Here is a 57,671-nt window from a genome sequence, read left to right as displayed (position 1 = left end):
AAAAGAAGGAGAAGGAAGAGTTCAAATCCTTACAATGATATACAGTTTCTTCGTTGCAACTGCAACAGTTGGCTTAACTGTATGGATCTTCTTCTCAATGTAATGTACATGAAAAAGACTGCTGAGATTCCTCAGCAGTCTTTTTTTATCCCTCATTAACGAGCGTAAGACCCCAGGGGGATCTGCCCGTAAAAGCCTTCACTTTATACCCTCCCCTATTACATCCACATTACGGAATTAACAACAGAATCATGAAAAATATACTTATTATGACAAATTTTAAGAAAACTCTTTCTTTATGAAATCGAATCCATATGCGTTGCTTTTCTACCTATTATATGGCTAAATAGGTACTATATTTATTTGAAGGGAGAGAACGCAATGGAACATCATACTTCTGTTCTATCACTTATGGTTATCGTTGCAATCGCGTTTTTCGTTCCCCTTTTGTTACAACGCTTTAAATTAAAAGCACTTCCTGTCGTTGTTGCAGAAATCATCGCAGGAATCTTTGTAGGTAAAAGTGGGTTTAATATTATTGAGCCAGATATGTGGCTTCAAGTCTTATCGACACTAGGATTTATCTTCTTAATGTTCTTAAGCGGTTTAGAAATTGATTTTTCTATCTTTAAACAAAAAGGGAAAAAGAATACGACAAACGAACCAAACACATTCCAAGCAGCAAGCATTATCTTCTTATTTATTTTCATCTTATCTTATGCCCTATCATTACTGTTCGTATGGCTAGGATTCGTGGATAATGCAATGTTTATGACTTTAATTATTTCAACTATTTCTTTAGGTGTTGTTGTACCAACATTAAAAGAGAATAACTTAGGAAAAACGGCAATCGGACAAATCATTTTATTAGTCGCTGTTATTGCAGATTTAGTTACAATGATTTTACTCGCTGTATTCGTCGGATTAAATTCCGAAAGCGGCCAAAGCATGTGGCTCCTTCTTCTTCTATTCGGCGCTGGTATTGTTATTTACTTCATTGCAAAACGCTTTAAAAACATTCCATACTTAGATAGCTTAAAAGCTGGTAGTGTACAAATTGATACACGAGCTGTTTTTGCACTTATCTTAATATTAGTTGGGTTATCTGAATCTGTTGGAGCTGAAAATATTTTAGGTGCCTTCTTAGCAGGGGTACTCGTATCGTTATTATCACCAAATGAAGATATGGTTGAAAAACTGGATTCCATCGGCTACGGTTTCTTCATCCCTATTTTCTTCGTAATGGTTGGTGTGAATCTAGAAGTTTGGTCTATTTTTAAAGAACCTTCTAGCATGCTAATGATCCCAATTTTAATTGTAGGACTCTTTATTTCAAAGCTGTTACCATCACTCGTCTTACGAAAATGGTATCCACGTAATATCGTACTAGGAAGTGCCATCTTATTAACATCGACACTTTCTTTAGTTATTGCAGCTGCACAAATTGGTGAAAAACTAGGAATCATCAGTCCGAGTTTATCTGCTTCCCTTATTTTAAGCGCAGTTATTACTTGTATTTTTGCACCTATATTATTTAAAAAGATGTTCCCAAAAGTAGAAACACCAAAACCAAAAGTTTCTATTATTGGTGCGAGCAGAATTACCCTTCCGTTATCACTTGATTTAAAACGAGAAGATTATGACGTAACACTTTATATGATGCGTCAAAATAAAATAAATGATGAGGAAGCGAAATCACATGACTTCCCTATCGTAAAATTAGATGACATCACAATCGCTTCATTAACTGAACAAACAGCATTTAACGCAGACCGCGTTGTTGTTGCAACAAGTGATGATGGACAAAACTTATTATTGGCGGAACACGCAAAAGATCTAGGTGTTGAACATGTTATTGCAAGTGTAGAAGATCCACTTCTACAAGAAAAAGCAACGCAAGAACATATCGCCGTATTCTCAACAATTAACTCTACACGTATTCTGTTACGTGCACTAATTGATAAACCGAGTCTCGTTCGCTTAATTACAACAGCAAATGAAACAGTTCGTGAAGTTGAACTACGTAGCAATACATATAACGGTGTTGCACTACGTCGCCTTCCGTTTTTAGGGGATGTACTCGTCATTCAAATTTACCGCGGTAATAAAGCATTAATCCCACATGGTGATACGAGACTACAACATGGTGATACATTGCTTGTCACAGGTTCAAAAGAACATATTGATACGTTGAAAAACATATTAGAATAAAAAATGCCCCTCACATAATTGAGGGGCATTTTTTTCCATTCCATATGGTAAAATGTTACTATCACATATTATGAGGATGGATCACATTATGTCTATTGTAACTTTAGCTCTTTTATTATTGGCGGAAATACTCGTTGCCATTATTCTCATCGGTGTTAGCATTGAAATTTGTAGTTACGGATGGAAAAAATCGAATGGAATAAAATACTCTTGCCTCTTACTTTCACTCCTTCTCGGAACTGCTAGCATACTCGGACTTTTCGCCGCACCTGCCTATTTCTTTATACAACTAACAGAAAACGCCTTATAAGAAAGGATGTTAATATGATTACCGTGAAAAATATTGAGGGATCTGAAACTTACGTATTACGTCAAAAAATTTTACGCCCGAATCAAACATTAGCAGATTGTAAATACTCTTCCGACTATGAAACAGACACCTTTCACTTAGGCGCATTTATAAACGATGAACTAATTAGTATCGCTTCCTTCTCAAAAGAGATATACCCTGACTTACTAGCAGGTGTTCATTATCGTCTACGAGGAATGGCCACATTACCTGAATTTCGAAACAAACGTGCTGGAAGTTCCTTAATTCAGAGGGCGGAGCAAGTCTTGCAAGAACGTAAAGCAAATATATTATGGTGTAATGGCCGAATTACTGTAGCTGACTATTACAAACGCTTAGGCTTCCAGGAACATGGTGAAATCTTTGAAATTGAACCGATTGGCCTTCATAAAGTACTATATAAAAGAATATAAGAAAAGCTTTCCGCAATACGGGAAAGCTTTTCTTATGTTTCAATCTTCACTTTTTATTCTCTTCATATATATGTATATAAACAAACTAGGAACTAAAAAACAAGCAAACATAATAAGTCCTGTCATACTAATTTCCTTCATCGAAATATCCGGTGTTACAACGATACAAATGGCTAAAATCCCAATAATAATACCTACCGGAATAAATAATAACTTCATAAAATAACTACGTGATACTCCGCCCGTATGCTCATACACTTCCACTGAATTTTTCAGGTTTAAAAAGTTTATAACTACGATCCCGCCCATAAATACCATTAATAAATCCGAAACACTTTCATATCCTGCACCTTGCAAAACGTAGCGATAAAAAACAATACCTAGTATGACGATATTTTGTAAGATGAAAACGAGTCTAATATGTTTTAGCCCCTCAATCATTAAACGTTCATCTTTCACAATCCTCACTCCTCTTCCTCCCAAAATAAATCATTCAATGTTTTGTCTACCGCATAACAAATTTTCAAACATAAATCTAAAGACGGGTTGTATTTCCCCTTCTCAATTAAACTAATCGTTTGCCTTGTAACACCTACTTTTTCTGCTAATTGTTGCTGTGTTAAATCTAACTGAACACGCGCGACTTTTATTTTACTTACAGCCATTCATGTTCCTCCTCTGTCTTTATTGTAACATATATATTCCATTAGGTAATTTATATTTTACTAAAATTGTTTGATTTTTACTTTATTATACACAAAAAAAGAGCCTCCCATAAGAAGCTCCCTCTTCTATATCTATATTATAAGAATAAATGACATCCAAATAAAATTGTAAATAAGTATAGTAACGGATGTACTTCCATCCCTTTCCCTTTCACAATTTTTAAGACTGGATACACTAAAAATCCAATTGCAATTCCATTCGCAATGCTAGACGTTAACGGAATACCAATAAAAATTAAAAATGCTGGTAATGCATCTTCAAATTCATTCCAATTAATATCACGAAGACTTTGCGCCATTAGACTACCTACAATAATTAATGAAGGAGCTGTAATAGCGGCTACACTTGATAAAGAAGCAATCACAGGGCTGAAGAATGCCGTTATAATCGTTAGACCGACAACTACAATACCCGTTAATCCTGTTTTACCACCTGCAGCAATACCAGCTGATGATTCAATCGTCGCTGCTGTTGGGCTTGTTCCAAAGATAGAACCTGTAGTCCCACCAATTGCATCTGCAATAAACGCTTTACCAAAACGTTTCTCTGTATTATCTGTAATTAAACCCGCTTGTTTAATTAAACCAAGTAATGCACCTGTTGTATCAAATAACAGTACAAGTAAAAATGAAAATACAACACCATATAATCCGTATTCAATTACATCTGAAAAGGCATTGATTGGGTTTGAAACGATAATTCCCTCTGGTAAATGAGGCATCGCAACAATTTTATCCGTAAACTTCAGTTGCCCTGTAAAGAAGGCGATAACTCCTGTCACAATCATACTAATAAATAATGCACCGCTCACACGTAATGCCATTAATACCGCCGCTAATATTAAACCAATTAAAGTTAAAATAACGGCTGGAGAATGAAAATCACCAATCGTAACTAAATTAGATGGATGATCAACGATAATTCCAGAAAGGCGTAATCCAATAAAAGCAATAAATAGTCCAATTCCACCTGCAATTGCATGTTTTAAACTATCAGGAATTGCGACAATTAGCTTTTGCCTAAATGAAGTGAAAGATAATAAAAGAAAAATGATACCTGTTACAAATACTGCTGAAAACGCAATGACATATGTAATCCCCTCTGCCTGTTGAACAACAGAATAAGCAAAATACGCATTCATTCCCATAGCTGGAGCAATAACAATTGGATAGTTAGCTAAAAACGCCATACATAGCGTTCCTACAACCGTCGCAATAATAGTTGCTGTAAAAGCTTGATCAAATGGTACACCTGCATCAGATAATATTTTCGGATTGATGACAAGAATATACGCAAATGTAAAAAAAGTTGTGATGCCAGCTAAAAGCTCTTGCTTCACAGAAGTGTTATATTTTTGTAATTGAAACATGGTTATGTACCCTTCCTACATCTGAATTATTATCACATATTCTTTTCTTACTAGTATGTGAGAAAATATAATACTTAATCTTAACAATCAATAAAAAGAAGAGTCAATATATTCGCTAATAGTTCGAATTTTAAGTTTAAGTCTGACAAGTTTAGATGTATTACAGTTCATCATGATTATTTTTGTAGCATAACAGATAGAAATGTTTTATAATTTGAAATAGTTAAATATTTAGCAAACGCATTCAAATATCGTTCACTCTACAAGGGGGATTCTTCTTATGCAGCACACAAACAAATCTGAAACTTTAAACCGCGGTTTAAAAGAACGACATATTACTTTAATGTCGCTCGGCTCCGCTATTGGCGTTGGACTATTTTTAGGATCCGCTTCTGCTATTAAGCTAGCTGGCCCTTCTATTCTACTAGGTTATATGATCGCCGGACTCGTTATTTTTTTCATTATGCGAGCACTCGGAGAAATGGCAATTGAACAACCTGTTGCCGGTTCTTTTAGTAAATATGCCTCTGATTACCTTGGACCACTAGCTGGCTATATTACTGGCTGGAACTACTGGTTTTTATGGGTTGTTACTTGCATGGCTGAAATTACAGCAGCTGGCATTTACATGCAATACTGGTTCCCAGATATCCCGCGCTGGACTTGGGCTTTACTCGCTCTATTATTAATGAGTGCTTTCAACTTCTTATCCGTAAAAGTATTTGGAGAACTTGAATTTTGGTTTGCTCTCATCAAAATTGTCACAATTATCTGTATGATAATTGTTGGAGCTGGTATTATTTTATTCGGATTTGGAAACGGTGGTATCGCTACTGGTATTTCAAACCTTTGGTCACATGGTGGCTGGTTCCCAAATGGTTTTTCTGGGTTACTACTCTCCATGCAAATGGTGTTATTCGCTTATTTAGGCGTTGAATTAATCGGTGTTACAGCGGGTGAAGCTCAAAATCCGAAAAAAACACTCGCAAAAGCAATCGATAACGTATTTTGGAGAATATTACTGTTCTACGTTGGGGCTCTATTCGTTATGATGGCAATTTATCCATGGAATGAACTTGGGGAAAAAGGAAGTCCATTCGTATTAACATTCCAGCAAATCGGTATCGCAAAAGCAGCAGGGATTATTAACTTTGTCGTATTAACAGCAGCTCTTTCTTCTTGTAATGGTGGTTTATTTAGTACAGGCCGTATGCTATTTACATTAGCTCAGCAAAAGAAAGCACCTGAAAGATTTGGTCGTTTAAATAAAAACGGTATTCCGAGTCAAGGAATTGTAGCAACAGCTATCGTTTTACTCGTTGGTGTTATATTAAACTATCTTGTGCCCGCAAAAGTGTTTACATGGCTGACTAGTATTTCAACTTTCGGGGCAATTTGGACTTGGGGGATCATTTTAATCGCTCAAATTAAATTCCGTAAAGGTTTGCAAACTGATAAAAAGGACAAGCTAACATATAAAATGCCTTTACATCCATTCAGTTCATATTTCTCACTCGCTTTCCTTGCACTCGTATTAGGTATTATGGCGTATTCAGAAGATACAAGAATTGCATTGATTGTTGGTCCTATTTGGCTTATTGGTTTAGCTATCGTGTATTACATGAAAGGTTTCCATAAAATTGATGAAACACCTAATTCAAAAATTAGTTAAACAAAACATCCCTTCCTTATTACTTGGAAGGGATGTTTTTAAATCTATATAAATATTTCTCAACAAAATTCACGTTATTTTTACAATTTTTTAATATTTTTTATGTTTTCCGTCTTTATTTTTACAGAAAAATAAATTACATTATTAAAGCACATATATTTATTATTAGGGGGATTCTTCTATGAAGAATAAAAAATGGATTACATTTTCTTTAGCAACAGCAATTACACTAAGTATAGGGACTTCGTTCATACCGTCTACTTATGCAGAAAGCTCTGTAGACCCAGCTCCTGAAATTGCTGCAAAAGTTGTAAATCAAAACAATGGGAAAAAAGTATTATTCGATAATACACACGGTCAAACTGCCGGAACCGCTGACTGGGTTATTGATGGTGGCTTTTCTGATTTCGGAAATGGTATTGCTCAAAATGGCTATCATGTAAAAGAACTACGTAAATCAACACCAATTACATACGAAGATTTAAAAGACTACAATGTGTTTATCGTTCCAGAAGCAAATATTCCTTACAAAAAATCTGAACAAGATGCTATGTTACAATACGTGAAAAATGGCGGTAGTATTTTCTTTATCGCTGACCATTATAATGCAGATCGTAATAAAAATCGCTGGGACTCTTCTGAAGTATTTAATGGATATAGACGCGGTGCATGGGATAACCCTGCAAAAGGAATGTCAAGTGATGAAGTAAATTCACAAGCTATGCAAGGAGTAGAAAGCTCTGATTGGCTATCTGACAACTTCGGTATTCGCTTCCGCTACAATGCAATCGGTGATGTTGCAGCTAAAAATATTGTGTCACCTGAACAATCATTCGGAATTACAAAAGGTGTTTCATCTGTAGCAATGCATGCAGGTTCTACTCTAGCAATTACAAACCCAAAACTAGCAAAAGGGCTTGTTTATCTTCCAGAAAACCCGTCAAAATGGAATAATGCTGTTGATAGCGGTGTTTATAACGGCGGTGGCGTTGCAGAGGGGCCTTATGCCGCTATCGCAAAAGTAGGGCTTGGAAAAGCTGCCTTTATCGGTGATTCTTCTCCAGTTGAAGATGCATCGCCAAAATACGTTCGTGAAGATTCTGGCCAAACAAAGAAAACTTACGATGGATATAAAGAAGAAAACGATGCTATCTTACTAGAAAATATCGTAAATTGGCTATCGAATAAAGAAACATTTACAAGTTTAGATCAAGTAAATGGTTTACAACTTGATTTACCTACCACTTTACAAACATTTGAACAACCAAGCTTATCAACTGAGCCACAACCTGAACCTTGGAGTGCGCCAAATGCAGGTTATCAATGGTTTAATACAAACACTTTTAAACCAGGTTCATACGGTTATAACAGTGCTGTAACAGCAAACGACTACGTAGTTACACACCCTGGCACTCTACCAAACAATGAAGTGTTCCAAATAAAAATCCAAGTAAATAACTTATTACCAAACACAACATACACTAATTACTCTTTAGGTATATTCACTACTGGCGGTACACAAGTAGCAAAAGTTCAAAATACAAATGGTTCTTGGCCATCTGCTTTTGGATATAGTAGTGCATTCTCTTTCACAACAAACAGCTTAGGTTCTGCTGAGAAGATTGTAAATGTACAAATCAATCCAAATACTGCTGGACAAGCAACTCTTCGTCTACGCCAAAATACGACAGCGAAATACAATGAAGCTGTAATAATTGATAAGAAATAATGAAGAAGGCAATCCGCATGCGGATTGCCTTTTTCTCACTGCTCTTCTTTCGAGAAAAACATTCTTGAAATAACGATACCTATACTTCCTACAATTAAGAATAACACAGCCCTGATCATCATCGATACTTCTGGTAAGTCCAGAAGGAATAGCTTCCCTATCGTTACGACTAACACGACTAAGCCGGCATACAATATTTCATTCATATTTTTATTCCGTCCAAGCCAAACGGCAAATAATGCATATACCATCCATAATAACGATACAGATACGCTTATTATACTTCCATCTGTAGACAGCACTTCACCGACTCTAGTAATTGCAATAAATACGATAACCATAAACCAATAGAGCGTTATAGAATAAACATATTTTCCGAAGCTCCTTAACACATCTTTCGCTTGTTTCATGCAGTAATAAAATGTACCTATTAAAATAATATGGGCAACAAACCCAGCTGAAATGAAATGATCAAACGGACTAAAAATAGTTTGTATCATTCCAATCGCGTAAATCGTCGCACTAACATACAATTTCACCTGTTGTTTTACTTTAATAGCCGTCACCATACCGAGGAAACCTTGCAATAATAATACAATCGCTGCATTTACTAAACTATACTCATATAAAATCGCTAAACTAAATGCACCCATTGCGAAACCAAATAAAAGATTTGTAAATGTAGAATGTCTATTCTTCCTATATTCAAACACAAACATAGTAGCGTGCACGAGTGCACTAATCATTAATCCCCATTTTGTAAATTCAGGTATTTTTGAAATGGCTAATATAAAGAGAACTGCATTCGCACTAAATATCGCCAAGCGTGGCTCTAATATAAAACTTCTCTCCGTAAACATATGCCAAAATAATAGTAAGTGAATCAAACCATAAACAACCGTTAACTGTATTTGCAAATCTTCTACTAACATTGACATAATAGTAAAGAAAACAAAAAGGACAATAGCAGCAACAGCATAAGAAATCATATATAAATACTGATAACGATTTTTCAACGCATACCATAATAAGCTAAGTGTTAGTATCGTCTCATATCCAAAGAAAATATAAGGATTAGGAGTCGTACTATTTAATAAGAATGGCACGAAGAACGCTCCTACGGCTACAAATATAGTAAGATATTCCGATTGATACCTCTTCGCTACATAAATACCTAAAATGACCCATGCAATATTACATACAAACGCAACACTTGCTGGAATAAATCCATATAAATAATGCGCCGCAAATGTCGTTAAAACTATACCCGTAATACTTCCTCCTGCTAATACTAAACCCAACGCTTGCCGCTCTCGTTTAATTTGAATATCACCTATATAATAAAAACCGATTGATAGGACAATACCAAACACAATTCGTATTACAGGTGTTAATAATCCAGCATCTACCCCTGCTTTAAATAACCAGATTACTCCAAGTAACATAATGCCGACAAATATACGTGGCAACCAAGTTTGGCAAAACTTAATAATATTAAATGGTTCTGGTTTAAATGCAGATATATCTACTTGTTTTACCTCACGTTCTTGCACGGGCTCCTTTATTGTAACTACTTCTTCTTTTTGCTTTTCCTCCATTACCGTTTCAATATATTCTTTCTTTTCTTTACTAACATGTTGCTGAGCATTTTCTACTTCTATTTCTCTTTGTTTTGCTTTCAATTCAAAAAGCGCTTCTTGAATTGTTTCAATTGCCGTTTCGAGCGCTTCTATTTTCTTATTTAAATCCTCCTTCATACGCTCCCCCCTCACCATTCATTCAAAATCTATATATTACCAATTATCTTTATCATACTCTTAGTCTATTCATTTTCAATACTATTTTTCCTAAAAAAAGAAAGGTGTCTTCCGAAATAGGAAAACACCTTTTTACTCATTTATTCTTATTTAGAACGCTACTCACGATAACGCCAATACAAACACCTATAATAGCTGGAACAATCCATCCAACACCTTCTGTATAAAACGGAATGTATTTCAATATTGACGTCCACTGATTCATCATTACATTTTTATTGAAAATATCGATTCCACTAAATACCGCTACAATCCCAACAGTTACTGCATATACGTATGCATACTTTCCAATATACTTATGGAATAACCCTAAAATAATAAGCGTTAATGCAACTGGATAAATAAACCCAAGAATCGGTACTGATACTTTTAAAATTTGTGTTAATCCTAAATTAGCTAAAATCATACTAATAAAACTCAATATAAATGCCCAAACTTTATACGCTACTTTCGGAAATGCACTTGCGAAAAATTGACTACAAGACGTAACGAGTCCGATTGAAACACATAAACACGCAATCGTAAAAATAAGACCTAATAAAACGACTCCGCCTTGTCCAAATAATGTAGTCATCACTTGTGCTAACACATTCGCCCCATTATCAAATGTACCTAACGAACCGCTAATTGAACCAACATATCCAAGTATGATGTAAATAATAGATAATAAAAGTCCTGCACCAATTCCAGCAATACTCATATATTTCGCTAAACCTTTATCATCTTCAACACCTTTTGCACGAAGAGCATTTGCAATAACAATCCCAAAAATTAAAGCGGCTAGCGCATCCATTGTTAAATATCCATCTAAAAAGCCTTGGAACATAGGAGCTTGTCCATAGTTTCCAGTAGCCTCTTTCACACTGCCTACTGATGTAAACATACTCTTTATAAAAATAAGGGCAATCATACCTAATAATAACGGTGTTAAAACTTTTCCGAACAACCCCATTAATTTAGACGGTGATAAACTTAACCAGTACACAATACTAAAGAAAATAACCGTGTAACATAATAAAACTACACTTCCCGATTCTGTAAAGAACTGACCTGGTCCCATTTCAAAAGCTAAACTTCCTGCACGTGGTATACCAAGACCTGGTCCAATAAATAAATACACGATACATGGGAAAATAATGGCGAATGAAGAATGAACCCTCCCCGCTAACATTTGAAAGCTTCCCGCTTTCGCAATAGCGATAACACCCAATATAGGAAGACCTGTTGCTGATATAATAAATCCTATTAATGAAATCCACACATGTTCTCCTGCTTCATACCCAAGGAAAGGTGGGAATATAAGATTCCCCGCTCCAAAGAACATCGAGAATAACATAAGGCTAATCAGTAAAATTTCTTTTTTCTGTAACAATTTCATTTGTTTCTCCTTCTTTAATTTCATCTTTTATGAAATCAATTTCACATATAAAAAAGTGCAATAATCCGCTTCCTAACAAAGAAAACATAGTCCATAGTCTAACATAAAAGAAACACCCATTCTATAGCTATCCCTCTTTTCCAATTTCTTCTGAAAAATCAACCTTTATTGACTTATAATAGTTAATAAGGTAAAATATTAAATGTACAAAATTATTAACTTTGTTTTTGTTTGTGTCAGGAGGAAAATAACATGGAATCAGCGATACAACTAGAAAGAGAACAACAAAGAAAAAAGAAACATCCTCCAGGTTTATACTTACTCTTCTTTACAGAAATGTGGGAAAGATTTAGTTACTATGGATTACGAGGATTATTAACATTATATTTAACGACAGCTTTAGTAAGCGGTGGTCTTGGGTTTAGTCCTGCGTGGGCACTATCCATTTACGGATTTTACACTGGAGCCTGTTATTTCACACCAATGATTGGTGGATACTTAACAGACCGGTTCCTAGGTAGACGAAAAGCGATCACAATTGGTGGTATAACAATGGCAATTGGTAACCTTACACTATTTGCCATGCAAAACCAAGCCGGCCTATACCTCGGATTAGCGCTTATTATTATCGGTAACGGATTCTTCAAACCGAACATCTCTACACTGGTTGGGGAATTATACGAAGAGAACGATCCAAAACGTGATAGTGCATTTACCATTTTCTATATGGGTATTAACGTCGGATCATTTTTAGCTCCACTCGTTTGTGGTTTTTTATCAGAAAATTTATTCAAAACAACAGTTGATGGCGTTGTACATTACGGATTCCGTTACGGTTTCTTAGCCGCTTCAATTGGAATGATCATTGGACAAATTTTATTTACAACATTATCAAATCGCTTCCTTGGTGATATCGGTAAAAAACCAACTCGTGATTTGCAAACAACAGATGGACAACCATCAGTAGGAGATACACCGTTAACAAAAAAAGAAAAACAACGTACCGCAGTTATCGTCATTTTAACATGCTTCGTTGTCTTCTTCTGGGCTGGCTTTGAACAAGCTGGTAGCTCATTAACATTATATACAAACAAATTTGTAGACCGCTCTGTGTTCGGATGGGAAGTTCCAACATCTTGGTTCCAATCGGTCAATCCATTATTTATTATTTTACTTGCTCCAGTCATTTCAGCATTATGGGCAAAACTTGCAACTCGCAAGCGCGGGGATTTAAAAATCCCAACTAAAATGGGACTTGGTATGATCTTGCTTGGTATCGGTTATATCATTCTCGTTATCGCTACATTAAAAACAGGTAGTGATGAACATAACATTACAGAAAAAGCAAACTTACTATTTATCGTCTTTACGTATCTTTTCCATACGTTAGGTGAGCTATTCTTATCACCTGTTGGACTATCAATGGTTAGTGCACTTGCCCCAGTAAAACTTGCTTCTTTATTAATGGGAGTATGGTTAGCAAGCTCAGGAATTGCTAACATTTTAGGCGGACAACTTGCAAGCTTCACAACTTCACTTGGATATGCTGAAGTATTTACAGTAATCGGAGCTGTAGCAATTGTATTAGGTTGTGTTTTATTACTAATTTCTAAGAGATTAGTGAAATGGATGGATTAAAAAAAGATGAGGGATTCCCCTCATCTTTTTTATGCATTCTTACCTTTTTCTATCGCTTGTTCGTACAGCTCTTTATGTTCTTTATATTCACTTGGCACAAAATTCTTATAGAAGAATGCAAGCCAACTGTCTCCTTTTTTATATCCTTCTTCTCTAATTTCTGCTGCTTTTTTATTTGATTTAAATCCTTCAATAAACCATTTCTTTAACGATTCATTTTTTTCATACTTAGCAGGAACTTTCAAATCATAGTTTTCAAATGCATACTTATAGCCAGCCTTTTCTACTGCTTTTTTTGTAGACTTATAGCCCTTTTCATAAGCTGTTTCATACGCCTTCACGTACACATCTTTCTCTCTATTTCCAGGGTTCTTTCCGGCTAGTTCCTTACCTGCCTTTTCCCCTAGTTCAGCTTGCTCTTTTTCAATTTTTTCTGTTCTTTCTTTATTCCCTACTTGGAAACCTTCTGCAAAGTTCGGCTTAAACTCCGGAGCAATTTGACTATCTTCCATCGTCTCTTGTGCTAAACCTTGCTCTTTTCCTTTTTCAAAATGCGTTTTCTTCTGCTCTTCTAAAGACCAAGATGCAGCATATGCAGTTTTGAATGCTTCTTTATATGTATCTGATTTTCCAGCTAAATGTGATTCCGCATCATTTTTCCCTGCTTTAAAATCAGTCTCTCCACTTTTTTGTCCCTCAAGCTGCCCTTTTTCCATATCAGCTTGACGCTGTGCTTCCTCTCGCTTACGTACCTCTTCTGCTTTTCTTTGCTCTTCAGCTACACGTTGTCTCTCTTCCTCAGCTTTTCTTTGTTCCTCCGCTACACGTTGTCTCTCTTCTTCAGCTTTACGCTGCGCCTCTGCGGTACGTTGTTTTTCAGCCTCAGCATTGCGCTGCGCTTCTACTTGTTTTTCAGCTTCTACAGCACCATTATTATTTGGGCTAGGAGCTGGACTCGTTGCACCACTACTAGAAGCTGGCTTATTGTGATAATGATATTCCCCGTACTGTAATCCCCATTTTTCACAATTTGTCCGACACGTATGTCCCCCATTAGCATCTGTACGCCCTGGATGCGCATAGGCTGAAATTGGAGCTACCAATAACGCTACACTTGTTGTTAAAAGAAGTTTCTTCACCTGTTGTTTCACTCTTGTTCCTCCCAGAATCTTGAATTCTAACTTTATTATACATAAATAGAAAAATACTTAAATACTAACTAAAATATTCTATCATTTCTCAACATTAGTAAAAAAGAAGGTCAACTCTTTAAAGAGTTGACCTTCTTTTTTACTTCTTCGCCTTCGTTCCTACTAAATCACCAGCAACAACGTAACGTTTAGAATTATCTTTCACAGATACACATGTAATAAGCGTTATCTCATCTTTCCCATGATCCTCTACAACTTCCCACTTATCAGGAGTTACTTCAGATACACCAGTAACCGCATATTCATATTCATTTTCATTATCATACAAATAAATTTTGTCGCCTTTTTTTAAAGAGGCTACATCACTAAATAAAACACCTTTTTTAGACATGTTATGTCCTGCTAATGCATAGTTCCCTTTTCCCATTACTTGATTTTCTTTTACTGTTGCTGTACCTGATAATAGGTTTTTCTCAGTAGAAGATTTTAAAACAGGAAGTTCTAATGAAACACTCGGGATCGAAATACGACCAATTACTTGTTTCTTATCTAATGATGCACTCGCTACTTCCGCCAAGTCTGGTTGATCAATTTTCGAAGCATCTACAAATTCCGTCTCATGTTTTTCATAATCCATCTTTTGAACAGCCTGCACATTTTCAGTCTGTTTCTTTTCAGCCTGATATCCATCATAAAATGGCTTTCCGATTAACACACCACCTACAACAAATAGAAGGATTGCTACTATACTATAAATTCTTTGCTTATTCATATACAATTCCTTTCCCTTACAAAATCTTACTCTATATAAAATGATAAGATAATATTGCTATATGTACAAGTATAAGCTAAAAAGAAACCTTCTTGCCGATGCAAGAAGGTTTCTTTTTAAGCTAATTTATTTCTGTATAGTGATACGTGGAATACTGTCATTTGAATAAAGAAAATAGAAAATATAATATACAATGGGTATCCAGGAAGATATTCATTAATAATAGGCGAAAAAGTTAAAAATCCAACTGCACAAGGTAACACAAACCATAACGATACAAATGTTGTTCGACAAGCTTTATCTGTAATCGCTTTTTCACGTTCATCTTCTAGTGGAAACAATAATGGATACATCCAAAAAGATAAATTCTTGTATTTTTTCTTTTGAATTCTATAAAAAATTGTAACTATAATAGCTCCAATAAATAATAAAATGAATGGTACTCCATTAAACCATATTTCAAAAGGGAATTTCTCATTTTTAATTATATCTGCTAACTCTGTAATAACACTATAAAATTCAACAAATGTCCAGCATGCTAAAGCCGTATAAAGCACGTTTACGATATAAGAAAAAACAATCCTACTCATCCTCTTTCCCCTCCTTATTTAAAACAAACACATCTTCCATCTTTAACTCGAATACATCACAAATCGTAAGTGCTAATAACAATGAAGGAACATAATCACCTTTTTCAATTGCAGCGATTGTTTGTCTCGTCACTCCAACCTTTTCTGCTAATACACTTTGCGAAAAATTAAATCGAGCTCTTAATTCCTTCACTCTATTTAAAATGGACAAATTTACCACCTCTCAATTTCATTGTATGCTTTCCTTAACAAAATGTAAACTCAACTTAACATTATTTTTATAAAAAAATCCAACTTTACGTATTGTAAAGTTGGATTACGTATTAATTTAAAATTGTAAGCTTAACATTTTTTCTGCCCCAATTACTAGACGAAGCTTTATCCGGCATTAAAACATCAATTTTGTGACCTTTAATCGCGCCACCAGTATCTGCTGCAATTGCTTCTCCGTATCCTTCAACATATACGCGAGAACCTAATGGAATAACAGATGGATCTACCGCAATTAATTTCATTCCTGGGTTTGCAGTTAAATTATAGCCTCCCCATGCAGAATATACTTGTTGACCTGCTCCATAACCATTTTCAGCTGGGTCTGCTGTATACGCTGTTGCATGTACATAAAGTTCTTTTCCACCAGCAGTTGGCTTAGAAGGTTGTGCAGGTTCTACCTTCGAATTATTATTAGCAACAGGTTCGGCTGGTTTACTAGCTTGTTCTTGCTTTTTCTTTTCAGCAACTTCCGCCTGTGCCTTAGCTAAAGCTTCTTGCTCAGCCTTTGCAGCTGCTTCTGCTTTCGCACGCTCTTCTGCTGCAATTCTTGCTGCTTCTTGCTCACGAGCAATTGTTTCTTGCACTGCCTTCATATTTGACTCAATTTTAGCTTTCTCTTCTGCTGCTAAATTAAGTTGGCTTGCAACCTGATTATATTTATCTTGAACTGTTTGTAAGTTAGCTTGACGTTTTTTCAAGTTATCTTGCAACTCAGCTTGTGCTTTTGCTAATTTTTGTTTGTCTACTACTAAAGATGCTTCTTTTTCATCAATTGTTTTCTTATCTTCTTCAATTTGACGAAGATCTTGTTCTTGTAGACGTAAAATTTCTTTATCAGCTTCTAGAATAGTAGAAACTGCGTTCATACGTTGTAAGAAATCTGCAAAGTTTTTTGACTCTACTACAACTTCTACTACTAAACTCGTATTTGAACTGTTTTGAACAGAAACCATACGTTTTCTCATAATATCCTTACGAGCAAGGACTTTATCCTCTAAAACGACAATTTCATTCTTTTTTTGCTCAATCTGCTTATGTGTTTCATCGATTTTACGTTGAATAGCAGCTTGATCCTCTTTATTTTTTGCAATTGTATTATTTAAATTATGTAGTTCGTTTTCGATACCTTTAATTTCTTTATTAACAGCTTGCTTCTCTTGCTCTTTCTTTTGCATATCTGCATCGTTTTGCTGCAATTGCTGTTGCATGTTGTTAAGTTTCTCGTCGTTTGACTCTGCTTTTACAGCGACTGTACTAGAAAGACCGATAATTCCTGCTAATACTAGACTACTGATTCGCTTAAAATAGTTCATAATCCGACTCCCTTCTTATACAGTTATACATGATTTATTTTACAGTTTGTTTACAATACCATTAAATACAGTTTATTTTTCATGACGAAAAAAAGGGAATTATGCATAAAATGTAATAGATTCTTAAATATTTAACAATTCCTATATTTAAAAATTATAAAAGATGCTAAAATCCAAATATAGAGAAAATATAACTTCTAAAGGCGGTTGAAATAAATATATGTTTACTCAAAAGAAATCACTCCAACATAAAATTGATCAATTAGAAAGTCGTATACAAGAACTAGAAGCAGAATTAAAACAAAAGGATATCGAACAACAAGAGACTATTTCTTCTATCCACGATCGTGTACAAAGCGTTATTCAAGAACATAAACTTGTAAATAGCCAACACCATACACTTCAAAATTTAGTTCAACAATTAAACTTATGTTTCGAAAATGTTTCAACGCGCACGACACATTCCAATGAATTGAATAACGAAATGTTACAAAAAGAACAAAGCTTAATTCAATCTATTGAAGAAATTATTGACTGTTCTAATGAAGGTAAAGAATCTGTTCACCGTTTACTTATTGTAATTAACAAATTAGGTGAACAATCTCAGCGTACGTCTAACAGTATGAATCATTTAAGTGAACGTTCAAAAGAAATCGAGCAAATTGTAGAAGTCATTCAAAACATTGCAGCACAAACAAATTTACTTGCTTTAAATGCGAGTATTGAAGCTGCGCGTGCTGGAGAGCACGGTAAAGGATTCGCTGTCGTTGCCAATGAAGTAAGAAAACTAGCAGAAAGTACAGCGGAAAGTACAAAAAACATAGGCAACTTAACGAAAAAAATTCAAGAAGAAATTGAAAAAGCATACGATAACACAAAAGATAATTTACATTTAGTCGATGAAGGTGTAGAAATGAGTGCCGATACAAACGCTAGAATCGAAAATATTTTAATTATGATTCAAACGTTACAAAACGGTGCTACCAATGTTATTAAAGCTATCGAAAACCAAAAATCTTGTAATGATGATATATTACGCGAATTTACTAATACACAACAAATGTTCCAAAAGTTAAATACTACTATTATGAATCACATTCATGATGCTGAGAAAGTCGATGTTCAATTAACGAAAAGTCTTGAAGAAACAGTAGTTTCTCATTAATAATAAAAATCCCTTATACTTTTATAAGGGATTTTTATTATATTTCGAATATTTATTTCTTCTCAATATTCATCCGTATCTTTGTTATAATGGACAAGTTGTTTCTTTCGACTAATAAACAAGGAGGTTATTATGGAACAATTTCACTACATTTTAAAATATTTAATTCTCGGTCTGTTCCAAGGGCTAACAGAACCAATTCCGATTTCTTCAAGTGGTCACCTCGTTTTAGCACAACATTTGCTAGGACTAAAAATAGAAGGGTTCAGCTTCGAACTACTTGTTAATTCAGCTTCATTATTAGCTGTATTACTTATTTATAGAAATGATTTAATTCGTCTAACGAAGAATGGTCTATCTTATATCTTTACAAGAGCAGAGGACGCAAAATCAGATTTCTTCTTTATTATTTACCTTGTTATTGCGACCATTCCAGCAGGTGTTATCGGTGTTTTATTTAAAGATTACATCGACCAGTACTTAAAAGGTGTGAAAATGGTTGGGGTTTCCCTTCTTATTACCGCTGTCGGCCTTTGGATTATTAGAAACTTGCGTGGACGTAAAAATGATGGTGATCTTTCTATGAAAGATGCAATCATTGTCGGATTAGCACAAGCTTGCGCACTGATTCCTGGAATAAGCCGATCAGGTGCAACAATCGTCGCAGCGATGTTACTTGGTATGAAGCAAGAAACAGCTCTTCGTTTCTCATTCTTACTATATATCCCTGTTAGCTTAGGTGGTTTATTACTAAGTATTACAGACATTGCCAAAGATCCAAACCTAGACACATTATTCGTGCCATATATCGTTGCGTTTATCGCAACATTTATCATGACGTATATTTCATTAAAATGGTTTATGAACATTATGGCAAAAGGAAATTTAAAATATTTCTCTTTCTATTGTATTATCGTAGGTGTACTTACTCTTATTTTCTTATAAAGTGAAACTTACAAAGCGAAAAACGAGTCATTCTATTAAACTAGGATGACTCGCTTTTTTATATCTTTATAATGATAAAGCCCCTCTTTCTGTACAGTAAGAGGGGTCCCTTTTATGCGTATACTTTCTTTTCTTGACAATACAAACGAATAACATGTTTATTTTGTTGAAATACATCATGCGTTAGGCGGATAATAATAAAATTTCGTTTTGTTTGATCATCATGAACAAAAATCTGTTCTCCCTCCTGAAAACGCCATGCACTTTCAAAAGTTGTAATATGATCCCCACTTATAGAAAAAAGCTCATATCGCATATCTTGTACCCTCTCTCAACTTATAATAATCACAATATCCTTATATTAAATTTAGTATAACTTAATCCCGTTTAAATTTGAAATTTTTTCTATTTCGAAATATTTTAATTTTGTTTTCAGGTTCTTTTAACGTTATAATGATAAACGAATTTTCATTGAAAGGAGCTTCATTTTGACTGCATATTTATTTCCAATAAAAACAGCATTTATTTTATTTCCTATTTTAGCAATGTTTCTATTAATCCCTTTTTTAATATTTAATTATCGTAAATACGGTTATTTAAATAAATGGCGTTCATTTATTTTATATTCATTATTACTTTACTTATTAAATGCCTATTTTCTTGTGATTTTGCCATTACCACAAACGTATGATACTTGTAGCCTACAACCGGCTAATACGCAACATTTGCAACTCTCGCCATTTTATTTCATACAAGAGATTAGTAATCATACCTCGGCGATTTTAACGAAGCCAGCTACGTACTTCTATTTATTAAAGGAATCTGCGTTTTTACAAGTCGCTTTTAACGTTTTACTAACCGTTCCGTTCGGTATGTACTTACGTTATTATTTCCGACGTAGCTTCTTACAAACAGTGTGTATTTCTTTTTGTCTTTCACTATTCTTTGAATTAACACAAGTAACTGGATTATATGGTATTTATAATTGTGCATACCGCTTATTTGATATTGACGATCTGTTTTTAAACACACTAGGCGGCGTAATTGGTTTTATCATTGCACCAATCTTTACGTACTTCCTTCCGAAAACAAGCGAATTAGATATTCATATTGATTTAGAAACGAAACCAGTCGGATTCATTCGTCGTCTCATCGCTATGCAAATTGATTGGATTTTCTTATCTATCGTTGTACCTTTCATTAAAAATAAAGGAAATTCACTATTTATTGCTAACATCCAATCTTATACAAATGTATACGAACTCCTTTTCATTACATGTTCAATCTTAATTTACTTTATTATCATTCCATACTTTACAAATGGAAGAACAATAGGAAAAGCGTTGCTTCGGATTTACATTAAAGGACAAGCTGAGCGTATTACACTAAAAGAATTATTCATTCGTTACGGGATATTCTATTTCATTTTAGGCGGAATCAATTATATTCTTTCGAGTAGCTCTATCTTAAATCATACAGAGCCTTTAGTATTACTAGTTATACTATTATTCCAATTTGTAATTAACGGTCTATTTATTATTCATGTTTTATTACATGTATTTAGTCGTGATAAGTTACTATTTTACGAGCGCATTAGTCAAACAAGAAATGCGATTATACTAAAAAAAGCTGACAAGTAATACTTTGTCAGCTTTTTTTCATAATCGTAAATAATTTTTCTGTGTAAGGGTTTGAAAACATTTCTGCTTCATCTAGTAACTTTCTCGCCTTTAGAAACGAATGCATTTCTGGATATATATTTTGTAATTTTTCGTACGTTAACGTATGCATTTTCCCCCAATGCGGGCGCCCTTCATACTTTAGAAAAATTTTCTCCACCTCACCAAAATAAGCAGCATACTTCATACCTTTATACATATGAACGGCAATATACGCTGAATCCCTTCCGTACGCTGGACTGAGCCATATATCATCCCTTTTCACATAACGGCATTCAATTGGGAAGTGCACTTTATACTTTTTCTTTTCAATAAGGTTTGAAATATCTTCTACAACAGCCCGCATATACTTTGAAGGAACACTATACTCCATTTCATAAAATGGAACCGCACGCGATGTAGCAAATACTTCATAACTCGGACCAATTATTTTTGTATTCGGTACAGCTTTAGCCGATAATCGACTTACACCTTTACTTATAGAAGGAAACCATTTACATCCTTTAGATAACAAAGAGAACATCTTATTTTCAAGCAACTCTACCTTTAGTTTATGCCATTTCAAGTCACTTTTTTTACCCGTTGTTTCATTTGTAAATTTCACTTGTACTTCATCTGAATAAGGAAAAACAAAAAATTCAAAATGGCGATTCTTCTTATATTCTTCTAGCTTGTTCATTACAGTAGATAATGACTGTTTTTCACTTTTATAAACGAGTGAATAGGCTGGAATAACCTTCAATTTTATTTTTACAATGATACCTAACATTCCTAGCGACAACTGAAAGGCTCTCCAATATTCCACATTCTCAGTTTCCGAACAAACTATACTCTCGCCTGTAGATAAAACTGCGGTAATCTCTATAACTTGTGTTGATAAACTTCCAAAGGTAATACCCGTTCCATGAGTCCCTGTACTAATCGCTCCTGCAATCGATTGCGAATCAATATCCCCTAAATTTTCTTGTGCATAACCTTTTTCTTCAAGTAACTTCCCTAAATCATGTAACTTTGTTCCTGCCCATACTTCGGCAACCATCTTCTCTGCATCCATATCCAAAATACCTTTCAATTCATCTAAAGAAACTAAAATTTCTTCCGTTTGCACAAGAGGTGTAAACGAGTGTCCTGAACCGACAACACGAATTTTCTTCCCTTTTTTTCGAGCAAGCCCTACAACTTCTACTACATCTTGTATACTTTCTGGATACATCGTATAATGCGGCGTTCCTTCTACATTCCCTGTCCAATTTCTCCATTTTTGTCCCTTTATAGAAAGCATTGGCCATCCCCCCGATATGTTGAATACTCCCCAACAATCTCTCCTTCTTTCACACGATATAAAAAAGGAAAACGCTCACATAACTCTCCAGCTTTACTATGGCGAAACAAGATAGAATCTCCTATCTCTACTCGTTCCTCACCGTTATAAAAAATCGGTGTTTGCACTTCGCCAGCGCCTTCTAAAGCTAATAGTTTGGCACCATTTGGTCTCCAAATCTCAGGTTCTTTATCTTTCCCGATTGCACCTGAGGCAATATATCCACCACCTAAACAAGTGTAAATAAACGGGGCTGGTTTACGCACAACTGGTAAAGCAAATCCGACGGCTGGATGAAATTGCACCTCTTTATAATAATCGAACAGCTTCGGGGCATAAAAAGCAGAACCTATTGTAATCTCTGAAACTGAATTATCTTGCTCAGTTGTTTTTATACTTCCTGTGCCTCCCCCATTTACAAACCTTAGTTCAATACCTAGATTTTGTATTTCTTTTACGATATGTCCTCTTCTTTCTTTAACTTCTAACACTGACTTCTTCTTTAAATACGAAATCACTTTACTTTTCACTCTTTGATTCGGTATGTGATCTCCTACCCCAGCAATTTGAGCTTCATATCCCATTACACCATCTAGTATTAAAAATGATGATTCTTTTACCCTTTTTACTATTTTCAAAGTACCTTGCACATCTTTTACCGGTGATCTGTTTACCCCAAAATGAAATTGAAAAAAACGACTACTCATATCAATATCCAAACAAACACGAAAACACCCTTTAGACTCCTCAGCAATTTTTTCTAAATAAACAATATGGTCTTCACAATCCACCATACAAGTTATAATGAGGCCTTGCTTTGTTAGCAAACTTATTTCATGTAAAGCCCTTTTATCATAAGCAGGATATCCGAGCAATAAATCATTGAATCCTTGTTCAATTAAAAACAAAGCCTCTCTAGGTGAAAAACACATAATACCTTGAAATCGATCATTTGTAGCTAAAATCTTTTGCATAACCGGAACAGAACGTAGCGATTTACTCGCTATACGAATCTTCTTATTTCCACTTAATTCCATAACCGATTGAATATTTTTATCTAAAGCTACTTCATCCAAAAATGCACACGGTAATGGAACTTCTTTAAAAATTCCTCGATCCACATTTTTCTCTCCTCTTTTCAATATGTCTTATACATATTGGAAAGAAAGTTGAAATTTCCTCTACAAAATAAAAAAGTTTCTTCCTATTAAGAAGAAACTTTTTTAGGACTATTTCATAGAAATAGTTGCCTCTACTGGATAATGATCAGAGTAATCATTATATGTATATTTTTTAAGCCATGATGTAACAGTCCACTGTGGAGATTTCGGTTGTAATACTTTATTCTCTATAAATGACGGATTCGCATGGTCCTTACTTGCAATAATATAATCTAAATACTCGGCAGGACTATCAGGGAAATTATATTTTGCTATACTGTTTGTCGTCGCATCCCAAGTTGCTGTATGTCCCGTATAAGATGGAATAGAAGCGTGTAATGTTTTAAACATGGATGCGTACTCTGAGTCACTATTGTTCTCTGCATTTATTTTATTCACGTTCATATCACCACCAAATAGGACGTACTCGTCATTTGGTATATTCTTATTTTTAATAAAGTCTTGAATTTCTTTTAACTGATTTGTACGTACAGATGCAGGTGAAGTTTTTCCGCACATACTATCTTCAGCCTGCAAATGCGTCCCGATTACATGAACGAAACGATCATTCTTCTTAATTTTTGTGTATACAAATCCTTTATTCGATAAATTATCTGGCCCGCATCCTTTTGCAAATACATATTGAATCTTTTCAACAATCGGCCATTTACTCACGATTGCAACGCCCCCATCTTCAGGAGTTGAAGATGAATAGCTACCTAACGTTTTATCCCATTCATTTCCGTTACTACGACCTAATACCGCTGTTTGATTTGGATATTCTTTCTTCAAATTCCCTAACAAACGATCTGATGCGCTATTATCAAACACTTCATTTAATATAACAACGTCTTGATTCTTTATATAATCTGCCGCCCCAATTAAATCAGCACGCTCACTTTGTCCCCAGTTCGGATATAAATTTGTTGATAGCATATACACGTTATGCGTCATCACTTTCAAAGTATTATTTTGATTTGTAGACGTTTCTGCTTGAGCTGAAGATCCTCCGTATAAAACTCCTAAACCAATCCCAAAGCTAAGTACACCTTTTAGTAATTTTCCTTTCACGCTTCATACCTCCATGTATTAGTTATAAAAAGGCCAAATACTCTATTGTGAGATTTGACCTTTTTTTTAATACTTAACGATCTCCGTACGTATCAAACCAAAGCTGAATGTATCCGGCAGTAACACGTTGTGCATCCATTAATCGCTTACCTGTCATTGGTGTAACTTCAGCGCGCCATTTATCTGCATATTCTTGTGATACAGCTGCTTTTACGAACCAATCTTTCGTATTATCATTTACAATGCCAGCGTAATCTTGTTTCGCTGCTACTGCCGCTCCGTGAATCCACTCTTCTGGATTTGTACCTTTCCAGTTCCAATATCCATTTCCATCCGTTACTTTATAATTATCTTTTATCGTATCTACAAAGTTTTCATATTTAGAATGGAATCCTTGTGGGTACGAAAGATTTGTAAAGTTTGCCGCATGCATCGGTTGGTTTACATCTCCTAAATAATGAAGAGATAATCCTAAATAGAAGAATGCTTGTTTCATATCTTTATTTTTATATGATTCACCAGCTAATTTAAAATATTTAGCGCCAGTTTCTTTTGCCTGCTTTGCAAATGGAATATATGTTTTTCCATTGTCTGGATCATAGAAATGTGAAGCAAATGTGCTATTATCATAATAAGGATTTTCATAGTCAGCAGCATAAATACCATTTTCTAATTCCGTACGCCATTCATTTAATTGTGCAACTCGATCTTGTTTTACAAGTGTTGTATTGCGAGACATAATATCAATAGCGCGGTTTACAATCCATAAATGAGAGTTTACGCCTTCTTTATGTTTATCTTCAGCAGACCAGCGATGAACTATTTTTATTTTACTTCCCCCATCGTTTTCATGAGCAAATGCAACACTTTGTAACGGCGCTACTAATGTAATAGCTGCTGCTAAAGCAAGTACTTTCTTTTTCATCTGAAATCCTCCATTTTATAATTGAATTATTGTAAACTTTTTGTTAGGATCCTATGATATCGTCCGGTTAACCTATGACTAGAATATCCCACCTTTCATGAAATTTCTATCAATAAATTAAAATATGCAAATGTTCATATCATTATAACTTTATACATAGTGAATATAATGAATGAATGCACTTATATTGTAGTAAAGTATTGTTAAGCTACTACGAATGATTGTCTAAACTAATGTAAAAAAAGAGTAAAGCATCCACATGCTTTACTCTTTTTTTCTATTCGATAATATACTTGGTAGTTGTACATTAACTGCCAACTTATGAATAAATCCAAACACTAATCCAATCCCAATAAATATGTATAAGATTGTAAATATCTTTCCGAAATCAGTTTGCGGACTAAAATTCCCATCACCGACAGTCGTCAAAGTGACCACACTAAAATATAAAGCGTCAAGAGGACGTAATCCTTCAACTGTACTATAAAAAATCGTACCAGATGTTAATGTTAAAAATGTTAATACGAATAACACTTGAAATTCTTTATCTTTCCACGCTCGTAAACAAGCTTTTAGCATTCGTTTCAATGTCAACATAAATGAAAGCATTAGACTTCCCCTTCCAAACAAAATACCTGTAGTTAAAGGAAAGTCTATCACCTTTCTGTATAGAAAAAAAGTAGCCCTCTTCTATTTCTAGACAAGAGCTACTTTTTACTATTCTCTATTATTTAGGTGAAACAAGAATTTTCACTTGTGTTTTATCTTTTACAAGTGCTTCAAATCCTTCTTCAACAACTTGATCCACTGTGATTTTTTTCGTAATTAATTTCTCTGCTTGAATTTGGCCAGAGCTAATTAATTTAATAACAGCTGGGAAGATATGACGGTATCCAAGAATACCGATAACTTCTTTTTCTTTTAGTACAAGGTTGTTTGGCGTAATTGTCGCATCTTTTTCCCACACACTAACAATTACAGTTTGTCCTTCAAAGCTTGTACTTTCAATCGCTTGACGAAGTACTACTTCGACACCTGTTACTTCAAAGCTCACATTTACACCTAAACCATTTGTTAAGTTACGAATTTCTGCTAGTACATCTTGAGTAGCTGGATTTAATACATAATCCGCACCTGCTAATTTTGCTAACTCTTGACGTTCTTTAGAAAGTTCTACTGCAATAACAGGAGTTGCTCCTGCTGCTTTAGCTGCTTGAATGACAAGAAGTCCAATTGGACCACAACCAAATACTGCTACAGCTTCCCCTTCTTTTAATTTACTTTGACGTACTGCATGAACTGCTACCGCTGCTGGTTCTACAAGTGCACCTTGTTCATACGTCATTTCATCAGGAATATGGTGGACCATATCTTCTGGTACTACTGTATATTCAGAGAAACCGCCGCCGTCTCCGCCAAGACCGTGGAAAACAAGTTGTTCACAAACATTGTAATGTCCATGTTTACAAGCTTCACATTTACCACAAGAATAAATTGGTTCTACAACGACGCGATCTCCCACTTTATGAGAAGTAACGCCTTCACCGATTTCAACTACCTCACCACTAAACTCATGACCTAAAATAACCGGTGCTTTTACGTGTGTTAATGGGTGCTCTTCTGTTGGAATAAAAATAGGTCCTGCTAAATATTCATGCAAGTCTGTTCCGCAGATACCACACCATTTCACTTTAATCTTAACTGCTCCTGGTCTTACAGTTGGTTCTGGTACTTCTTCTACTCGTACATCGCGTTGATTATGCCAAAGTAATGCTTTCATTTTATACATCCCTCTCTACGTATATACTTAACCTGGTGAAGTTTACAAATCTATTATAATACTTCTATCCATATATTTCAAAAAAACAATCTCATTCCCACTAAATTTTAACAAATAACGTTCAATATTTTGTCACTTTGTACTTTTTTCCACATCTGTTAATGCTAATTTCATTGTGGTTGAAATTAGCATTATGCCATAATAGCATAGGAGAGGTGAATATCGCTTGAAATATTTTATTTACTTTATTGTTATCGTAGCGTTTCTAGATACATTTTCACAATTACCTATTATGAGTACGTTCGCTCAAAGTCTTGGAGGATCTCCTCTTATTATTGGGCTAGTTGTCGGTATGTACTCATTCGCTAATATGATCGGTAATATTATTGCTGGCGCTGCTGTCGATAAATTTGGTGCAAAAAAAATACTTTATATAAGCATGGGACTTACGAGTTTCATAGTCTTGTTATACACCGTTGTTCAAAGTGGTGAACAACTATTAGTTGTGCGCTTTATGCACGGCTTTAGTGACGGATTTTTAATTCCTGCTGCCTTTACGTTTTTATCAAAACAAACAAATTCAGCAAGACAAGGTAAGGCAATGGCCCTATCTGGTGCTGCTGTTGGAACAGCGGCAATTGTAGGACCGGCTTTCAGTGGAATTATGAAAGCAACTGCTGGTATAGAGTGGGTGTTCATTACCATTTCTATTTTAATGGTCCTTGGTACAATCGTATCTCTATTCTTCTTACCAAATAACGTATCAAGAAAAGATACTTCAAGAACACAAATGATGAACAAAAAGGATATGATTGAACTATTGAAATCAGAACCGTTATTGCAAGCATATATTGGTGCCTTCACGCTAATGTTTTCACAAGGAATTGTCACTTATATGCTACCAGTGAAAGTTGAGGCATTAGCACTTAAAGCATCTACAACAGGCATGATGTTAAGTGTATTCGGCATTACCGCTATCCTCTTCTTCTTGCTGCCAACAAACCGTATTTACGATCGATTTAATCGTTCAAAACTCATGCTAATTGGGATTGCAGTAATGGCATTCGCGTTATCTTTACTTGGATTATTCGCAACAAAAGGTATGCTCTTTATCGTTATGATGATTTATGGCATTGGATTCGCTATCCTTTTCCCATCGATAAATGCATTACTTGTTGAAAATACGACAGATGATAAGCGCGGAAAAGCATTCGGATTGTTTTATGCTTTCTTCTCATTAGGAGTTGTTGCTGGATCCTTTACAGTTGGTGCAATCGGGGCATCCCCTAGCGTCAGCTTCGTTATCGGAACTGCATTCTTATTAACATTCGCTGGAATGATTTATGTAAGAAGCAAAATAAAAAGTAAAGCAAACAGCAAAGTAAAAAAGACAATGATGGGTTAATTCCATCATTGTCTTTTTTTGCCTAATATATTACTTTTGTGTCTAACCAAATAACAATGTAAATAAATTGAACTGTAAAGGCAACACTGCAGTTCTTCTTTTACAAAAAAAGTGTATAAATACCAACGATACTTCGACAATTTCCTCGGAAATATTTCCTTTCCCCACATAATTTGATACACTACATATGGACAGACACTTGTATTACATAAGCTAAAATAATAACTTACTGTACAAATTGAAAAGCACACTCTTCATATGAAGAATGTGCTTTTATGTTATTAACGTTTAATCCAAACAGCGCCTGCCGATTTATCCTCTGCCTGTCCAACAACTTGGAATTTAAGTCCAAGGTTTGGAACTTTTCTTCCTGCATCTGCAATTTGTTTGTTACTATATACTTTTGAATCATCAAATGTTGTAACACCTTGTAATCCAGAATAGTTAAACTGTCCACGTGTTAATGAATTTGCACTCCATGCTGGTGTTTGATCAAATGAAAATGCAGCATCTGCAATTTGCATACCTGTATTACCGTAAGTTGGTCTTCCGTTTAAATTCCCAACAAATGCCTCTGGATGCGAATCCACAACACCAAGGAATCCTTCACCTGGATGCACCCCAACCCAGTTATCTTTGAAGCTATCATCTGCATACCAAACGACAAGACCTGTATTATACACTGGACCTTTTCCTGCTTTTAATCCATTATCTGATCCCGCATAGTTTCTCCACTCTAAGTAGTAATAATGAGCTTTCTTTTCTGTCCCATCAGAAACAACAAAACCATTTAAATTCATTTTAGCCTGTCCTTCTGTATCATCAGAAAATACAACTTGTCCATCAACAGTTACATTTACATTATCCATCGCGAAACCTTTATATGTTACAGCCGGATCTGTAATATAATCGAATTGCAGTTTCACTTTTTTTCCTTTAAATTGACTTAAATCATATGATTTATCCATCCATTTTCCATCTGTTGTATCTTTATCTTCTTGGACTACTTTTTCTCCAAGTCTATCAATTAACGTTTTCGTTCCATCTTCTGTTACTGCATGCACTTCGACAAAATCGCACTCTGCTTCTAACTCATAATTTGCTTTATAATCGAATTTTGCATTTGTTCCTTTTGTTAAATCAAAGAATGGTGTCTCTAGTGTTGTATGCATATCATCTCCTCTTGTACTATAATATGCATGCTTTCCAAACTCCGGTTTAATCGTTTCAACACTCTTACCCGGTAAGTTAACACGTACAACGCCTGGACGATTGGATTTCGTAACACTTTGATCAATATATGTAGGAATTCCTACTCCACGCTTAATTTTATCGTAATCTACTTCTAAAATTTTTGCCCAGTTGCCGCCCATATTCTTTTGTAAGAAGTCTTTATTTTGTGGTGAGAAACTAGTTGGCTCTGTTCCTGCAATTTTCCCTGTCCAACTACCTCCACTCATTAATGACCACGCTTCGACAGGTGAACCAGTTCCAGTATATTTCGTGTCATATTCATCTGGTAAGCCAAGATCATGTCCAAATTCATGCGCAAATACACCTACTGCTCCATCTTCTGGTTCAATTGTATAATCATGTGCCGCTACTTTTCCACCAAAGTAATTTACCTTTGATTTTGTACCTTCAACCGCTACTGGATCTATTGCTAATTTTGAACGATGTGACCAAATTGCATCATCACCTAATTTACCGCCACCAGCTTCTTGACCAACACCAGCATGGATTACCATTAAATGATCAATTACACCATCAGGTTCATTTTGATTTCCATCACCATTTGTATCATATCTATCGAATTGATCAAATTGAGATAAATCTAACCCTTTCTCAGCAGCTGCATGTAAAGCTTCTTTCACTAAATCACGTGCGCCTTTTGGTCCTTTATTATCGTGACCACTACTACCATCAGCACCGTAGTCAGACGCTTTTCCTGGAACAGTTAGCCATTCCGTTACATATCCATCTGTCGTATAACTTCCACCAGACTGCTCTTCATAATATTGTTTAAACGTTTTTACTTTTGAACCATCAAATAATGTGTACGGTTCATTACCAAATAACATTTTTTGATAATGCTCTCTACTAAAGTCATTCGAATACATATACCCTGGTGTTTGATCAATATTATTATGTTTATAATCACTAAATTCAACGAGTAATACTAATACTTTATCATTTCGAACTGACCCTTTATATGGCGCTTGCTTTGCTTTAGAAGTTGGGACTTGTCCATTCAATTGTTTTTTATTTGGTTCTGGTTTTTGCTCAGGACTAACATTTTTTTCAGGTTTCTTTACTTTCTCCTTTTCTTCCATTTTCTTCTCTTTTACTTTTTTCACGAAATCAGATGCCTCTTTAGCAGTATCCGCTGGAAGAATTTCTTTATTTGCCTGATCGCCTTGTTTCTTTTCAATATACTTTTCTACAGCTTTTTTCGTTTCTTCTTTAGAAGATGCTGGATTAATTGTTCCTCTTTCTTTCAACGCTTGCGCTAAACGATCCTCTTGAATTAAATTGTAATCAATTGGTGTTGTAGATACATTTTCTTTCTCTTTTGCTGGCGTTTCTGCGTATGCTAGCGGAGTACTCATTACAGATGTGCATCCGATAATTGCCGCAATTGCCAATGATGACAACACTTTAAATGGCGTTTTTCTTCTCATTCTATTTCTCTCCTTTTATAAAACTTAAAATTCAGATAAATGAGTGCATTTAAATCGAAATCCCTATTTTCTACCCTCCCTATATAAAAAGGCATAATTCTATAAACGTTAAGCTTTCTGTTATAGAATCATGCCCCTCCAGTTTTCTGGTCAGAACCTCTACCTTTTTATGTCGAAATATGAAAAATAAAAAGTGATTTGATATATATTAAATAGCTTATATAACAAATTTAAAAGACAATATGCAAAATTGCATGAAAATTCTTTTAAATAAAAAAAGAACCCTAGTCAATTAAACTAGGATTCTTGATTTTCTATTATTTCTCTTGTGTTTTTTCCCAATCAGCTAAGAACTTCTCAATTCCTTGATCTGTTAATGGGTGCTTCACTAATGAAGCAATTACGTTTGCTGGGATTGTTGCAATATGTGAACCGTTTAATGCTGCTTCTGTTACGTGAACACTGTGACGTACAGATGCTGCAATGATTTCTGTTTCAATACCGTGAATTGCAAAGATTTCTGCGATTTGACGGATTAGGTCCATACCGTTATGACCGATATCGTCTAAGCGACCTAAGAATGGTGAAACGTATGTTGCACCAGCACGAGCTGCAAGTAATGCTTGAACTGCTGAGAATACTAATGTAACGTTTGTACGAATTCCTAAGTCAGAGAATGCTTTTACTGCTTTTAAACCTTCTGTTGTCATTGGAACTTTTACAACAACGTTTGGAGCAATCTTCGCTAATTCTTTCCCTTCTTCAATCATTTTATCAGCTTCTAAGCTAATTACTTCTGCGCTTACAGGTCCTTCTATAAAGCTGCAAATTTCACGAATACGCTCATGAAAATCTACGCCTTCTTTTGCTACAAGTGATGGGTTTGTCGTTACTCCAGCTACTACGCCTAATGCATTTGCCTCTTTAATTTCGTTAATGTTTGCTGTATCAATAAAGAATTTCATTTGTTATTCTTCCTTCCTAATTTTCATTTTATATTTATTTGTTTTTCTTAATAAGCTCTAATTCAATCGGAATAGATTTGTCCACTTTTTTACCTTGCGTGATCTCTTTTGCTGTTTGCATCGCCTTCTCCCCGATTAATTCCGGTTTTTGAGCAACTGTTGCAGCCATACGCCCATCGTTAACCGCCTTTACAGCATCTTCTGTTGCATCAAATCCAACAACGACTACATCCGTTTTTCCAGAGGACTTCAATGCTTCAAGTGCCCCTAATGCCATTTCGTCGTTATGCGCAAACACAGCTTTAATATCACCATTTGCTTGCAAAATGTTTTCCATAACAGATAATCCTTTTGCTCTATCAAAATCAGCTGCTTGTTTGGCAACTACTTTTAAAGACTTATCCGCTACGTTATGGAATCCTTTCCCGCGCTCACGAGCAGCAGAAGAGCCAGGGATTCCTTCTAATTCAGCAACATTTGCTCCCCCGCCAACTAATTCACGAATGTAATCACTAGCCATTTGACCACCTTCAATATTATTAGAGGCAATGTGAGAAACAACTTTACCTGAATTTGCAACGCGGTCTACAGTAATAACAGGGACATTCGCTGCATTTGCCGCACTTACTGCTGAAGCAACAGCATCTGAATCGGTTGGATTAATAACAACTACATCGACACCTTTTTGAATTAAATCTTCAACATCATTGGTTTGCTTTGCTGCATCATTTTGTGCATCAACAGCAATCAATTCAATGCCGCTTGCTTTCGCTTGCTTTTCTGCTCCTTTTTTCAAAGTCACAAAAAATGGATTGTTTAAAGTTGAAACAGAGAATCCAACTTTAATAGTTTTATTTCGACCTTTATCGCTAGAATCCTTTGCCCATTCTGGTGGTTCCATTGAACAACCAGCAGTAATGACCATAATACATGCAACGAGTATAAGTAACCATTTCTTCATGAACTATCCCTCCATTACGCTTCTTTTCGGCGATCAATTAATACAGCTAGTAAGATTACAAGTCCTTTTACAACTTGTTGGAAGAAAGAAGATACACCTAATAAATTTAAACCGTTATTTAGTACACCGATAATAAGTACACCGATGAATGTACCAACAATCCATCCTCTTCCCCCAGAAAGACTTGTTCCACCTAATACAACTGCTGCAATTGCATCTAATTCGTAAGAAGTACCTGCAGTTGGCTGTGCAGAATCTAATCGTGATGTTAAGACTATACCTGCAAGCGCTGCCAAAATTCCGGAAAGACCGTAAATCATTACTTTAATTCTCGTAACATTAATACCTGATAATGCTGCTGCTTCTTCATTTCCACCAATTGCAAATGTACGGCGACCAAATGTCGTTTTCTTCAAAATGAAGTACAGTACTGCGAAAGCGATCATCATTGTAACAGCTGGTACCGGAATACCAAGAAAATAACCGCGGCCAAACATTTGGAACATTAAATGATCACCCAGACCAGTGATCGGACGTCCGTCCATATAAACAAGCGTCAACCCACGAAAAATAGTCATTGTTGCTAAAGTTGCAATAAATGGAGCTACTTTTCCCTTCGCTATGATGATACCGTTTACAATTCCCATTACAAGACCAGCTAATAATCCAACTGCCATCGCAAGGAACGGGTCCATGCCACTTGCCATCATTCCAGCAACAAGTGCACTTGATAATGCTAAAATAGAACCTACCGATAAGTCAATACCCCCTGTTAAAATTACAAAGGTCATTCCGAATGCAATAAGCGCATTAATCGATACTTGACGCAGTATATTAAATAAATTTGGAATCTCAATAAATGCCGGATTTAAAGCTGTAATTACGACGATAATTAATACTAAACCGATTAAAGAACCGAGTTGTTGTAATACATTCCCCTTCTTAGCCATCCTTACTCTCCCCCTGTAGCTAGTGCCATAATAGACTCTTGTGATGCCTCATCTTTCTCTAAAATGCCGCCGACCTTTCCTTCATGAATAACAAGAACACGATCACTCATTCCTAAAACTTCTGGAAGCTCAGATGATACCATAATAACGGCATCGCCTTGCTCAGTAAGCTTATTCATAATAGAGTAAATTTCTTTTTTCGCTCCAACATCTACACCTCTTGTTGGCTCATCTAAAATGAGTAACTGAGGGTGGATACCTAGCCATTTTGCAATAACAACCTTTTGCTGATTTCCACCAGAAAGAGATTTCACCGCTTGCTCTCCACTAGCTGCTTTCACATTAAGAAGTTTCATCATATCCGCTGTAAACTGTTGTTCTAGTTCGTTACTTAAGACACTTCCCTTTGAAAGACTTTCTAAATTCGGTAAAGCTAAATTTTCTCGAATTGAGAAATCTAAAACTAACCCTTCAGATTTTCTATCCTCTGTAATAAAAGCTATTCTTTGTCTAATCGCATCTATCGGACTATCAATCTTTACTTCTTGTCCATTTATAAAAATTTGGCCAGAATCTAAAGGTTCGTATCCAAATATCGCTTTCATAATATCTGTACGGCCAGCTCCCATCAAGCCAGCAACACCAAGGATTTCACCTTTTCTTACTTGAAACGAAACATTTTCAAACTTCCCTTTTTTCGTTCCGTTACGCATCTCAAAAATGACATCGCCAATTTGACTATTTCGCTCTGGGTAACGTTCACCAATGCTGCGCCCCACCATCATACTCACTACTTCATCAAATGATGTTTCCGGAATGAATCTCTTTCCTACGTATTCCCCATCACGTAAAATCGTAATGGCATCACATATTGAAAAAATTTCTTCCATTCGGTGTGAGATATAAACGAACGAAACGCCTTCTTTACGTAATTTATTAATGACAGTAAACAACGTTTCAATTTCACGATCTGTTAATGCAGCTGTAGGTTCATCCATAATAATAACGCTCGCGTTTGTCATTAACGCTTTCGCAATTTCGATAATTTGCTGTTGTCCAACCGATAACTCTCCTGCCAACATAGCGCCTTTTACATGTAACCCTAACTCCGCTAGTTGCTGCTGCGCAATCGCGTTCATTTGACGCGTACGCAAAATACCTGTCTTCCCATACATTAACTCTTTACCGAGAAACATATTTTCAGCTACTGTTAAATTCGATAATATGTTCAATTCTTGATGTATAAATGCAATACCGTACTCTTCTGCTTCTTTCGCATTTTTAAAAGTTCGTTCTTGTCCATCAATCGTGATTGTTCCACCATCTTTTTTGTATACACCTGTTAAAATTTTCATGAGCGTTGATTTACCCGCTCCATTTTCCCCCATCAATGCATGGACTTCCCCTGTTTCAATCATAAACTGTGCATTCTTCAAAACAGGATTGCCATTGAACGCCTTTGAAATATTTTTCATTTCAATACGCATTCCCATCACTTCCTTTTATTAAAAAATCACGCCTGCATGTAAAATTACATTGGCATAAGGAGTAGCCTCTCCTGTACGAATAATTGCTTTCGCTTTCTTCGTGTGCTCTTTAAATTGTTCATGCGATACATATTCAAATGCTGGCTCTATTAATTTCAGCTCGATTTCTTTATTTACTTCCGCATTATTATTAATGACTTCTTCTGCTAACGTTACTTTTTCAATTGCCATATCATCAGCTACCACTTGCAATACGTCTAAAAAGCTAGGTTTTCCAATCTCAACAGCTAAATCAATTCGTTTTACTCCGTCAGGAATTGGTAACCCGCAGTCTGCAATTACAATCGTATCTGTATGTCCAAGTGAAGCAAGGACTGATGCAATCTCACTGTTTAATACACCGTGCTTTTTCAACCGACAATCACCTGCACTTCACGTACTCTATCTCTCGTTGGCATACCGCCCTGTGCTCCAAGTTTCGTTACAGAAAGGCCACCAGCAATATTCGCAAAACGAATTGCTTTTTGAAGTGTTTCTCCTTCAGAAAGCGCAACTGCTAATGCACCATTGAATGTATCACCAGCTCCAGTCGTATCTACTACATCAACAGCGATGCTAGGAACATGTACAATCTCCGTACCATTATGGAAACGAACACCTTTAGAACCTTCTGTTATCAATAGTTTATTTGGATATTTAGCCAGTAAACCTTCAATTGGTGACGTGAAATCATCTAATACGATGCGACACTCATGTTCATTTGGTGTAATATAAGTTGCCTTTTCTAAAACATCTTCTGATAACACTTGTGCTGGCGCTGGATTTAACATAACTGGAATATTATGCTCCTCACAAATAGCCAATACATATTTTACTGTTTCAAGTGGGATCTCTAGTTGAAGAACAACCATATCTGCTTTTATAAGAAGATCTTTTGAACGATCTACAACCGACTCATTTACAAGAGCATTCGCCCCTTGCACGACAACAATACTGTTATCCTCTTCTGCTAAAACGATATGAGCAATTCCTGTCGCCGTATCTGTAACCGGTACCACATAGTCGATAAAAACGCGTTCGTTCTCTAAATTGTTCCTAACTACAGTTCCATAATTATCGTTTCCAACCGCTCCAACCATCGCTACATTTGCGCCTAATCTAGCTGCAGCAACTGCTTGGTTGGCTCCTTTCCCTCCTGGGATTGTATGAAATGCTTCACCAATTACTGTTTCTCCTGCTTTCGGACGTTTTTTTGAAACAGCCACTAAGTCCATTGAAATACTACCTACCACTGCAATATTTGGCATCTGTTTCATCTCCTTACTTCGTTGTATTTCGTTCTATAATTTCAATCGGTAAACGATAGTGTTTCTCTTCTAATACGCTTCCTTCCATCTGCTCTAACAACAGCTCTGTTGCAATTTTTCCCATTTCATAAATTGGCTGTGCAACAGTTGTAATAGATGGATACATCATTTCTGTTAAAGAAATTCCATCGAATCCGATAATTTGTAAATCATCTGGAATAGAAATCCCCTTTTGGAGTGCAGCCTTTACAATACCTATTGCGATTAAATCATTTCCAGCAACAATTCCATCAATATGTGGGTATTCTTCTAATAATTCCACTGCTACACGCTCACTATTAGCTGGATCAAATGTACTCTCCGCAATCATATAAGAAAGATTATTTTGTGTAATAACGTCTACAAAACCTTCAAAACGTTCATTAGCAGTGCTTACATCACGCGGTCCACGAATATGCGCAATATGTTTACAGCCTTTATCTATTAATAGCTTTGTCGCTGCCTGACTCCCTGCATAGTTATCTGCATATACAGTAGGGATACGCTCATTAAACATACGGTCAATTGCAACAACTGGAACAGACAACTTCATGTAATTAACACTATTTTGTGGATTCGTTGCTACAATAAATCCATCCACATTATTTTGCCTAAGTACATCAATATATTGCTTTTCTTTCTCTAAACTCTCATCAGAGTTACAAAGGACAACTGTGTATCCTTGCTTATGAGCTACATCTTCTACGGCACGTGCAACTTCTGGAAAGAATGGATTCACGATATTTGGAACAACTAAGCCAATTAAACGTGATTTTTTATTATACAATGAACGCGCTACTGTACTAGGTTTATAATCTAGCATCTCAATCGCTCGTTCTACTTTCTTTAATGTATCTTCATGAACATATCCATTTTTATTTAACACTCTGGAAACGGTCGCCACAGATACTCCCGCTAATTTCGCAACGTCTTTAATCGTACTCATTCTCTTTCCTCTCCATTCCATGTAACCGTTTACAGAAAATAATATAACGTATTTCTAGAAATACGTCAATCATTTCTCACGAAAAAGCTTTTAAGGTTATACTCAAAAAAGCACCGCCATAAGGCGATGCTTTTTCATTACGAATAGGATACAGTTTGTTCTTTTTCCTCTGTAGCTGGCTCTTCAGCATCTTTTTTACGATCTGACAGTTTAATCTTCTGTAAGAAAATTGTAAAGATAGCGCCTACTATGATAAATACTAATCCTGTTAAGAATACAGTATGAAGTGAGTCTACTAAAGAGTTTTTCAAGATTGGTACAATGCTGTTAGCGAATGCTTCTGGCATTTGTTTTAATGCTTCTGGACTAAATAGCATCGAATATAAACCTTGTGGATCTGTGTGAATCATATCTTTAAATTTCGTTACCATTTGGCCCGCTTCTTTCGGGAACGTATCTAATACAGGTACTAATTTATTTGTTAATGTTGTACCTGAAGTGTTATTCATGATTGACCCTAAAATTGTAATACCAAATGTTCCACCGATTTGACGGAAGAACTGACTTGATGATGTTACGACTCCAAGATCTTTTTTCGGGAAACTTTCTTGTAACGCTAATGTTAATGTCGGCATAACAAGACCCATTCCTAAACCGATAATACTCATATAGAAAGTAGCAGTAAGTTTAGTCGTGTGCATATCCATCGTTGTTAATAACCAGAAACCACCAGCCATAATAAGCATCCCTGTAATAATTTGTGGTTTCACACCAACTTTTAATACAAGTTGACCACCGATAATACTCATCACTATCATTGTAATCATCATCGGTGTCATAATTGTTCCTGATTCAGCAGCACTTACTCCTACAATTCCTTGCATGAAGAATGGTACGAACATAATCGCACCGAACATTCCGATACTCATAAAGAAACCAATCGCATTCAGTATTGTAAACGTGCGATTTTTAAAGAACTGCATCGGTAAAATCGGTTCTTCTGCTTTCGTTTCAACGATAACAAAGCTAATAATACCAATTAGAGCTAATGCAAATAAACCGATAATTTGCCAAGAATCCCATGGATAATCTTTTCCGCCAAACGTTAATGCAAGTAATAAACTTACAACACCGAGAATCATCGTAAAGATTCCAGCAATATCAATCTTGATCGGTCCTGTTTGTTTATGTGACTTTAATCCCATTGCAATAAAGATTGTTGCTAAAATACCAACTGGTAAGTTAATGTAGAATACCCATCTCCAGTTCACTGCGTCTACAATCCAACCACCCACTTGTGGTCCAATTACAGAAGCAAGACCGTATAACGCACCAAAAATACCTTGCCATTTCGCACGTTCTTTTCCCGTAAACATATCTCCGATAATAATCATAGCCATTGGCATCATAATACCGCCACCAAGACCTTGAATACCACGGAAAATAATTAATTCCGTCATACCATTTGCCATACCACATAACGCCGAACCAACCATAAAGATAACTAGTCCTGTAATATATACGTTACGACGGCCAAGTAAATCCGCTAATTTACCTGCAATTGGTACAACTGTCGTTGATGTTAACATATAAGCTGTTGTTAACCACGTCATTAAACTTAATCCGCCTAGTTCACCGACGATACGCGGCATTGCTGTACCAACAATCGTTCCATCTAATGCAGCAAATAGCATCGCGATTATTAAACCAATTAACAGCAACTTTCTATTTATGTTTTCTTGTTGCTCCATGTAATCTCCTCAATTCCTCTTAGTTATTCTCTTTTTTCTCTTGTGTCCCGCAAATAATTGTTTCTAACTTCTCAAAGAGGCGTAACAAATCTTCTCTTTCTTGTAATTCTAAATGTGAGAAATATTTTGCAATATGCTCATTACGAGCGGTCATTGCCTCTTCTACTCTAGCTTTCCCCTTTTTTGTTAACTCAATGATGACAACACGACGGTCATCTTTGTCGTGATAGCGTTCTACAAGCTCTTGGTCAATTAGGCGATCAATCATCACTGTAATTGCACTAGGCTTTACATACATCTTTTTTGCTAATTTTGTCGCTCTTGAAGCACCGTAATGATCTAAAATCTTTAAAATATAAAACTGCGGTGGTGTAAGTCCTGTTGCTTGCATTTGTTCTAATAACTCCGTCTGCATTTTCTTTCCAATTGAAAAGGCAAGAGCTTGAATTTTATCGATATGCGTCATATCATTTGGCATGTTATCCACCTCTTATTTAAGCAATAAAATATTTAACGTATTTAAATATTAATCCCACAAACAAAATCCGTCAACACTTTTTATTTATAAAAACGTTTACATTTCTGTCACAAAGTTGTATAATTTTCGACGAAGTTAATATTGACAGTCACGGAGAATCGGAGTATACGGCTATGAATCATAAAAAAGGAAACTTTTTTATATTTCATGGCCTTTTTATATTCTCTCTGACTTACAACATTTCGAATTCATTAGGGGAGGATTTTCATTTTATGTTTTTCACACAATTATTTAAGCCTGCGCCCCACGCGGAACGCTTACCAGCTGATCGCATTGATAGCGAATACCGTAAATTACGTTTACAAGTATTCTTAGGTATCTTCATCGGCTACGCAGGTTACTACTTTGTTCGAAAAAACTTTTCACTAGCGATGCCATACTTAATCGAACAAGGCTTTAGTAAAGGGGAACTTGGGGTTATCCTTTCAGCAGTATCTATCGCTTACGGATTAAGTAAATTTCTTATGGGTATCGTATCCGACCGTTGTAATCCTCGCTACTTTTTAGCAGCTGGGCTATTTTTATCAGGTATCATTAATATTATTTTCGGCTCATTTTCTTTCATTACAACGAGCATTATACTTATGTTTGTCCTTCAGTTTTTAAATGGATGGGTACAAGGTATGGGATGGCCTCCTTGTGGTCGTACGATGGTTCACTGGTTCTCTATTAGTGAACGTGGTACAAAAATGTCTATTTGGAACGTTGCTCATAATGTCGGTGGCGCGCTTATGCCTTCTCTTGTGACATTAGGCTTATACTTCTTCGCAAATGACTGGAAGAGTATTTTTTACTTCCCAGGTATTCTTTCAATTTTAGTTGGTATTTATGTATTAATTACGATGAGAGATACACCTCAATCTTGTGGATTACCTTCTATCGAAGAACATACTGGAGAATATCCATCAGATGAAAAAGTAAAAGATCGAGAACGCGAACTTTCAGTAAAAGAAATTTTATTTAAATACGTACTAAACAATAAATTTTTATGGTACATCGCTATCGCGAACGTTTTCGTTTATTTCGTACGTTACGGCGTTGTAGACTGGGCTCCTACCTATTTAGTAGAGGAAAAAAGTTTCACTCATAATAGCTCCCGTACAGCTTACGCTCTATATGAATGGGCTGGTATTCCAGGTACACTTCTTTGCGGATGGATGAGTGATAAACTATTTAAAGGGCGCCGCGCACCTGCTGGTATTTTATTTATGGTTGGTGTATTTATCGCCGTTCTTGTTTACTGGCTAAACCCTCCTGGTAATCCAATGGTTGATAGTATCGCACTTGTCGCGATTGGATTTTTAATTTACGGACCTGTTATGTTAATCGGCCTACACGCACTAGACTTAGCACCAAAAAAAGCTGCTGGAACTGCCGCTGGTTTAACTGGGTTCTTCGGTTACCTAGGTGGAGCTACTTTTGCTAGCGCAGCTATGGGCTTTATCGTCGATGCATTCGGATGGGATGGCGGATTCATCTTATTACTTGTATCTTGTGTACTTGCAATGTTCTTCCTTGCTCTTACTTTAAAGACAGGATCTGCAAAACCAAAACAAGCTTAAGTACTAATATTATTCTTATCAAAAAAAGAGAGGCTGTTCTTTCCAGAACACCTCTCTTTTTTCTACATATAAATCTTTTTTCTTACAAAAGATTTATTCTCCTCTTTTTATATGTTAGCGTTTTCAACTAACTTCAATCCCTTATATAACAGCATTCAATCTCTGTATAAAAAGATTTTTGAATATTTTCTCAACTTATGCTTGTCAAACATTGTAAATTTATATTAAAATAACAACAACATACAAAATATTTAGTCTTTTCAGAAAAGATGGAGGGATAGCCATGAAGAATCCACTTCTTCGCATTGAAAACTTACAGACTTCCTTTCGCATACAAGATCACTATCATGCCGCAGTTGATGATGTTTCGTTAACTGTCCATGAAAATGAAATTGTCGCGATAGTTGGTGAATCAGGTTGCGGAAAAAGTGCACTTGCCCTTTCTATTATGCGACTGCATAATGAAGCAAATACAAAATTACAAGGGCAGCTTAACTATAGAGATAAGGATCTACTAACTATGTCAGCCGCAGAGATGAATAAAGTACGCGGATCAAACATCGGTATGATTTTCCAAGAACCTCTTACAGCACTCGATCCTCTTATGACAGTTGGAAAACAAATCGAAGAAAACTTAGACTACCACACAAGCCTTTCAAAAGTTGAAAAAAAAGAACGCACCTTAGAACTACTTCATCAAGTTGGTATTCCAAAACCAGAACTTACATATAAACAATACCCACACGAATTATCTGGCGGAATGAGACAAAGAATTGTTATCGCAATTGCAATTGCTTGTAACCCAGCACTCATTATTGCGGATGAGCCAACAACGGCTCTTGACGTAACCATCCAAGCACAAATTTTAGACTTACTAAAATCTATTCAAGAACAAACGAAAATGGGCATCATTTTAATTACTCATGATTTAAGTGTTGTCGCAGAAACAGCAGATCGTATCGTCGTTATGTACGCTGGACAAGTTGTAGAGACAGGAAAAGTTGAAGAGATTTTTAACAACCCTCTTCACCCATATACTCGTTCTCTATTAAACTCCATTCCATCTGCGTATGGTGAAAAAGAAAAATTGCATGTAATTCAAGGGGTCGTTCCTTCGTTAGCGAAGCTTCCTCGCACAGGTTGTCGCTTCCAAGCTCGAATTCCATGGATTAGACCTGATCAACACGAGGAAAATCCAATTTTACATGAAGTAAAACCAGACCATTGGGTACGTTGTACTTGCTACAAGCATTTCAACTTCCAAGATAAGAAAGGAGATGACGTAGCTCATGGCACTGCTTAAAGTAGAAGATTTAAAAGTACATTTTCCAATTAAAGGTGGTTTCTTCGGCCGCACATTAGATTACGTGCGTGCTGTCGATGGTGTAAGTTTTGAATTACAACCGGGTGAAACATACGGGATCGTTGGTGAATCTGGAAGTGGCAAATCAACAACGGGTAAAGCAATTATGCATTTAACGAAAGCAACAGAGGGTAGCATTCATTTTAATAATAGAGATTTAACAAAATTAAGTCGCTCCGAGCTACGTGAACAACGAAAAGATATTCAAATGATTTTCCAAGATCCTTATTCATCATTAAATCCGAAGAAACGTGTTCTCGACATTATTGCTGAGCCTCTTCGAAATTTTGAGAAGCTCTCACCTGATGAAGAACGTAGAGCGGTTCAAGAATATCTTGATAAAGTTGGTCTAAATCCAGAGTCAATTTATAAATATCCACATGAATTTTCCGGCGGGCAAAGGCAGCGGATTGGTATTGCACGTGCTCTTACATTAAAACCGAAGCTTATTATTGCTGATGAGCCAGTATCTGCGCTTGACGTCTCTGTACAAGCACAAGTATTAAACTTCTTGCAAGATTTACAAGCTGAGCTCGGACTAACATACTTATTCATTAGTCATGATTTAGGTGTAATTCGTCATATGTGTGATCGTATCGGTGTTATGTATCGCGGACGCATTGTCGAAGAAGCAACTAGTGCAGAAATTTATAGTAATCCGCAACATATTTATACGAAGCGCCTAATATCAGCAATTCCTGATATTCGTCCTGAAAACAGAGAGAGACAGCGTGAGCTCCGTCAACAAGTAAGCTCTGAATACGAGAAATCATACGAAAATTATTTCAATGAAAACGGTCGTGCTTATGACTTAAAAGCAATCTCGCCAACGCACCGGGTGGCATTACCATAAGGGAGTGATAAAACATGTGGAAGTTTATATTACGGAGATTTTTAGTGATGATCCCGCAATTATTCGTGTTAAGTGTACTTGTCTTTCTATTAGCTAAGGCAATGCCAGGCGATGCCTTAACCGGCAGAGCAATGAATCCAAAAGCGGATCCAAAAGTGATTGAAGAACAACGTGAAAAGCTTGGATTAAATGACCCAGTTGCAACACAATATGTTCGCTGGATTAAAAATGCAGCCCAAGGTGACTTCGGTATTTCCTATGCACATAAAATGAAAGTAACCGATTTAATTGGAGAACGACTTGGAAATACAGTATCTTTAGCACTTGTTATTCTTATCCTTACCTATTTAATTGCCATACCACTAGGAGTTATAAGTGGGCGGTGGAATGATACATGGGCTGATCGACTCATTACCATTTACAACTATCTAGGTTTTGCTACACCACTATTTATATTTGCATTAATTATGCTCTTCCTATTCGGATTTAAGTTTGCAATATTCCCAACCGGCGGTAGCGTTGATCCTCAAGTTGCAACAGGTACATTTGCTTACTATTTAAGCAAATTGAATCACATGCTATTACCAGCTTTATCTGGTGCATTAATTGCGACAGTTGGTACGGTTCAATATTTACGAAGCGAAATTATTGATACGAAACATAAAGATTTTGTGCGTACAGTAAGAGCAAAGGGTGTTCCAGAATCAAAAATCTATTCTAGACATATTTTACGAAATTCATTCTTACCAATTGCAGCCTTCTTAGGCTATGAAATTACAGGATTAGTTGGCGGTGCCATCTTTTTAGAAAGTATTTTTAGCTATCCAGGAATTGGACAACTATTTATACAATCTATCTCTCAGCGTGATTTTAGTGTAATAACTGCACTCGTTATGTTTACTGGATTTGCAACGTTACTTGGAACTCTCCTTTCAGATATTATTCTAAGCATCGTCGATCCACGTATTCGTATTGATTAAAGAAAGGAGATGACGTTATGTTAGCAAACCCTGAAAAACAAACTGAAGTTATTCATTACGAAAAAAGCCCTTCTGGTTTCTCTATTATGTGGCGAGAACTTCGTAAAGATAAATTAGCAATGTTTTCACTTATTTTCCTAGCAATCTTATTACTAGCAGTCTACGCAACATCTTTTATTATGAAACAAGAAGATATTGTACGAGTTGATTTATTCGCTATTTATGCTCCTCCCTCTGCTGAACATTGGTTAGGAACAGATTACGGAGGACGCGACATTTTCGGCCAACTTATTATTGGTACACGTAACTCCTTTACAATTGGATTAGCAATTACTATTCTTTCTTGTGTAATTGGCCTTTCAATTGGATTAATTGCCGGTTATTTTGGAGGAGCAATTGATAATATCATTATGCGCATTATCGACTTTGTTATGGTTTTACCATTTTTAATGCTTGTAATTGTATTTATTACACTTGTTCCTACATTCAATATCTTCACTTTCATTTTAATTATGAGCGTGTTCTTATGGACAGGAAAGGCAAGATTAATTCGCTCAAAAGTATTAACTGAAAAAGAACTCGATTATGTCTCTGCATCAAAAACTTTAGGAACACCAAACTGGAAGATCATTCTTTTCCAAGTACTACCTAACTTAAGTTCCATTATCATTGTTAGCGTTACATTAAACCTTGCTGGAAACATCGGTATTGAATCTGGTCTAACCTTCTTAGGATTTGGTCTACCAGAAAGTACACCAAGCCTTGGTACACTTGTTAGTTATGCTAGAAATCCAGATGTATTACAAGAGAAATGGTGGATTTGGTTACCCGCATCAATCATGATTTTAACATTGATGCTGTGTATAAATTTTATTGGTCAAGCGCTACGCCGTTCGGCCGACGCAAGACAAAGAAAAGGATAAGGGGTGGAAGAAATGACAAATAAGCCAAAGTTTTTCAAAGTATTAAGTACACTTGCAGTTTCAACATTACTACTTTCAGCATGTGGGGGCAGTAGTGGTAGTGAAAAAACGAGCAGCACAAAAAAAGTAGATACAAATAAATTTAGTGCATCTGTTAAAAATGATAAAAAGGAAATTAAAGATGGTTCATTAACATATGGTCTTGTTTCTAACACACCATTTGAAGGACTTTTGAACTTCGCTGTATATGAAGGAGATCCTGATAACCAGGTCATTACAATTTTTGATGAATCTTTATTATCAAATGACGAAAACTGGGAATACACGAATGATGGTGCTGCTACATATGAAATTTCTAAAGATAAAAAGACAATTACACTAAAAATTAAAGATAATGTAAAATGGCATGATGGAAACCCTGTTACTGCTGAGGATTTAGAATACTCTTATCTAGTAATTGGTAGCAAACAATATGCTGGTTCTCGCTATGACACTCAAATGCAAATGATTGAAGGTATGGAAGATTACCACAATGGAAAAGCTGAAAAAATTTCAGGTATCAAGGTAACGGACCCAAAAACAATTTCGATTACGTTTAAAGAACCGAATCCTTCAGTGAAAACTGGACTTTGGGCATATCCTCTTCATAAGAAATACTTAGGAGATGTACCAATCGATAAATTAGCAGAGTCTGATAAAATCCGTAAAAACCCAATTGGTTTCGGACCTTTTAAAGTGAAGAAAATTACTCCTGGAGAATCCGTTGAATTTGAACGTTTTGATGACTATTATGGCGGAAAACCAAAGCTGAAAAGCATGGTTTTAAAAGTTGTTAACCCTTCCGTTGTTAACGCGTCCTTAAAAAATGGTGATATTGACATTGCTGAAGTAAGTGCAGATCAGTATCCAAATGTAAGTAAATTAAAAAATGCACAATTAGTCGGTAAAACCGATTTATACTATAGCTATATCGGCTTTAAGTTAGGCCATATGGATAAAGAAAAAGAAGAAGTAGTGATGGATAAGGAGAAATTTAAAGATGTTCGTGTACGTCAAGCAATGGCTTATGCTATTGATAGAAAAGAAATTGGTGAAAAATTATATCATGGCCTACGTTATCCAGCTAACTCACCAATCCCACCATCTCTACCAAAATATCATAACAATAAAGTTGGTGCCTATGATAAAGATGTAGAAAAAGCTAAAAAGTTATTAGATGAAGCTGGCTATAAAGATACGAACGGAGATGGATTCCGTGAAGATCCGAATGGTAAAGAATTTAAAGCTAATTTCTTATCAATGAGTGGTAGCGATGTAAGTGAACCACTTGCAAAATTCTTTATTCAATCTTGGAAAGACATCGGCCTAAAAGTAGAACTTCTTGATGGTCGCTTACACGAATTCAACTCCTTCTACGATATGATTAAAAAAGATGATCCAAAAGTTGATCTTTTCGCTGCCGCTTGGGGAACTGCATCTGATCCAGATCCTTCTGGTATTTGGGCTAAAGATGCAGCGTTCAATTACCCACGTTGGGCTACTGAAAAAAACACAGAATTATTAAAACAAGGTATTTCTTCAGAAGCTGCTGATGAAAAGTACCGTAAAGATGTATACGATAAATGGCAAAAATTAGTTCATGATGAAGTACCATTAATTCCACTTCATTATAAATTTGATTTAAAAGGTGTAAATAATCGCGTAAAAGATTATAAATATACACCAGAAGATCAATACAAATGGGGTAAAGTTAGCGTAACAAGCGATAAAGCAGAAACAGAGAAATAAGAAAATAGCTCCTAGCATTGAGGTACATGCTAGGAGCTATTTTTTATTTATAACCCTTCTCTCGCTATTAATAACAACCAATTCCTTTCCTACTGTAAGATTAAAAGATTTGATGAATCATCTTTATTACAACAGCTAACGTAACAGATGCAGCAAATCCTCCTAAACAAATTAAGCTTACCCCTTGACTGTATGATAAATTTTGAAATGATTTCATTGCTTCCATCCTCCCTATCTCCCCTTTGATACTCTTATTTTACCAATGGGAAAATTTTCATAACATCGATTTTACTAACAACTAACTTACAAATTTGTAAGTTAATAATTTCCCTTTAAACTTATATATCTAGTATGTCCAAGCTCTCTCCCTTTATACGTCAAAAAAGACCTCGAATTATATCAAGGTCTTGCTTACACTACAAAATATCTCATTCAATTTACTTTATAATCATCACCGGGCATTTTACACGCTTTGCTATTTTATGACTGACACTACCAAGTACCATCTCTTGCAATGTATTTAACCCTCTACTGCCAGCGATAACGAGATCTATATCCCCTGTATTTACATATTGAACAATCGTATCTCCTGGATCGCCATGTAATATCGTAATTTTATAAGAAATGTTCTCTTTCTTTAATAAACCTTCAATCTCTTTTAATTTATCTTTTCGACTAGCCGATATTGTTTCTAAATCTGTTTGACCTTGTATAATATCTGATTTTGCCGTTCTATTATCTACTACGTACACAACTTCAACATTTGTTTCTTCGCTACATTTCGCAATATATGTTGCATGTTCCGCTGCTCGAAGTGCATGTTCAGAACCGTCACATGCTAATATAATTTGTTTGTACATATGCTGAATCCCCTTTTCGTTATCCTACCCGTATTATATAATAAAGCCCCCTAAAAAGGAGGCTTCTAACTTGCGATTCTTTTATTATAAGTAGCTAAATTTGAAATAATTTTCGAGCTTCGTTCATTTAATCCCGTTATACTTACTGTCACGTCACTTTGTTCATACTTCATGATAACTTTATCAATTGCGGCTACTGCTGAATCATCCCATACGTGTGCGTGAGTAAAATTCAACTCAATTTCTTTTACATCTTCCTCAAATGTAAAATTATTTATAAAGTCTGCTGTAGATGCAAAGAAAAGTTGACCATGAATTTCGTATATTTTCTTATTTTCAATATATAAATGTTTCACGTGAATCTTTGCCATATTGAATGCAAATAAAACCGCACTAATTACTGTTCCGATAATTACACCTAATGCTAAATTATGTGTAATTAAGACAATCACAACTGTTACGATCATAACAAATGCGTTTCCTTTTGGTACTTTATGAATCGTTGTTACAGAGTTCCAATCAAATGTTCCAATTGAAACCATAATCATAACTGCAACTAAAGCTGCCATCGGAATATGAACGACATAATCACCTAAAACGAACAGTAATACGATTAGAAATCCACCCGCTACAAATGTTGATAAACGACCTCGTCCACCTGATTTAATATTAATAACAGATTGTCCAATCATTGCACATCCTGCCATTCCTCCGAAGAAACCAGCGACAATGTTTGCGATACCTTGACCACGTGCCTCTTTATGTTTATTACTTTCCGTATGCGTCATATCATCTAAAACTGAAGCTGTTAATAAAGACTCTAGTAAACCGATAATTGCAAGCATAACTGCGTACGGTAAAATAATCCCTAATGTCTCAAGTGTAAAAGGCACGTCAGGCATGCTAAAGAACGGTAATTCTTTCGGCAAGCTTCCCATATCCCCTACTGTTTTTAACTGTAATCCGCTCATAAGTGCAATACTTGTCACAATAATAATGGAAATAAGTGTAGACGGTACAGCTGTCGTAATACGTGGAAATACATATATAATTACAAGTCCTAATGCGACAAGTGCATACATTTGCCAAGTTGCATTTTTAAAATGTGGCAATTGCGCTGTAAAAACTAAAATTCCAAGTGAATTTAAAAAACCACTCATAACAGATTTAGGAACAAACTTCATAAATGAGCTCAGTTTGAACACGCCAAAAATAATTTGGACAATACCGGTTAATATTGTTGTAGCAAATAAGTATTGCAAACCATGATCCTTAACGAGCGTGACCATTAATAATGCCATTGCACCTGTTGCAGCTGAAATCATCCCAGTTCGTCCGCCAACAAATGAAATGGTAACTGCAATACAAAAGGCTGCGTATAACCCAACGGTCGGGTCCACGCCTGCAATAACTGAGAAAGCAATCGCTTCAGGAATTAACGCTAAAGCAACGACAATTCCCGATAGCACGTCTCCTCTCACATTGGAGAACCAGTCATTTTTTATCGTTTGAAACAAAATACCACTCCTCTACTCTTTTATCATTTGATTTTCTCCATAAGAAAATCTCGGCCGACTGCACGAAGGATATTATATAACGAGTAGAGAGATTTTTGCTATGTAAAAGTTTCCTAAAGAAAAAGACGCTACCTTAGCAGCGCCTTTACTCACTTTATTAATGTCCACCGTGCCCTTGACCACTTTCTTGAACAATCTCTAGCCTCTCATCCAATATACCTTGTGTTTCAAATGAAATATCACTCGTACTTCCTAATAAGAAGCCGTGGTTATATGGTCCAAGCGTTGGGTCATCTTTAAACTTCGGCTGAATACTAGCAAGGAAGTCATACACTGGTTGTGAAGCTTTCCCTTCTTCTAACAATACAATAGGTGCGTGTTTACCCATATGTGAAAATGGTGCTCCTGCAACTGCTAAATCTGGTGTTTTGCTTGAAACAAATGATAAACCGTGACCTGTTTTTGTGAACCCCCAGCCAAATTTCGTTTTTTCATCTTTAAACTTCGCAAATGCAACCGAATTTTCTGTTGGAGTCTCCCCACTAATACGCGTTACTTTCCCGTATTTACTTAACTCTTTTTCTACTGCTTTTGAAATAATTTTTTCTGGTCCTAATACATATATATTCGCTTTATCTTTTCTCATTTTTAATGCCTCTATCGTCGCTTCTGGCACCTTATCTTTTTCTGTATATAAAAGCGGTTCTGGCATATGAGAAATCCAGTTTACAGCTGGTGTTGTGTATAAACGCCCTTCTTCTTCAGACGAACCGATAATAACACTATTTGGATAACTTCCTGTTATATCAGCATATTCTTTATCCACATCTTTAGTAAATATAGCTGGATCCGTTTCTTTTATTTGCTTTACTTTATATGCTTTTAATTGCTCAAGGATAGATGGACCTACATCCCCCATCACCATAATTTGTGTTCCATCTTTCGTTCCGAGCGGATTTAATCGTTTTATTTCTTTTAACGTCATTTCGGGTACCTTTTCTTTTTCTATAAATAAAATTGGACCGTTATTCGGATGGTGAATAAGATCCGCACTCGCAATACCTAATTGCCACTCGTTTACTGGCACTAAAATAACAGCGCCTGGCTGATTCTCTTTATGCGTTGCTGGCCATATCGTTTGCGAAGTTACTACTGCCATTTGCAAAGGATCGTTTGTGTTTAATCTCGTTACATTTTTTAAACTTGTCGTTAATAAATCATTCGATGCACCTTCGTTCATTTCTTTCGGCGCAGTTACCTCCTGATTCATTTTCATTTCCGTTTGCTCTGTTTTTTTCTCTTCTTTAGATTCATGGTTTTTATGATCCGTGTTCGTTTGTCCACATGCAGCAAGACCAACTGCTGTAATTATTGTTATCCCAAAGATTCGGGTCATCTTTTTCACTATACCGCCTCCATATGAATCGTTTTCGAGCCAATATGATTACCTAAAATGGAATTTCAACTTTACAATAACAAGCAATTCTGAAGAAATTATGCAGATGCATGATAATCTGCACCATTTCTTCATGATTTTGACTTACAATTTAAGTAATAACTACAAATGCGGAGGTACTCTATGGTCGATATACTACTCGTAGATGATGAGCCGAGAATGCTTGAATTATTAACGCTTTATCTTACTCCAATCGGATATAACTGCGTATGTGCAGTGTCCGGGGAAGAAGCTATTTCACATATAGAAAATCGAAATTTCAAATTTGTTTTACTCGATATTATGATGCCAAAGATGGATGGATGGGAAACGTGCAAAAGAATTCGATCCTTTAGTAACGTTCCTATCATTATGGTAACGGCTCGTGATCAAACGGTAGATGTCATCCAAGGGTTAAAACTTGGAGCGGATGATTACGTAACGAAACCTTTCCATGAAGAAGAGCTTTTCGCAAGAATTGAAGCTGTTTTAAGGCGAACGAATCAACACGCGCAAATCCAATATCACGGTATTTTATGGGATGAGGCAAAGCATTTCGTTTCTGTCTATAATGAAGAACTTCTTCTCACTCCAATCGAATTCTCTTTACTCGGGTTATTTTTACGTCATGTGAACTACGTATTAAGCCGCGATCAGCTCATTGAACGAATTTGGGGACTAAATACAAATACAGAAGATAGAACAGTCGATTCACATATTCGTAATTTGCGTGATAAATTACGAAAAGTAAATTTCCCTATTGATCATCATTTAAAAACTGTTTACGGAGTCGGGTATCGATGGGTTGATACTCTAGATTAAGGAGCAAAACGATGAAGCGAATATCTATTCAACTCGGATTTTATTTTTTAATTGTTACACTTTTAATTGAAAGTGTTCTATTTGTCTTGCTTTATTATAGCCTTGTCAACAATAGAGTAAATGAAGAAATGACAGCTTTATTAAAGCGTGGAAATAGTCACCGAGATGTCCTTGAAAAGTATTTTGATAAGCAAACAATCTCCCATGTTGCCCTAATGGAATCTGAAGCCGAAACCACTGTCGTTATTACAAATGCCAATAAGGATGTGCTAGCTAAATCCAACGAAATAACTACTACTATAAAAAAGCACATTGAAAAGATGCAAACACGGACAGATCATGACGGAGCAATTATAGAGAATCATTGGAAAACATCTAATTATATATGTACAGTTAGCCCCATTATAGTGGCAGGAAAAACGGAAGGCTACGTATATATGTTTCTCGGAACGGAATCAATCGAGGAAATGGTTAACGGACTAACAAGACAATTCATTATTGCCGGAGTCATTACGTTTCTATTAACAGCCATCACCATCTTTCTCTTATCACGGTTGTTAACAAAACCATTGTTACACATGAAACATGCCACTGAAAAAATGAGTAAAGGCGATTTATCTGTTTCATTAACGACTACTCGAAATGATGAAATTGGTGAACTAACCTCATCTATTCAAACGCTTGCTAATGATTTACATTATATGAAAACAGAGCGAAGTGAATTTCTAGCAAGTGTTGCTCATGAATTACGAACACCGCTAACATACGTAAGAGGTTATGCTGACATTGCTTTAAAGGAAAACACATCTTCTGAGCAACGTTTGCGATATTTATCTATTATAAAAGATGAGTCTGATTATATTACGAACTTAGTTCAAGATTTATTTTCACTTGCACAAATGGAACAACATAACTTTTCTATTCAAGTAAAGGAAGTATATTTACACACCTTCCTTACTCGCATAGCCGAAAAAGTAAATGCCATGTATAAAGAAAGATACATTAAAGTTTCTTTCTCTTGTCCTCCTACCCTGCTAATAAACTTAGATGAACAGCGATTTGAACAAGTTGTGGTAAACATTTTAAATAACGCTTATAGACATTCACAAGAGCATTCTCATATAAATATTTCTGTTACAGAAGAACATAAACGTATTTCCATTACAATTGAAGATGAAGGCGAAGGTATTCCGCCTGAAGACCTCCCTCACATTTTCGACCGTTTTTATCGAGTTGATAAAGCAAGATCACGAGCTACAGGCGGAACTGGTTTAGGACTATCTATCGTGAAAGAAATTGTAGAACTACACGGCGGGAATATTACTGTAACGAGCGAAGTCGATCATGGGTCTTGCTTTATCATTTCATTGCCATCTATACAAAAACACGACTACTGATAGTAGTCGTGTTTCTTTATCATTTTACTTTATAATATAAATTTACAAATTGCCCAAAACGTTTCGTATCCGTTAAAGTTAAATTAATTTCTGGATTCTTTTCTTGAAATAACGGAACTCCAGAACCTAATATATGCGGTGTAATTGTAACGATATATTCATCAATTAGATTATTCTTAAAGAACTCTTTCAGTAAATTCCCTCCACCGACCATCCATATTTTAGATCCTTCCTGTGCTTTTAACCTTTTTGTAAACTCCACTACATCTTCATTTACAAACTCTACATGTCCGTTCGTACCTTTTTCTGAGTTAGAAAAAACATAACATGCTTTATCTAAGTATGGGAATGTTTCCGTATGCTCTACTACATAATCGTACGTTCTTTTTCCCATAATTATTGTATCAATCGTTTCATACATTTCCGTATAACCGTTATCTCCCTCTCCTTCCGTTTCCATTAACCACTCTAAATCATCATTTTCTTTCGCAATATATCCATCCAAACTAGCAGCTATAAATAAAACAACTTCACGTGACATCTCTTTTCCTCCTTGCAACGTATATTGATAAAATGACCTTATACACACTATACTAACCTTAAAACATGACAATTCATGTCATGTTAAAAAAAGAAACGAGTGAGATAGTTGTCAAAAGCAAAACGTTTACTAGACATTCTTATATTCGCTTCTGCGAAAAGAACATTTACAGCTCAGGAAATAGCTGATGAATTTAACATTTCTGTTCGTACTGTCCATAGATATATTTTAGATTTAAGTGATATGGGATTACCCCTTTACGCAGAACAAGGTCGTAACGGAGGATATAAAGTATTAACGAATAGGGTCATTCCGCCTATTTTATTTACCGAAGAAGAAGCAGTATCCATCTTTTTTGCTTTTCAGTCCTTAAGTTACTATCGAGACTTACCTTTTAACACAGAAATCAATTCTGTTACACATAAACTGTATAGCTCTCTACAGCATGATGCGAAAGCGAAAGTTGATAAAATACGTTCTTATATCGCGTTTTGGAATCCGAAGAGAACAATTAATACACCTCTTTTAAACGAAGTACTAACTGCGGCTATTGAAAATAAAAATTTACACTTTCAATACGAATCTAAATCGGGGATAAAAATAAAACATGTTCATCCTATCGGTGTATACGCTCATGATGGGCTATGGTACTTACCATCCTATGACTTCAGTAGAAAAAAAGTTTTACTGTATCGCGTTGATCGTATTCTTTCTATATTATCAACAGAAGAAAATAAAGATACATTCATGAATTTAGAAGAATGGTTTGCCTCTAGCTCTAACGTAGTGCATATTCCTACCCAGTTACATGTCTCATTAACAGCAGAAGGCGTGCGCCAATGTAAAAGCGTTCCTTACCTTGAAGAATTCGTGGTAGTAAACGAAGACGGGACAGGATATATACATTCAACAATTGATAAAGGTGAAATTAACTTTATTACTCCTTTATTTTATAGAATTGGAAAAGATGCAAGAGTTTTAGAACCGAAAGAATTGATAGATGGTTTACGTATACGTGCGAAAGAAATTTTACATATGTATGGAGACTGAAAAAGCTGCTATATATAAGCAGCTTTTTAGTCTAATTATTCCTATTATGTTTACGATTGACGAATGTCAAACCACCAACGATTTTTCGAATTCATATTCTCAGTTCCACTAAAACCACTGTAATGGAAAGCATCCAGGAAGATTGAATCTAGTTTATCCTCATCTACAAAATAACCTAAATTAACTTTTACCGTTTCTCCTGGTTGGATACTGCCAATATTGTAGAAGCTTTTTCCATCTCCATGAGGCTCTAAATAATCAACTTCGCCTGTCATAATATTTTTTTCTGCGATTCCATCTTCTTTAGCGTAGTTCCATGCATGACCTTCAGATTTAAGCAGTTTTATAGATGGCGTCATATAGATTTCTTCTGTCGACTTTTTACCAATATTTTTTACTGTTGTTGTCAGATAGACAAATTTAGGATGAACTAATTTTGACTCTACTAATTGATCAATTGAATCTTTACCATTTCCAATTTTATATTTATCCCTTCTATATGGTATCAATTGTCCAGCTTGATCCAAAGCCTGATTCCTGCTTAGTATTCCTAAGCCCATTTCATTAAAGTTTTCTTGCTTAAAATCTTTAATTGAATCAAAAACTTCAACTTTTTCTATCACATATTCAATTTGGCTGTTATCCATAGATATCGTTACTGGAACTTTTTGCCCTATATGAAATAGTCGTTTGCTGTCTTTTTTCAAAGGAATCACCTTAGTTGTTTTACCTTCTTGGCTAAAATACTTTTTATCATAATCGCTTATATGTGATGACTTTTCTTTTGACGTGGGCTCAAGTGAAATACTCCCTAGCACATCTATCATTTGTTCTTCTTTTATATCGTTTCCAATATAACTTTGTAACATAATTCCCTCTTCCTCAAAATAGAGAAAAACCACTCTATTAAACATTAAATCTTTATTACCAGTTTCTCTATGGACAATTACTGCCTTCTTACCATTTATCTCTTTTTCTTCATAACTTTTCGAGTACAAAGTTGGAAAATCTGAATTCCCCCCTACTCTCCAAAGAGCGAATGAAAATCCCCCCATTGCATAGTTATCTTTAAAGGAATATTTCATTGCAGAGTCATCAATTGCTTCCATATTTTCTGGTAATTTATCGATTTTCAGCTTATACCACTTATCATCCTTTTTCGAGTCCTTATTTGTTACCGACACATTTACCTCATAATTTTGTTTTTGAACAATCATATTATAGACTTTTACTGCTCCAAAAACGGTTGTCGGCATGCCAATCAATAAGCAAGCAGCAGCGATTAACATACGATGTTTTTTACGCTTTTTCTGCGGTTGTCCATCTTTCAATTTCATTTCCTCCATAAACAATTTCTTTTTGCGCGTATATGTATGTGAAAATTCATGTTGTTCTTCGAGTTTATCAAAATCATCTAAAGCAATTTTTTCAGCAAGTTCATATATTTCTTTGGAGTTCTTTGAATTCGTCATGTTGTATACCTCCTATCATATTTTGGACTCGTTTTCGAGCGCGTTCAAACTGCTTGCGGGCATTACCCTCGGTTATTCCCATAACACTTGAAATCTCTTGATACGTTAAGTTATAGAAGACTTTATACTTAAACACCTGTCTGTTAGATTCACTTAATTCTGTTAGCAATGTATCAATTTGAACCTCAGACATTTTACGTTTTTCCCACTCTTCAATATTTTCGTCTACTGCTTCGATTGATTCTCTTTCATATTCTTCTAAAAATGTTTCATGTCGTTTATTTTTCCGGTAACTATCGATCGCCTTGTTTTTCGCGATCCTCAAAATGTAGCGTTTAAGCTCTTCAGTGCTCAAGCTATGGAGCTTTTCCAAGTTTTTATAAAGAGTAATAAACGTCTCTTGAACCGCATCTTCAGCCTGCTGAATATTATTTAAAATAGAATACGCTACATAATAAATTTTTTGTTCGTACAACTCGTATAGCTCTTCCATCTTTTCATAATCGTTGTTTGTGACTTTCATATAATTCCTCCTCTCACTCTATATAACGAATGGGCGATATACTTTGTGACACTACAAAATTCCTTTATAGATAAAATTTAATAATAGAATAAACAAAAGCCCAATTTC

General features: G+C 35.6%; 53 protein-coding genes and 1 pseudogene (1 of these 54 running past the window's edge). 20 read left to right on the top strand and 34 right to left on the bottom strand.

The features are described from left to right. The 4 genes from qoxD to DT250_RS29510 form a co-directional block, all read left to right on the top strand. Window positions 1-103, top strand: partial view of a cytochrome aa3 quinol oxidase subunit IV gene (qoxD, locus tag DT250_RS29525; protein WP_000372611.1) — the 3' portion only. Its footprint begins 209 nt before the window's first position; only the last 103 of its 312 coding nucleotides appear in the window; its start codon lies off the left edge, out of view; its stop codon occupies window positions 101-103. 278 nt (window positions 104-381) lie between these two features. Beyond that, window positions 382-2,211 (top strand): monovalent cation:proton antiporter family protein, encoded by a 1,830-nt coding sequence (locus tag DT250_RS29520; RefSeq protein ID WP_149214230.1) that lies wholly within the window; start codon window positions 382-384, stop codon window positions 2,209-2,211. A gap of 52 nt (window positions 2,212-2,263) precedes the next feature. After that, window positions 2,264-2,521, top strand: coding sequence for a DUF4022 family protein (locus tag DT250_RS29515; RefSeq protein ID WP_000926994.1), 258 nt, complete (start codon window positions 2,264-2,266; stop codon window positions 2,519-2,521). A gap of 14 nt (window positions 2,522-2,535) precedes the next feature. After that, complete coding sequence (locus DT250_RS29510) at window positions 2,536-2,973, top strand: GNAT family N-acetyltransferase (RefSeq protein WP_149214229.1); 438 nt, start codon at window positions 2,536-2,538, stop codon at window positions 2,971-2,973. Window positions 2,974-3,012: 39 nt separating this feature from the next. On the opposite strand, the gene DT250_RS29505 is transcribed toward DT250_RS29510, so the two are convergent. The 3 genes from DT250_RS29505 to DT250_RS29495 form a co-directional block, all read right to left on the bottom strand. Beyond that, on the bottom strand, window positions 3,013-3,441 hold the full coding sequence (locus tag DT250_RS29505) for a hypothetical protein (protein WP_149214228.1): 429 nt from the start codon (window positions 3,439-3,441) through the stop codon (window positions 3,013-3,015). Continuing rightward, window positions 3,438-3,638, bottom strand: coding sequence for a helix-turn-helix transcriptional regulator (locus tag DT250_RS29500; RefSeq protein WP_000301181.1), 201 nt, complete (start codon window positions 3,636-3,638; stop codon window positions 3,438-3,440). Before DT250_RS29500 ends, DT250_RS29505 begins: the two co-directional genes overlap by 4 nt. A 137-nt stretch (window positions 3,639-3,775) precedes the next feature. Then, window positions 3,776-5,068 carry an NCS2 family permease gene (locus DT250_RS29495; RefSeq protein WP_087983292.1) on the bottom strand — a complete coding sequence of 431 codons (1,293 nt, stop codon included), beginning with the start codon at window positions 5,066-5,068 and terminating at the stop codon, window positions 3,776-3,778. A gap of 280 nt (window positions 5,069-5,348) precedes the next feature. Here DT250_RS29495 and DT250_RS29490 point away from each other — a divergent pair, with 280 nt between their 5' ends. Beyond that, window positions 5,349-6,740, top strand: coding sequence for an amino acid permease (locus tag DT250_RS29490; RefSeq protein ID WP_087983295.1), 1,392 nt, complete (start codon window positions 5,349-5,351; stop codon window positions 6,738-6,740). Window positions 6,741-6,921: 181 nt separating this feature from the next. Beyond that, window positions 6,922-8,469: a DNA-binding protein gene (locus DT250_RS29485; RefSeq protein ID WP_149214227.1), complete on the top strand. Its 1,548-nt coding sequence runs from the start codon at window positions 6,922-6,924 to the stop codon at window positions 8,467-8,469. 35 nt (window positions 8,470-8,504) lie between these two features. On the opposite strand, the gene DT250_RS29480 is transcribed toward DT250_RS29485, so the two are convergent. Continuing rightward, complete coding sequence (locus tag DT250_RS29480) at window positions 8,505-10,226, bottom strand: DUF2339 domain-containing protein (protein WP_149214226.1); 1,722 nt, start codon at window positions 10,224-10,226, stop codon at window positions 8,505-8,507. 136 nt (window positions 10,227-10,362) lie between these two features. Continuing rightward, entirely contained in the window at window positions 10,363-11,664 is a 1,302-nt protein-coding gene (brnQ1, locus tag DT250_RS29475) for a branched-chain amino acid transport system II carrier protein BrnQ1 (RefSeq protein WP_149214225.1), read from the bottom strand. A gap of 252 nt (window positions 11,665-11,916) precedes the next feature. Here brnQ1 and DT250_RS29470 point away from each other — a divergent pair, with 252 nt between their 5' ends. Further along, on the top strand, window positions 11,917-13,302 hold the full coding sequence (locus tag DT250_RS29470; RefSeq protein WP_088061913.1) for a peptide MFS transporter: 1,386 nt from the start codon (window positions 11,917-11,919) through the stop codon (window positions 13,300-13,302). A 29-nt stretch (window positions 13,303-13,331) separates the two neighbouring features. On the opposite strand, the gene DT250_RS29465 is transcribed toward DT250_RS29470, so the two are convergent. The 5 genes from DT250_RS29465 to DT250_RS29445 form a co-directional block, all read right to left on the bottom strand. Continuing rightward, on the bottom strand, window positions 13,332-14,453 hold the full coding sequence (locus DT250_RS29465) for a YHYH domain-containing protein (protein ID WP_149214224.1): 1,122 nt from the start codon (window positions 14,451-14,453) through the stop codon (window positions 13,332-13,334). Window positions 14,454-14,592: 139 nt separating this feature from the next. After that, a complete protein-coding gene (locus DT250_RS29460) occupies window positions 14,593-15,225 on the bottom strand; it encodes a class A sortase (RefSeq protein WP_060486973.1) in 633 nt (210 codons plus the stop codon). A 116-nt stretch (window positions 15,226-15,341) separates the two neighbouring features. After that, window positions 15,342-15,815 carry a DUF2178 domain-containing protein gene (locus DT250_RS29455; protein WP_087983307.1) on the bottom strand — a complete coding sequence of 158 codons (474 nt, stop codon included), beginning with the start codon at window positions 15,813-15,815 and terminating at the stop codon, window positions 15,342-15,344. Next, on the bottom strand, window positions 15,808-16,026 hold the full coding sequence (locus tag DT250_RS29450; protein WP_048527833.1) for a helix-turn-helix transcriptional regulator: 219 nt from the start codon (window positions 16,024-16,026) through the stop codon (window positions 15,808-15,810). The genes DT250_RS29455 and DT250_RS29450 overlap by 8 nt, the downstream gene beginning before the upstream one ends. 112 nt (window positions 16,027-16,138) lie before the next feature. Beyond that, a complete protein-coding gene (locus DT250_RS29445; RefSeq protein WP_149214223.1) occupies window positions 16,139-17,401 on the bottom strand; it encodes a 3D domain-containing protein in 1,263 nt (420 codons plus the stop codon). Between the two features lie 631 nt (window positions 17,402-18,032). Here DT250_RS29445 and DT250_RS32770 point away from each other — a divergent pair. After that, window positions 18,033-18,566: pseudogene (locus DT250_RS32770) on the top strand (methyl-accepting chemotaxis protein); the annotation flags it as partial. A gap of 132 nt (window positions 18,567-18,698) precedes the next feature. Beyond that, window positions 18,699-19,511, top strand: a complete 813-nt coding sequence (locus DT250_RS29435; RefSeq protein ID WP_097907692.1) for an undecaprenyl-diphosphate phosphatase — start codon at window positions 18,699-18,701, stop codon at window positions 19,509-19,511. A 112-nt stretch (window positions 19,512-19,623) separates the two neighbouring features. Here DT250_RS29435 and DT250_RS29430 read toward each other — a convergent pair whose 3' ends face one another. Then, window positions 19,624-19,827 carry a hypothetical protein gene (locus DT250_RS29430; protein WP_149214221.1) on the bottom strand — a complete coding sequence of 68 codons (204 nt, stop codon included), beginning with the start codon at window positions 19,825-19,827 and terminating at the stop codon, window positions 19,624-19,626. A gap of 172 nt (window positions 19,828-19,999) precedes the next feature. On the opposite strand from DT250_RS29430, the gene DT250_RS29425 reads away from it, so the two are divergent. Beyond that, entirely contained in the window at window positions 20,000-21,151 is a 1,152-nt protein-coding gene (locus DT250_RS29425) for a VanZ family protein (RefSeq protein WP_087983313.1), read from the top strand. A gap of 7 nt (window positions 21,152-21,158) precedes the next feature. Here DT250_RS29425 and DT250_RS29420 read toward each other — a convergent pair whose 3' ends face one another. The 6 genes from DT250_RS29420 to bdhA form a co-directional block, all read right to left on the bottom strand. Next, on the bottom strand, window positions 21,159-22,472 hold the full coding sequence (locus tag DT250_RS29420; RefSeq protein ID WP_088061903.1) for a D-arabinono-1,4-lactone oxidase: 1,314 nt from the start codon (window positions 22,470-22,472) through the stop codon (window positions 21,159-21,161). Then, complete coding sequence (locus DT250_RS29415; protein WP_149214220.1) at window positions 22,460-23,632, bottom strand: amino acid deaminase/aldolase; 1,173 nt, start codon at window positions 23,630-23,632, stop codon at window positions 22,460-22,462. Before DT250_RS29415 ends, DT250_RS29420 begins: the two co-directional genes overlap by 13 nt. Window positions 23,633-23,740: 108 nt before the next feature. Then, window positions 23,741-24,742 (bottom strand): sphingomyelinase C, encoded by a 1,002-nt coding sequence (gene sph / locus DT250_RS29410; RefSeq protein ID WP_000676775.1) that lies wholly within the window; start codon window positions 24,740-24,742, stop codon window positions 23,741-23,743. Between the two features lie 73 nt (window positions 24,743-24,815). Continuing rightward, window positions 24,816-25,667: a phospholipase CerA gene (gene cerA / locus DT250_RS29405; RefSeq protein WP_000731008.1), complete on the bottom strand. Its 852-nt coding sequence runs from the start codon at window positions 25,665-25,667 to the stop codon at window positions 24,816-24,818. A gap of 264 nt (window positions 25,668-25,931) precedes the next feature. Continuing rightward, window positions 25,932-26,276 carry a potassium channel family protein gene (locus DT250_RS29400; protein WP_000948236.1) on the bottom strand — a complete coding sequence of 115 codons (345 nt, stop codon included), beginning with the start codon at window positions 26,274-26,276 and terminating at the stop codon, window positions 25,932-25,934. A gap of 118 nt (window positions 26,277-26,394) precedes the next feature. Next, on the bottom strand, window positions 26,395-27,447 hold the full coding sequence (gene bdhA, locus DT250_RS29395; protein WP_000645832.1) for a (R,R)-butanediol dehydrogenase: 1,053 nt from the start codon (window positions 27,445-27,447) through the stop codon (window positions 26,395-26,397). Between the two features lie 226 nt (window positions 27,448-27,673). On the opposite strand from bdhA, the gene DT250_RS29390 reads away from it, so the two are divergent. After that, window positions 27,674-28,852 (top strand): MFS transporter, encoded by a 1,179-nt coding sequence (locus DT250_RS29390; RefSeq protein WP_087983321.1) that lies wholly within the window; start codon window positions 27,674-27,676, stop codon window positions 28,850-28,852. A 281-nt stretch (window positions 28,853-29,133) separates the two neighbouring features. On the opposite strand, the gene inhA2 is transcribed toward DT250_RS29390, so the two are convergent. From inhA2 to DT250_RS29340, 10 genes are all read right to left on the bottom strand, one after another. Further along, window positions 29,134-31,533 (bottom strand): M6 family metalloprotease immune inhibitor InhA2, encoded by a 2,400-nt coding sequence (gene inhA2, locus DT250_RS29385; protein ID WP_149214219.1) that lies wholly within the window; start codon window positions 31,531-31,533, stop codon window positions 29,134-29,136. Window positions 31,534-31,850: 317 nt separating this feature from the next. After that, window positions 31,851-32,498 carry a fructose-6-phosphate aldolase gene (gene fsa / locus DT250_RS29380; RefSeq protein WP_000667669.1) on the bottom strand — a complete coding sequence of 216 codons (648 nt, stop codon included), beginning with the start codon at window positions 32,496-32,498 and terminating at the stop codon, window positions 31,851-31,853. A 34-nt stretch (window positions 32,499-32,532) separates the two neighbouring features. Next, on the bottom strand, window positions 32,533-33,459 hold the full coding sequence (rbsB, locus tag DT250_RS29375; protein ID WP_088061895.1) for a ribose ABC transporter substrate-binding protein RbsB: 927 nt from the start codon (window positions 33,457-33,459) through the stop codon (window positions 32,533-32,535). A 14-nt stretch (window positions 33,460-33,473) separates the two neighbouring features. Continuing rightward, window positions 33,474-34,409, bottom strand: coding sequence for an ABC transporter permease subunit (locus DT250_RS29370; protein ID WP_001074641.1), 936 nt, complete (start codon window positions 34,407-34,409; stop codon window positions 33,474-33,476). Between the two features lie 2 nt (window positions 34,410-34,411). After that, window positions 34,412-35,896 (bottom strand): ribose ABC transporter ATP-binding protein RbsA, encoded by a 1,485-nt coding sequence (rbsA, locus tag DT250_RS29365; RefSeq protein ID WP_149214218.1) that lies wholly within the window; start codon window positions 35,894-35,896, stop codon window positions 34,412-34,414. Between the two features lie 18 nt (window positions 35,897-35,914). Next, entirely contained in the window at window positions 35,915-36,310 is a 396-nt protein-coding gene (gene rbsD / locus DT250_RS29360) for a D-ribose pyranase (RefSeq protein WP_000716160.1), read from the bottom strand. After that, window positions 36,307-37,203 carry a ribokinase gene (gene rbsK, locus DT250_RS29355; RefSeq protein ID WP_149214217.1) on the bottom strand — a complete coding sequence of 299 codons (897 nt, stop codon included), beginning with the start codon at window positions 37,201-37,203 and terminating at the stop codon, window positions 36,307-36,309. The genes rbsD and rbsK overlap by 4 nt, the downstream gene beginning before the upstream one ends. A gap of 13 nt (window positions 37,204-37,216) precedes the next feature. Continuing rightward, a complete protein-coding gene (rbsR, locus tag DT250_RS29350; protein WP_088061888.1) occupies window positions 37,217-38,188 on the bottom strand; it encodes a ribose operon transcriptional repressor RbsR in 972 nt (323 codons plus the stop codon). Between the two features lie 137 nt (window positions 38,189-38,325). Further along, window positions 38,326-39,939, bottom strand: coding sequence for an MDR family MFS transporter (locus DT250_RS29345; RefSeq protein WP_149214216.1), 1,614 nt, complete (start codon window positions 39,937-39,939; stop codon window positions 38,326-38,328). 19 nt (window positions 39,940-39,958) lie between these two features. Beyond that, window positions 39,959-40,417 carry a MarR family winged helix-turn-helix transcriptional regulator gene (locus DT250_RS29340; RefSeq protein WP_001132358.1) on the bottom strand — a complete coding sequence of 153 codons (459 nt, stop codon included), beginning with the start codon at window positions 40,415-40,417 and terminating at the stop codon, window positions 39,959-39,961. Window positions 40,418-40,689: 272 nt separating this feature from the next. Between DT250_RS29340 and glpT the strand changes: the two genes are divergently transcribed. The 6 genes from glpT (at window position 40,690) to opp4A (ending at window position 47,946) form a co-directional block, all read left to right on the top strand. Next, entirely contained in the window at window positions 40,690-42,039 is a 1,350-nt protein-coding gene (gene glpT / locus DT250_RS29335; RefSeq protein WP_149214215.1) for a glycerol-3-phosphate transporter, read from the top strand. Between the two features lie 283 nt (window positions 42,040-42,322). Next, the gene (locus DT250_RS29330; protein ID WP_000795363.1) at window positions 42,323-43,342 is read left to right on the top strand and encodes an ABC transporter ATP-binding protein; all 1,020 of its coding nucleotides are present in this window, start codon (window positions 42,323-42,325) and stop codon (window positions 43,340-43,342) included. After that, complete coding sequence (locus DT250_RS29325; RefSeq protein ID WP_149214214.1) at window positions 43,329-44,255, top strand: ABC transporter ATP-binding protein; 927 nt, start codon at window positions 43,329-43,331, stop codon at window positions 44,253-44,255. The genes DT250_RS29330 and DT250_RS29325 overlap by 14 nt, the downstream gene beginning before the upstream one ends. Window positions 44,256-44,269: 14 nt before the next feature. Then, window positions 44,270-45,235, top strand: a complete 966-nt coding sequence (gene opp4B, locus DT250_RS29320; protein WP_088061882.1) for an oligopeptide ABC transporter permease — start codon at window positions 44,270-44,272, stop codon at window positions 45,233-45,235. A 17-nt stretch (window positions 45,236-45,252) separates the two neighbouring features. Further along, window positions 45,253-46,158 carry an ABC transporter permease gene (locus tag DT250_RS29315; RefSeq protein ID WP_088061880.1) on the top strand — a complete coding sequence of 302 codons (906 nt, stop codon included), beginning with the start codon at window positions 45,253-45,255 and terminating at the stop codon, window positions 46,156-46,158. 12 nt (window positions 46,159-46,170) lie between these two features. Then, window positions 46,171-47,946 (top strand): oligopeptide ABC transporter substrate-binding protein, encoded by a 1,776-nt coding sequence (gene opp4A, locus DT250_RS29310; RefSeq protein ID WP_149214213.1) that lies wholly within the window; start codon window positions 46,171-46,173, stop codon window positions 47,944-47,946. Window positions 47,947-48,046: 100 nt separating this feature from the next. Here the strand turns inward: opp4A and DT250_RS29305 are convergent, their stop codons facing one another. The 4 genes from DT250_RS29305 to DT250_RS29290 all read right to left on the bottom strand — a co-directional run bounded on the left by DT250_RS29305 (window position 48,047) and on the right by DT250_RS29290 (window position 51,728). Continuing rightward, window positions 48,047-48,172 (bottom strand): DUF4027 family protein, encoded by a 126-nt coding sequence (locus tag DT250_RS29305; RefSeq protein ID WP_082181333.1) that lies wholly within the window; start codon window positions 48,170-48,172, stop codon window positions 48,047-48,049. Window positions 48,173-48,383: 211 nt separating this feature from the next. Continuing rightward, entirely contained in the window at window positions 48,384-48,806 is a 423-nt protein-coding gene (locus tag DT250_RS29300) for a universal stress protein (protein WP_000277996.1), read from the bottom strand. A 65-nt stretch (window positions 48,807-48,871) separates the two neighbouring features. Further along, window positions 48,872-50,323 (bottom strand): SulP family inorganic anion transporter, encoded by a 1,452-nt coding sequence (locus DT250_RS29295; RefSeq protein ID WP_149214212.1) that lies wholly within the window; start codon window positions 50,321-50,323, stop codon window positions 48,872-48,874. A gap of 157 nt (window positions 50,324-50,480) precedes the next feature. Continuing rightward, window positions 50,481-51,728, bottom strand: a complete 1,248-nt coding sequence (locus tag DT250_RS29290; RefSeq protein WP_149214211.1) for a cell wall-binding repeat-containing protein — start codon at window positions 51,726-51,728, stop codon at window positions 50,481-50,483. Between the two features lie 174 nt (window positions 51,729-51,902). Between DT250_RS29290 and DT250_RS29285 the strand changes: the two genes are divergently transcribed. Next, entirely contained in the window at window positions 51,903-52,580 is a 678-nt protein-coding gene (locus DT250_RS29285) for a response regulator transcription factor (RefSeq protein ID WP_088061870.1), read from the top strand. A gap of 11 nt (window positions 52,581-52,591) precedes the next feature. Further along, the gene (locus DT250_RS29280; RefSeq protein ID WP_098133814.1) at window positions 52,592-53,977 is read left to right on the top strand and encodes a sensor histidine kinase; all 1,386 of its coding nucleotides are present in this window, start codon (window positions 52,592-52,594) and stop codon (window positions 53,975-53,977) included. A 19-nt stretch (window positions 53,978-53,996) separates the two neighbouring features. Here the strand turns inward: DT250_RS29280 and DT250_RS29275 are convergent, their stop codons facing one another. Further along, window positions 53,997-54,518, bottom strand: coding sequence for a dihydrofolate reductase family protein (locus DT250_RS29275; protein ID WP_088608973.1), 522 nt, complete (start codon window positions 54,516-54,518; stop codon window positions 53,997-53,999). Between the two features lie 108 nt (window positions 54,519-54,626). Here DT250_RS29275 and DT250_RS29270 point away from each other — a divergent pair, with 108 nt between their 5' ends. Further along, the gene (locus tag DT250_RS29270; RefSeq protein WP_149214210.1) at window positions 54,627-55,568 is read left to right on the top strand and encodes a helix-turn-helix transcriptional regulator; all 942 of its coding nucleotides are present in this window, start codon (window positions 54,627-54,629) and stop codon (window positions 55,566-55,568) included. Window positions 55,569-55,618: 50 nt separating this feature from the next. Here the strand turns inward: DT250_RS29270 and DT250_RS29265 are convergent, their stop codons facing one another. Both DT250_RS29265 and DT250_RS29260 read right to left on the bottom strand, forming a co-directional pair. Then, on the bottom strand, window positions 55,619-57,040 hold the full coding sequence (locus DT250_RS29265) for an anti-sigma factor (protein WP_149214209.1): 1,422 nt from the start codon (window positions 57,038-57,040) through the stop codon (window positions 55,619-55,621). Next, window positions 57,006-57,563, bottom strand: coding sequence for an RNA polymerase sigma factor (locus tag DT250_RS29260; protein WP_149214208.1), 558 nt, complete (start codon window positions 57,561-57,563; stop codon window positions 57,006-57,008). Before DT250_RS29260 ends, DT250_RS29265 begins: the two co-directional genes overlap by 35 nt. Window positions 57,564-57,671: the final 108 nt, after the last annotated feature.

The sequence above is a fragment of the Bacillus sp. AR2-1 genome (assembly GCF_008368755.1).
GTDB classification, from domain to species: domain Bacteria; phylum Bacillota; class Bacilli; order Bacillales; family Bacillaceae_G; genus Bacillus_A; species Bacillus_A wiedmannii.
Note: the sequence above shows the minus strand (reverse complement) of the source record. Positions and strands in the feature narration are given on the sequence as shown.

Bases quoted from the DNA above. Each gene is read 5' to 3' on its own strand.
- DT250_RS29275 (WP_088608973.1), bottom strand. From the start codon at position 54,518: ATGTCACGTGAAGTTGTTTTATTTATAGCTGCTAGTTTGGATGGATAT.
- DT250_RS29500 (WP_000301181.1), bottom strand. From the start codon at position 3,638: ATGGCTGTAAGTAAAATAAAAGTCGCGCGTGTTCAGTTAGATTTAACA.
- DT250_RS29420 (WP_088061903.1), bottom strand. From the start codon at position 22,472: ATGCTTTCTATAAAGGGACAAAAATGGAGAAATTGGACAGGGAATGTA.
- cerA (WP_000731008.1), bottom strand. From the start codon at position 25,667: ATGAAAAAGAAAGTACTTGCTTTAGCAGCAGCTATTACATTAGTAGCG.
- DT250_RS29300 (WP_000277996.1), bottom strand. From the start codon at position 48,806: ATGTACAAACAAATTATATTAGCATGTGACGGTTCTGAACATGCACTT.
- rbsB (WP_088061895.1), bottom strand. From the start codon at position 33,459: ATGAAGAAATGGTTACTTATACTCGTTGCATGTATTATGGTCATTACT.
- DT250_RS29285 (WP_088061870.1), top strand. From the start codon at position 51,903: ATGGTCGATATACTACTCGTAGATGATGAGCCGAGAATGCTTGAATTA.
- DT250_RS29305 (WP_082181333.1), bottom strand. From the start codon at position 48,172: ATGGAAGCAATGAAATCATTTCAAAATTTATCATACAGTCAAGGGGTA.
- DT250_RS29280 (WP_098133814.1), top strand. From the start codon at position 52,592: ATGAAGCGAATATCTATTCAACTCGGATTTTATTTTTTAATTGTTACA.
- DT250_RS29370 (WP_001074641.1), bottom strand. From the start codon at position 34,409: ATGGCTAAGAAGGGGAATGTATTACAACAACTCGGTTCTTTAATCGGT.
- opp4A (WP_149214213.1), top strand. From the start codon at position 46,171: ATGACAAATAAGCCAAAGTTTTTCAAAGTATTAAGTACACTTGCAGTT.
- DT250_RS29430 (WP_149214221.1), bottom strand. From the start codon at position 19,827: ATGCGATATGAGCTTTTTTCTATAAGTGGGGATCATATTACAACTTTT.
- bdhA (WP_000645832.1), bottom strand. From the start codon at position 27,447: ATGAAAGCATTACTTTGGCATAATCAACGCGATGTACGAGTAGAAGAA.
- DT250_RS29325 (WP_149214214.1), top strand. From the start codon at position 43,329: ATGGCACTGCTTAAAGTAGAAGATTTAAAAGTACATTTTCCAATTAAA.
- DT250_RS29490 (WP_087983295.1), top strand. From the start codon at position 5,349: ATGCAGCACACAAACAAATCTGAAACTTTAAACCGCGGTTTAAAAGAA.
- DT250_RS29520 (WP_149214230.1), top strand. From the start codon at position 382: ATGGAACATCATACTTCTGTTCTATCACTTATGGTTATCGTTGCAATC.
- DT250_RS29330 (WP_000795363.1), top strand. From the start codon at position 42,323: ATGAAGAATCCACTTCTTCGCATTGAAAACTTACAGACTTCCTTTCGC.
- DT250_RS29265 (WP_149214209.1), bottom strand. From the start codon at position 57,040: ATGACGAATTCAAAGAACTCCAAAGAAATATATGAACTTGCTGAAAAA.
- fsa (WP_000667669.1), bottom strand. From the start codon at position 32,498: ATGAAATTCTTTATTGATACAGCAAACATTAACGAAATTAAAGAGGCA.
- DT250_RS29470 (WP_088061913.1), top strand. From the start codon at position 11,917: ATGGAATCAGCGATACAACTAGAAAGAGAACAACAAAGAAAAAAGAAA.
- opp4B (WP_088061882.1), top strand. From the start codon at position 44,270: ATGTGGAAGTTTATATTACGGAGATTTTTAGTGATGATCCCGCAATTA.
- glpT (WP_149214215.1), top strand. From the start codon at position 40,690: ATGTTTTTCACACAATTATTTAAGCCTGCGCCCCACGCGGAACGCTTA.
- DT250_RS29515 (WP_000926994.1), top strand. From the start codon at position 2,264: ATGTTACTATCACATATTATGAGGATGGATCACATTATGTCTATTGTA.
- DT250_RS29400 (WP_000948236.1), bottom strand. From the start codon at position 26,276: ATGCTTTCATTTATGTTGACATTGAAACGAATGCTAAAAGCTTGTTTA.
- DT250_RS29510 (WP_149214229.1), top strand. From the start codon at position 2,536: ATGATTACCGTGAAAAATATTGAGGGATCTGAAACTTACGTATTACGT.
- DT250_RS29495 (WP_087983292.1), bottom strand. From the start codon at position 5,068: ATGTTTCAATTACAAAAATATAACACTTCTGTGAAGCAAGAGCTTTTA.
- inhA2 (WP_149214219.1), bottom strand. From the start codon at position 31,533: ATGAGAAGAAAAACGCCATTTAAAGTGTTGTCATCATTGGCAATTGCG.
- DT250_RS29340 (WP_001132358.1), bottom strand. From the start codon at position 40,417: ATGCCAAATGATATGACGCATATCGATAAAATTCAAGCTCTTGCCTTT.
- rbsA (WP_149214218.1), bottom strand. From the start codon at position 35,896: ATGCGTATTGAAATGAAAAATATTTCAAAGGCGTTCAATGGCAATCCT.
- DT250_RS29435 (WP_097907692.1), top strand. From the start codon at position 18,699: ATGGAACAATTTCACTACATTTTAAAATATTTAATTCTCGGTCTGTTC.
- DT250_RS29455 (WP_087983307.1), bottom strand. From the start codon at position 15,815: ATGAGTAGGATTGTTTTTTCTTATATCGTAAACGTGCTTTATACGGCT.
- rbsK (WP_149214217.1), bottom strand. From the start codon at position 37,203: ATGCCAAATATTGCAGTGGTAGGTAGTATTTCAATGGACTTAGTGGCT.
- DT250_RS29315 (WP_088061880.1), top strand. From the start codon at position 45,253: ATGTTAGCAAACCCTGAAAAACAAACTGAAGTTATTCATTACGAAAAA.
- DT250_RS29460 (WP_060486973.1), bottom strand. From the start codon at position 15,225: ATGAATAAGCAAAGAATTTATAGTATAGTAGCAATCCTTCTATTTGTT.
- DT250_RS29445 (WP_149214223.1), bottom strand. From the start codon at position 17,401: ATGAACTATTTTAAGCGAATCAGTAGTCTAGTATTAGCAGGAATTATC.
- DT250_RS29260 (WP_149214208.1), bottom strand. From the start codon at position 57,563: ATGAAAGTCACAAACAACGATTATGAAAAGATGGAAGAGCTATACGAG.
- DT250_RS29485 (WP_149214227.1), top strand. From the start codon at position 6,922: ATGAAGAATAAAAAATGGATTACATTTTCTTTAGCAACAGCAATTACA.
- rbsR (WP_088061888.1), bottom strand. From the start codon at position 38,188: ATGAGTACGATTAAAGACGTTGCGAAATTAGCGGGAGTATCTGTGGCG.
- brnQ1 (WP_149214225.1), bottom strand. From the start codon at position 11,664: ATGAAATTGTTACAGAAAAAAGAAATTTTACTGATTAGCCTTATGTTA.
- DT250_RS29480 (WP_149214226.1), bottom strand. From the start codon at position 10,226: ATGAAGGAGGATTTAAATAAGAAAATAGAAGCGCTCGAAACGGCAATT.
- DT250_RS29345 (WP_149214216.1), bottom strand. From the start codon at position 39,939: ATGGAGCAACAAGAAAACATAAATAGAAAGTTGCTGTTAATTGGTTTA.